Below are 56,247 nucleotides of genomic sequence, written 5' to 3'. Positions count from 1 at the left end.
CACATATTAAATACTCGCTGTTGAACATATCTATATTGTTCTCTTTTAGTGCGAAATTGACAAATATGATCTGTGTTAAAAATAACCTGAGAAATGAGTGCGTATGACTAAGTTTAATTAAAACAACTAGTTAAGGAGATATTGTGGTGTCATTATTATTGACGCTCAGTGATTGATTGCGTATGGCATATGGCTTTGATTTTAAAAATCAAACAGATATTCGTTTAAACGATCCGCTAACCAAGAGACGCCTGGGTGTTCCGCACGCCCTGATGCCGTGAACATGCAGTAGTCCTCTTGAGTCAAACCATAAGTGTGTTTAATTACAGCGAGTTCCTGCTGGCGAAGGTAATGACGAATAAGGGGCTCAGGCAATACTCCCCACGCATCTTCCGCAAGAATGGTATTCAACATGTAATCGAAGCTTGAAAAACCGATGTGTCTCAGGGACATCGGTTGAAGTTCAGGATTGTCTTTTTCGTTCAGATAAACCATCACAGCTTGTAATTGCTTGCGTAAATCTTCATCAGAGACTCGTCTTAACTGAGTAAGCGGGTGCCCTGATTTGCACACCGACATCATTCGGATCTTGCCTAATGGGTGATAGGTGAGTTGAGGGTCGTCAATTCTTTCGTAGTCAACACCAAATGCATAATCGACTTGGTGAGTGGCCACTAGGTTGGCTAAATCACCACTTGATGCCAGAACAATGTTGACGGATGTAGCGGGAAATTGATCGTTAAGGCGGTGCGCTAAATCTAGCCACATACCATCAGGTAATGAGTCATCACGTGCTATCCATAGCTCGGCGTTGAACTCTCCAGAAGCTTGCGCACAAGTTTGTCGAATTCTTGATGAGGTTACCAATAAACTTTCGCAATCTTTGTAAATGGCTTTTCCTGCCTCTGAAAGTACTAGATGGTTCCCAGAGCGAACAAAAAGTTCAATACCTAGCTCTTTTTCCAGTGCTTTAATTGCCATGCTGAGCTTGGTACGGTTACATTCAAGTTGGCGTGCTGCTTCTGACACTGAGCCAGTATCTGCAACGTGACAAAACGCTTCGATTTGAGAAAGGTTCATAGTAACTTCATTAGTTTCACTGCATTAACGAGTGTATCTTATACCAAAACACCAAGAAATGTTGGTATAAGACTATGAAGACACATAGGTTTTGGTTTACTCTTGGTGGGTGCCTGATACAAGAAGTAATAGGGAGATCATAATGGCGACAAACTGGGACGAATACGCTGCGGAATGGGAAGCGAATCAAGCGACGCACACATATGCTGAGAGTGCATTCGATTCGTTAACTAAAGCAGTCAGTATTGAAGGTAAACACGTTCTAGATTTTGGTTGTGGTACGGGTCTAATGAGTCAGAAATTGGCTCCGTTTGCCAAAGATATTGTGGCTCTTGATAGCTCTGAAGCAATGATTGAGAAGTTAGACGACAAGCAGTTAGAAAATGTCGAACCTGTTGTTGATGTGCTTTCTCGTGGGTTAGTTGCATTTCATCCTGCGTTTCGTAAACAATTTGACCTAATTGTTGCTTCGTCCGTTTGTGGTTTTTTACCCAATTACTCTGATGTTATGGATATCGTTTATTCTTTGCTCGATGAAGGCGGCCAGTTTGTTCAGTGGGATTGGTTAGCTGAAAATGACAGCGAAGGACTGACAGCAAATAAGATTGAGCGTGTGCTTTCAAGTGTGGGTTTCAACGAGGTGACTATTTCAACTCCGTTTGAAATTGAAACTCCGGAAGGCAAACTAAAAGTAGTGATGGGTGTTGGTACCAAATAAAGCATCCGCATCATTTGACTTAGATTACAATACAAAGCCCTGAACGTGTTTCAGGGCTTTGTTGCTATATCATTGTTGTCATATAAACAGTTGAGCAATTTCATCCAATATTTCCGGGTTGGCAATCGCGCCTTTGTTCTGTACCTCTTTTCCATGGATCACTTGCTTTACCGCCAGTTCAACCAATTTGCCGGATTTTGTTTTAGGGATATCACTAACGGCGTATATTTCAGCAGGAACATGCCGAGGTGAACAATGCGCTTTAAGTTGTGCTTTTATTTGAGCAGAGAGTTCTGTGGTTAGCTTTTGTTGGTTGTTCAAAGCAACAAACAACACAATACGCTCATCCCCTTGATACGCTTGTCCAACCGCGATTGAATCTCGCACAGCGTCGAATTGATTTACCTGTTGGTAGATTTCTGATGTTCCGATTCGTACACCACCAGGATTCAAAGTGGTATCACTTCGCCCATAGAAAATCATCCCTGAGTTCGGTGAAAGTTCGACATCGTCTCCGTGATGCCATGCATTTTCAAACTTATCCCAATACGCTTGATGATAGCGTTCACCATCATCATGCCAAAACCCGATAGGTTGATTAGGAAAACTATTGGTACAAACGAGCTCTCCTCGTTTTTCTCGAATAGAATGACCACTCTCGTCAAATACTTGCACATCCATACCCAGTCCAAGGCCTTGGCATTCCCCGCGAAATACCGGAGAGATTGGATTACCGAGGACAAAGCAGCCGCAAATGTCTGTACCGCCAGAAATAGAGGCTAAGTGGAGATCCGCTTTGATATTGGCGTACACAAAATCAAATTGTTCTGGATAAAGTACTGAGCCGGTAGAGCATAACGTTTTTAAGTGCGGTAAGGCATAATACTGGCTGGGTGAATAATTGACTTTTTGTAGCGTCTCGAGATATTTCGCTGATGTGCCAAACAAGCTGACATTAGCTTCTTGCGCCAGTTCCCACAATACGCCGGGCATTGGATACATAGGGCTTCCGTCATAAATAATAAGTGTCGCTCCGCTGGCAAGAGCCGAGACATGCCAGTTCCACATCATCCAGCCACATGTTGTGTAATAAAACACGGAGTCTGAGGGTTGAATATCACAATGAAGTTGATGTTCTTTCAAGTGATTAAGGATGATTCCTCCAACAGAATGAACGATGCATTTGGGTTTACCCGTTGTTCCAGAGGAGTAAAGTACAAACAGAGGATCATTAAACCCAACACGTTCGTACCTTAATCCGCGTGGGATATAGCTAGCCAGTATGGCTTCCCAGTCTGAAAATGTTTCATTGTAAAATGCATCTTGTGGTGTGGCCTGTAGGTAGTCGATTTGACAGGTGTTTTGGATACTGGAAAGGGCATCAGCAAGCTGACGATTTTTTTCCACCATATCAAATGACTTCCCATTGAAAGAGTAACCATTACAACAGAAGAGGATTTTTGGCTGAACTTGGCCAAAACGCTCGATGACGCTCTCGACACCAAAATCAGGAGATGTTGATGTCCAAATCGCACCAAGGCTTGTCGTGGCGAGCATCGCGACAACCGTTTCTGGTAAGTAGGGGAGGTAACCCGCGACGACATCACCTTTTTCAACCCCATTTTGCTTTAGCCATTGTTGAAGAATCGAGACCTGATCACACAACTGTTGCCATGTCAGCTTTCGGCTTTGTCCCCGTTCGTTTTTAAACCAGATAGCTGTTCGTTCAGGCTCTTGAAAGGCATATGAAAGTAGGTTTTCCGCGTAGTTGAGCTGGGCTTGTGGAAACCAAATGGTATCGCGGCTTGAATAAAATTGACCCCATTTAGCAATGCCTTCTCCATGGATGCAATCGCCTTTAAAACCAATCACATCGCAATATTGCCAAATTTCTAACCAAAACTCTTTTTTTGAATCTATAGACCATTGGTGCAGTTCGTTAAAGTCAGAAATAGCTTCCCCTTGCATGTTGATATGCTGGATGAACTGATAAAGGTTGGAGGTTTCTATGCGTGAGCGGCTAGGTGTCCACAAAGGTTGTGTGTTAGGCATGACATTCCTCGTCAAAATTCCGCGAAATCCTTCTAAGTTTTGATGCTTTTTTACTCAAAGTCAAACTTGGAGCAAGGAAACATATGGCTGAAAAATATAAAGAAAAACGCCAAATGTAAAATAAATGTTACATTTAATTTGGACTTGATATTACCTTGGCTATTGGCAGGTGAAACACCAGTGGATAGGCTTAATTGTAAACGGGTTGTAAAAGGTTTGCGTGATGACTAAGTATCAATCTAAGCCTATGAATGATAACGGCTTCATTAACTGGAGTGACAGTGAAAATCACATTTGGCACGACTTAATGAAGCGGCAGATTTCATTGATTGGTGACAGAGTATGTAAGCCTTATCTTGATGGGCTTGCGATGTTGGATTTGCCAACGGATAGGGTTCCGCAACTGCGAGATATCAATCAAGTGCTGGTTGAGCAAACAGGATGGCGAGTTGAGCCAGTGCCTGCGCTGATTAACTTTGACCGCTTTTTTGGTTTGCTTGCGGAGAAAAAATTCCCCGTCGCAACGTTTTTAAGAAGCAGGAAAGAGTTTGACTATTTACAAGAGCCTGATTTTTTCCATGAAGTATTTGGCCATTGCGCAATGTTAACGCATCCAGATTTTGCTCAGTTTACCCATACCTATGGAAAAATTGGCAAAGAAGCAACCGCTAAAGAACGTGTTTATTTGGCGAGGCTGTATTGGTTTACGGTTGAGTTTGGTTTAGTGCGTGAAAACGGTGAAACAAAAATTTATGGCGGTGGGATTATCTCGTCACCGGGAGAAACGGTGTATTCACTGGATAGCCAAACAGCACAAAGACAGACTTTCGACATTCAACGCGTATTGAGAACGCCTTATCGAATCGACATCATGCAGCCTGTTTACTATGTGCTGAATGATATTGAAGCGTTGTATGAACTTAGCCAAGTCGACTTGCTGCAACAAGTCCACCAAGCCATGTCTGTCGGTTTACTCCCTCCATTATTTGAAGCTAAGGAAGAAATAAATGTTAAATGAACTGCGTTGTGAGGCATGCAGTATTGATGCGATTGCGTTAACACAGAATGAACGCAACAGCCTTTTGAATGAACTCGATAATTGGTCTGTTATTGAGAGAAATGAGATCCCTCAGTTAGAGAAGGTATATAAGTTCAAAAATTTTAAAAAAGCGTGGGTTTTTGCTGACCAAATCGCTCAGTTAGCTGAAGATGAATTTCATCATCCCGCGATCCTTCTTGAGTGGGGCAAAGTGACAGTCACGTGGTGGAGTCATTCCATTAAAGGCTTGCATAAAAACGACTTTATATGTGCAGCTAAGTGTGATGAGTTGTTTGTTGCTTCCTCAGACTAGTTATTGCGATTCTTTGCTTTCCGCAATGCTTGGTATTCGGTGAGGTAGATCTCTCTTAACCGCTCATATTTTTGCATTAATACCTGCACGTCATTTATGAGTTCTTGATTGTGTAGTACGTATTTTTGAGCGGCAATTGAGTTGAGTTGTTTATCGGCGCTTTGGCAGTGTGTACTCATTGTTTGCCATTGTTTGGCTTGTCGGATGAATGAAGGAAGCTGTTCAGACATTTTCTCGTGTTGATGCAATAAATCGGCGGCCATAACTAATGCTGATTCAGCTTGTTTAAGCAACATTTCTCTTTTGTTTGAATTTTCGACAGAAAGTAATGCGTCAATTTCTTTCGGTGAAAACGTTTTATGGATCAGAATTTGGTTACGTTGTTCATTTAGAGATTGATTGAAACTGATGGCTTGTTGGTTATACAGACGATCGATGTACTGTTGCTCATGTAGCAACTGGTTCCAGTCTCGCTGCGAGCAATGTTTAGCAAAGAGAATGTTAGGTGAATAGAACAATAAAACTGAGCCAACAAGTACTAGTTCTAATCGGTTCATAATAAGTAATCAATAACTAAGATAGTAAGAGTATAAACCGAGTCAAAGATAAAGGGGTGTCAAGAAGGCATGAGAGGGAATAAAAAGCGTAAGCCTGCTTCGCCATCCATTGACTGAAAGCAGGCTTTAGAACTATATCGCATAGACATTATTCTCTGAGTCGTTTTCTGGTCAGTAAATCCCTCTACTGACTTTGGGGAAACTAAGGATATACATTAGGCGTACCTAGACTTAGCTATCTCCACGGACAAAACGACGTTCAGTGATTGTGTTTCCTTCACCATCAGTAATTTCGAATGTAAAGGTGCGACCGTTGTTACGAAGATTGTAAACGTTAACATAGCCGGATTCTGAAGTGGTATAGGTTTGTGTACCTGAGCCAGTCACTTTTACAGGTACTCCTGAAACTGGTTGACCGTCTTTCAATACTGTCGCACGAGCAGAAGAATCAAATGTGTTGATTTTTAACTCTAAATCACTAGCTGATGCAGAAAAAGCAAATGCTGAAGATAGAGCGGCAAGCGTTAGTGTTGAGATTACGTTTTTCATAGTTTATTTCCTTTTGAATAAAGTTATATGTTTTTTATTTCTGCGCTTGGTTAGCGCTTGAGAGGTATATTAGGTGTGATTTAAGTCACGTTCTATCACTAATTTTTATACAAGTTGTTCGAAAATATTGATGAAATTTTTTAATTTTATTCCGGTCTTGGCGTTTTAGCGTTAAACCCGAAATGAAAATGTGCTGGTGGGTAAAGCAAAAGTGATTGCTGCCGTTATAGTTATATAGAGTGATAGGAAGTGGGCTAGGACAGAGTTTAAATGAAAAAAGTAATGATGATTGTATTGTTGCTTGTTGGCATTGCGTGTGCCGGAGGCGGCTACTATGTGTTTTACCTCAAGCCACAGCAAGACCAAGCGCTTGAAACTGTCGAGGAAGAAGAGATCACGCCAATCATCGAAGAAGAAGAGGAACAAGAACCACCAAAGCCTGAGGTTACAGACTATTACGTCAGCCCACCTAAACTGGGTGTGCGTGAGTTCCCCGACCATGAAGCCTTTATTGAGAGTGTGGTGTATCGTGGTGACAAACTGCATATTCTCGAAAAGAAAGACGGTTGGGGCCGAATTTCCCCTTACTATGTGTATGAGGAAGGCGGAGCGGAAGTCGCTGAGTGGGTTCCTATGAAGGCTTTACTTGAAGTCGCCCCTATCATTACAGAAAAAGAGCGTAAAGAAACCGTCACTGCATACATTGAGAAATCCGACGATTTTAAACAGCACTTTGAAATGTTTATCAAGAAAACTGAAGACCTGCTGACTGAAAAAACATGTACTCCCGAAGATTTCGAAGAACTAGGAGGGTGGGTACGTTCAGTTCGTTATAAAGAAAGAGATGTGTACTTTATTTATTGTGGGGGACTGAAACAGGCAAACAAAATTTATTTAGACATTCATAGTGGAGAAATTTTTTACAAATAACTTCGTTCCAATGCGGATGTTGTACACATTCTAAGCGTTTATAACCACTCAAAATTGAAAAGATAAGTTTTAGATTTTTTTTGTTGCTGTCATGAACTTTCCTACTTACTATGGCCGGGTTCTTACCTTATTGATGATGTGAATGGCACGTACATTCGTTAGATTTTTCTGGTTGATTTTGCTTGTGATGGCTTTGCCCGCACAGGCTTTGTCGTACCTTCAGAAAAGCGAAGCGGATGTAAGTTATCGGCTCTCTTATTTAGCGCTGAAAGCTAAAGAGCAGTCCAATGAGTCGCCAACGACAACTGCGTCAACAAAATCCAAACCTCAAACACATTCAGAGCCAAAAGAAAAAGCGGTTGCGATCATTAACAGTAATCGTTGGGGAGAGCCTCCGCGAAGCCTTGATGATCACGATGACTCTTTGAATTCGGATGCTGACAATCCATTCGATTCATTACCACTTTATCGGCAATATTATTACCCAGTTCATGACTTTAAAGCATGGACAGGAGCCTACTTCTATCACAATCATCGTCTGTCCGGTTGGAAAGAGACGAACGCGCTCTATGTTGCGTTAAACAGCCAATACTAATTTTCTTCAATCCGAGCTAACTGAGGTAAACGGAGGTGGTTTGCAAACAGCAAATTACGTCACTTGTGATCAGTAGCTTGTTATCCCGCGATTCTCGTAATCAAACAAATAACTTATTAACTCGGACTTTTCCGAGGGATAACGGTATGAAGAAAAAACAACTAAGACAGGCGAAGAATGTTCGCCTGATGAATCATTATTCTGCATGGAAATACGTTGTGTTAATCGTCACTGTAGTGATGTTAGCACTTAGCGCTATTCCGACATGGTTTGGCGAACAACCTTCAATTCAGGTGACAACGTCACATGCGGCTGGTCCACTTCGTTCGGTAGTTGAACTCGATCGATATTTGGATCAAAGAAACATCAATGTCGATGAAATCACACAGAAAGGTGATGTTACAACGCTTGTGTTCGACAACGAAACTGAGCAGACCCATGCTCGTCAGGCAATTGATAAATTGCTTGGCGAAGGCGACAGCATCACTTTCTCTTATGTGTCAGTCGCACCAAAATGGTTAGGTGAGATGGGATTCAACCCAATCAAACTTGGTCTCGATCTACGTGGTGGTGTTCAATTCTTACTAAATGTTGATGTAGACAAAGCGTTTGAAGAGCAACGTAATACCATGGTGGATGAAATGCGTGACATGCTACGTCAAGAACGCATTCGCGGTGTTAAGTTTGCTGATACTGGTGTTGATGGATTCGAAGTTAAGGTAAAAAGTGACGATGCGTTAAACACCGCTGCAAATTACGTCAAACAAAACTACCCAGGTTGGGATGTAAAACGCCACTCAGATTATGTCAGTGTACAGCCAACACAACAAAACAAAGCGGAGTTTCAGACGGTCACCATCAAGCAAAACTTAAAAATCATGCGTGATCGTATTGAAGAGCTAGGTATTACCGAAGCTCTGGTTCAGAGACAAGGTGAACACAGCATTCGCATCGAGTTACCAGGTGTACAAGATCCATCTCAAGCGAAGAATGTTATCGGCGCTACGGCAACACTTGCCTTTCATGAAGCAAAAGAGGCATCTCGTGGTATTACGGCGTCTGATGTCGTGTTGAAAGATAACGATGGCCGAGATGTAATTCTGGCGAAACGTCCAGTCTTAACAGGTGAGCACATTGTGAATGCACGCGCTGGTGTCGACAAAATGGGCTTCTCTGAAGTTAATATTTCACTTGATCACGCGGGTGGTAAAGTGATGAGTGACTTTTCCGGTAAACACATCGGTAAGCCAATGGCGACGGTATACCGTGAATATACCACGAATGCGCGTGGCGAAACTGAACGTAGTGAACGCGTTATTAGCGTTGCAACCATTCAATCTCAACTTGGTAGCCAGTTCCGCATTACGGGAGCGGGTTCAATGGAAGAGGCGCAAAACTTAGCTCTACTACTTCGTGCAGGTTCATTAACAGCGCCAGTGACCATCGTGGAAGAGCGTACTATTGGGGCGTCATTAGGTGCAGAGAACATTCAAAATGGTTTTGCGGCACTTGCTTTAGGCATGGGATTAACACTGACCTTTATGGCTTTGTGGTATCGCCGATTGGGTTGGGTTGCCAACGTTGCGCTGATCATAAACATGGTTTGTTTGCTTGGTCTGATTGCGCTGCTGCCGGGTGCGGTATTGACCCTTCCGGGAATCGCCGGTTTGGTTCTAACTGTCGGTATGGCCGTTGATACAAACGTGCTTATTTTTGAACGTATAAGAGACAAGATGGCAGAAGGGCGCACATTTGCTCAAGCCATTGATCAAGGATTTGGTAGTGCACTTAGCACCATCCTTGATGCCAACATTACCACGATGATCACCGCGGTAATTCTTTTCTCGATTGGTAATGGCCCTATCCAAGGTTTTGCCTTAACACTAGGCTTGGGCTTGCTAACCAGTATGTTCAGCGGCGTATTTGCTTCACGCGCTATCATCAATTTAATTTGGGGTCGCGATGCTCGTCGTGATGTAAGGGTGTAAGTCATGGTGGAATTTTTAAAACAACATATCCGTCGTATTCGTTACGTTACTGGCTTTATTTCAGTCGCGCTCATGATCGTTTCATTAGTCGCTCTTGGTTTGAGAGGGCTCAATATGGGGCTTGATTTTACAGGGGGCATGGTTACTGAAGTTCAGTTAGATAAAGCCTTAACAAGCGCTGACATGCTAAAAGTGCTTAAGCCTGAGCTGGGTGAATTTACCTCTGTAACGCATTCAAATGAAGAAGGGCGTTGGATTATTCGCTACCCAGTCCCTGAACAAGGACAAGAAGCTCCAGATGTAGGTCAGCTTCTAAGCGGCATTTCGCACAATGTTGATGTGGTAAGTAATAGCATGGTGGGCTCACAGGTAGGGCAAGATTTGGTCGATCAAGGTGGTCTTGCATTACTGATCTCTATGTTGTGTATATTGGGTTACTTGTGCTTCCGTTTTGAATGGCGCTTAGCCAGTGGTTCGTTACTTGCTCTACTTCATGACGTTGTGCTGGTACTTGGGTTCTTTGCCGCAACTCAGATGGAGTTTAACTTGACGGTATTTGCTGCCATTCTCGCAATTCTTGGTTATTCATTGAATGACTCAATCATTATCGCGGACCGTATTCGCGAATTGCTGGTGGCAAAACAAAGTGAGCCTGTGGAAGAAATCAACGATCAGGCTGTGATTGCAACTTTTTCACGCACTATGGTCACATCGGGTACCACGTTGATTACCGTTGCTGCGCTATGGCTATTAGGCGGAAATGCACTTGAAGGCTTCGCTACTGCGATGTTCATCGGTATTTTGTCTGGTACTTGGTCTTCCATTTCGATCGGTACGGTTTTACCTGAATGGTTAAAACTGGAGCCTAAGCATTACCTTCCTGTGGAAGTGGATGCAGCTCCTTAACGTTTAGGTAAGGTGTAAAGTGCAAAAGGGTTAGAAAGTAATTTCTAACCCTTTTTTATTGATAGTATGTGAACAAGTATTGAGTAATACCTATTAGTCAGCTTTGTAACTGCTTGAAAGTTGCATAAGTGGTGCTGCCTTTCGTAGGCAAGAGCTTCATAGTGACTAGAACGGTACGCTAGATAAGCATTATCTGCTTTAACCCCTGTTATAACGGGGATTTACAATGTAAATTTTACTATGCCAGTTTAATGAGGGCATAGAACATATTCGTTTTCAGTTAAAGCGTATCACTTGTTTTAAAGTAACATCCAAATAAAAAAGCCTCACATTGTGAGGCTTTATCCGTTGCGAAATTGATTACATCGCAGATTCAAAAATTGCAGAGATCTCTTCGTGTGTCGCTTGTTTAGGGTTAGTAAAGCCACAAGCATCTTTTAACGCGTTGTCTGCTAGTGTTGGAATATCTTCTAGCTTAGCGCCTAGCTCTTTAATGCCCGCAGGGATACCGACGTCCTTAGCCAACTCAACAATTGCATCAATAGCGGCATTTGCGCCTTGTTCTGCGTTTAGGCCTTCAACGTTAACACCCATGGCTTTGGCGACATCGCGCAGACGCTCTGGGCAAACTTGTGCGTTGTAGCGTTGTACGTGTGGCAATAGAATTGCGTTACAAACACCGTGTGGAAGATCGTAGAAACCGCCAAGCTGGTGTGCCATCGCGTGAACATAGCCAAGAGATGCGTTGTTAAATGCCATGCCTGCCATAAACTGCGCGTAAGCCATTTGCTCGCGAGCTTCAATGTCTTCGCCATTTTTAACCGCAGTACGTAGGTGTGCTTGGATCAGCTCAATCGCTTTTATCGCTACAGCGTCAGTAATTGGTGTTGCGGCAATTGAAACATACGCTTCAATCGCATGAGTTAGCGCGTCCATACCCGTTGCAGCAGTTAATGATGCTGGTTTAGCAAGCATAAGCTCAGGATCGTTAACAGAAACCAGTGGCGTGGTGTGCTTATCAACAATAGCCATCTTAATATGACGCTCTTCATCCGTAATGATGCAGAAGCGAGTCATTTCTGATGCCGTACCGGCAGTCGTGTTGATTGCGATTAGTGGTAGCATAGGTTTTGCAGACTGGTCAACACCCTCATAGTCAGCAATTTTACCGCCGTTTGAAGCGACTAATGCGATACCTTTAGCGCAATCGTGAGGCGAGCCACCACCAAGTGAAATTACGAAATCACAGTCGTTATCAGTAAGAAGTTCTAAGCCAGCATTCACGTTACCGATAGTAGGGTTTGGTTGTGTGCCATCAAATACTACTGTTTCTATATCACGTTCAGTTAGTAAATCCTGAACCTGTTTCACCACACCGATCTGGTTAAGGATCTTGTCCGTAACGATTAAACCTTTCTTAAAACCTTGAGATTGAATGTTGTCCGCAGCGTCTTTAAGGCAGCCTGCACCCATTAGGTTAACGGTAGGGATGAAAAAAGCACTTGTCATAGGATTGCTCCGTATTTTGGTTATAGATTACTGCTAGCCAGAGTGGCATAAAGTGGATATTCAACTTTGATCTGTGACAAGCGATTTTCGGGAAAATGATGTGCGACTAATAAAATGTGAACTTGGTCTTGTTGCATATATTGAAAAGTTAAAATCATTATAAATTAGTAAGTTAACGCAATCGTTTTCCCAACATATATTGATTTTTCTGATTTATTAGAAATAAAAAAGCACCACTGGTGTGGTGCTTTTTTGTCACTTTATTTGGAGTAATGCTAAGCCAATGTGACGAGCTTTTCGATCAATTTTTCAATGCCACTTGCTGCCTGAGCAATGTTACCTGCAAGCATATAAGCAGGTGTCGAAAGTACATTATGTTGTTCGTCGTAAATATACTCATCAACAGGACAATTTACATGTTGTCCCCCCATTTGATTAAACGCAGCTGCCGTGGCTTCGTCATTACCAATAGTGCCTTTCACTCCGTTTGGATAAATCATAGGGATTATCGTAGGTGCAATACAAAGATAGCCCACTGGCTTTTTAGCGTGAGCGAAGGCGCGACAGGCACTAGCAACATGTGTATTAATGCTACATTCTGCACCGCTTACCGCAAAATCAGTCAGGTTTTTCGCAGCACCAAAACCACCGGGTAATACGAGTGCATCAAAATCATCAATGTGTAGCTTAGCGACGTCTTCAATGTTACCTCGTGCAATTCTGGCCGACTCTTCAAGCACATTGCGTGGCCCTGCCATTTCTTCACCAGTAATGTGGTTGATCACATGAAGCTGTTCAATATTGGGGGCAAAGCAATGCCAACTCGCACCTTGCTTTTCGATAGCGTGCAACGTTAAAACGGCTTCGTGAATTTCTGCACCATCAAAAACACCGGAGCCACTTAAAATTACGGCGATTTTCTTCATTCGAGTTTCCTTATCCCGTTAGGTCAACAAGCGTTAGTCTGTAAAAGATAGAACAAACCCCAGAGAGTGGAATTAACTTACTCTGATTTATCGTCTTCTCTATGTTCAGATTTTACCTCGTTTACTTCATCGGTGTCGGCAATTTCTTCATCCGGCTCTGGATAGTATTTAACAACAAAAGGAGTCAGCATAACGCTAGATGGGAGAAAATGTTTCATAACAGCTCCTGTTTAGTACGTAGTACTGGTTATCCTAGCGATATGCCAAATAAACGATGTGCTTCAGGTCATATTGCCTTTCGCTTAGAGTGGTGAGCTTTGGGATTTGGGTGATAGATCACTGAACTCTTTTTTAGGTAGCTATGAGCGGTGAGAAGCGTTTAAACTAATCGCAATAAATAACAGGGATAAAGTAATGAAGTACGATTGGGTTTTATTTGATGCCGACGAGACGCTGTTCCACTTTGATGCCTTTAAAGGCATGCAGCTTATGTTTGAGCGTAAAGGTGTTGAGTTTACTAAAGACGATTTTCAGTTATATCAGACCGTTAATAAGCCATTGTGGGTTGACTATCAAGATGGAACCATCACTGCAGATGAGCTAAAGCACACTCGATTTGAATCGTGGGCAAATAAACTGGAAACCACGACCTCAGAACTCAATAGCGCGTTTTTAGAAGCGATGGCTGACATTTGTACTTTGCTACCTGGTGCAAAAGAGCTGATCACCTCGTTACAAGGAAAAGCGAAGCTCGGTATTATCACAAATGGTTTTACTGAACTGCAAGCGATCAGACTTGAAAGGACGGGGATGTCTGATTATTTTGAGCACGTTATTATTTCCGAAGAAGTCGGGATCGCAAAGCCAGATACAGGTATCTTTACGCATGCATTGAACGCAATGGGGAATCCTTGCAAGAGTCGAGTATTGATGGTCGGTGACAATCAACATTCTGACATTTTAGGTGGCATTAATTTTGGTATTGAAACGTGTTGGCTAAATCATGCAGAACAAGTTTTGGCAGAAGGGATCGTACCGAATTATATTGTGAATTCTTTACACGAATTGAAAGCCATTCTTAATGCTTAATCGTTTTAGTCAATTTGTATCGATGGATGCTTGTGTGATACCAAGCATTCGTTGGTTACTTGGATGACGGTACGCTCCTCAATCTCGAGGAGCGTACATGGCAATATAGTGTTCGAGAGATTTGTGTTTATTGGTTTCAAATAACTCATCGAGAACTATCAGCTTTTCTATTCTGTCTAAGCGGAAATGACGGTAGTCGTTTCGTAGCTCACACCAAGCGACTAGTGTCCAGACCTTACCCCAAAAGATTTGGCCAAGTGGTTGTAACGTACGGTGAGTTTTCTGCCCATCTTCAGCTTGATAATTAATTTCGATTTTTAATTTCGCATCTGTGGCGTGTCTCAACATTTGGCAATGGTGCGCAGAGACCGAATGAGTGTATAGGTCTGGCACAATAAGCGGGAAGTTTTCCACTTGTTGTTTGAGTTTATCTGGAAGTACCGAAAGTACCTTAGCAGAGGCAGTTTCAGAGGCTTTGGCTAGTTCACTATCAGACCAAGCTCTGACCATTCTCATGCCAAGTTCAAGAGCCATCATTTCTTGTTCGTTAAACATAAGTGGAGGGAGGTGAGAGCCAGCCTGAAGCATGTAACCAACACCCGCTTCACCTTGAATGGGTACACCAGAACATATTAAAGATTGAATATCACGGTAAATTGTTCGTTCACTCACTTCCATTTTTTCTGCCAGTTCCGCTGCCGTTACCGCATAACGCTTAGAGCGCAGCAAGGTAAGAAGTTCGAACAGACGTTCTGATTTACTCATGTCTTTTCCCGATAATGAAGTGGCCGTTGGAATGATAAAAGGAGCTCGGTTAAAGAGCTCCTTGGTGCAACATTACGCTGGTGTTGCGTATTTGTCTGCCAATTTACACATCTTAATAACTTGGCGCTGAATATTCACAGTTTCTATGTCTATAAGCGCCATTAAAGGCTGGCATTGCGGACTATCCATAAATTTCTCTCCGGCACTCAGCGCATCGGACATAGAATCCCAGTAGACTACATCATTCCATGTAAGCGTATCATTATTGTAACTTAGTGAGCGATATTGAAACCCCTGCAGTTGTTCCACAAAGATCTGGCTTTCATGTGTTGCCTCTAATAACGCACTTTCAGAAGCTTCACTTAACAATTTGAAGCTAACAATTTCGATGACGTTTTCCATGAGTCTGTTCCTTATATTAATGACATCACTGATGAATTCGAGGTAGAGAATAAATCACGGCTTTGTCAGAACATGTCAGTAGATACTATATGCAAATAAGTGATAAGTGGATGTGCCATTAGTTGCTTTTTAGCATAACGCATTCCACTTTTTAGCCTTGTAAGAAAGTAATCTAAGCAAGGGCTGTGATAGAAAAAACAATCTAATGCTTTAGTGTTAGTCTCCCTATACTCACAGAGGTGGGTGAGGAAAGGATGAATTGTTATGTGGACTAAGCAATGGTTAACAGTGGCTCCGTTGTCGTTATTGATGATCTCTGCTGTGCACGCAGGTAAGCCAACGAACAGTGATGGGATGTATTTAGGGAATGGTTTCCCAAGTGGAGAGCATTTCAATTTACTTTTGCATGGCAAAAAAGACGATCATGTATGTGAAACGTATATTGAAGTGGTGGAGGTTACCGACCTAGATGAGTTTGATTTGATCACGCCATCCTATGCCGTGGGTGATGAATTCTTACCGGGTGCCTGTCCTGAAGAAGTAGGGATTGAATACCGATGTGCTTATGGCAACGTAATTAATATGCCTAGAGGCAGTGATACGAGCCAAATCTTAATGGAATCAGGTGGTAAAGGGCCAGCCAAAAAGTCAGGTAGCGACTCCGATCTCGACGAAACAACGTTGCAGGTCACCGATGCTTGTACGGGTTATACTGGCAATGACCCAGCGGTTGTAAGAATACCGGCGGATAAGGATGGCTATGCTGTTTATGCTCGCGTGTTAGGAAAACCAACGGATGATGGTGGGCCTGATTTTACTGTCGAAGGAAGGTCAATACCGATAATCGGCGATGGCGATAACGGATCTGATGATGTGTGGTTGATTGGTGTGATAGACAATGAAGGAGTTTTGATACCAGGAACCTGTGATGATGGTGGTTGTACTCTAAACCGATGGGAATCAACAACCAAAGGGAAAGGGGCTCAGAAAGCGACAGATTTGACCGGGTTGTTCTCATTTACAGGCGAAGTTTGTTATTGGGCAAACGATGACTCTTGTTTAGATGGTGCAGTAAATGTATGTACAGATACTGATTTCTGCTGTGTTGATGTTACTGATGATGAATATGACTTAGGCGATATTGAATACAATGGAACCATCTATAACTGCAATCTTGCAACAGAAGAAAACACCAATGAATTCGGTATGTGTACCACGGATTTTGCCACTTTAGAAACACTACATTGTCGAGAGTATGTTGAAACTTGGATTTTCAACATCGAAGACTTTGTCAATGTACTTTATGACATCAACAACGACGCTTATAACGTGCAAATTCGTTTTTATCCACTTCCTCTTAAGTAAACCGCAAGCTAAATAAAAGAAAGTCACGTTAAGTGGCTTTCTTTTTATGCCTCAAAATGTCTTAGATCTAACAGAGTAAAATTTATATCCTTATTGCTAATGTATTACTCGAAACCAAAAGCATGAAAATTAAGCAACTAGACAGTAAAGTCGTTTATCAAAACAAATGGATGACCGTTAGAGAGGATAGAATACGGAGACCCAGCGGCGCAGAAGGAATTTATGGTGTTGTTGATAAGTCAGATTGTGCAGCGATTTTAGCCGTCGACAAGGGAAGCGTTCATTTAGTGCAGCAATATCGGTACACCGTAGGCCAGCGTTGTTGGGAGCTACCTCAAGGTGGATGGGAGTCAAACCCTAATGCGGATCACTTAGCATTAGCCAAAGGTGAATTGAGAGAGGAGACTGGGTTAGAAGCACAAGTCATGGAATATGTTGGTCCACAGTTTATTGCTTATGGTTTCCTCAACCAAACATGTCACGTCTATTTTGCAACTCAGCTTCATGGTGTAGGCAACCAACTGGATTCTGAAGAAGAAGACTTAATTACCCAATCATTCACACTCGACGAATTTGAACAAATGATGATCGATGGTGAAATTAAAGATGTTGTTACCGTTGCAGCTTATGGCTTAGCGAAATTAAAAGGTCTCGTATAATAACATGATGTTTTAGAGGCTCTTATGCGCTAGTATCAGGCTGTTTAGTGTGATGGGTTACGGTAAAGGACGATTCGTGCAATACATAAAAATCAAAGAATCAATCGTAGAGCAAATAGAGGCGGGGATGCTAGCGGCAGGGCAAAAATTGCCGTCCGAGCGCAAACTAGCTGAGTCGTTTGACACCACACGAGTGACTTTGAGGGAAGCGCTTTCACTTCTTGAAGCTGAAGGGCGATTGTATAGAGAAGATCGTCGAGGTTGGTTTATCTCACCGCCACCGCTTAAATATAACCCTTTAAATGCGGCTAGTTTTGTCGATATTGCCAAACAACAGGGACGAACGCCTTCTAATCAAATTGTGGTTGCCAAGAGTATCATTGCGGATAAAACGGCGGCCAGATTACTTCAACTACCTCCGTTTTCTGATGTTTATCGTATTGATAGTCTGCATTTGTTAAATGATAGACCGGTTGCCTATGTAACGCGCTATATCCGAAGTGATGGATTGCCAAATTTACTCGATCAAGACTTAACATCTTCGTTCCACACTCTTTATCGGGAACAATTTGGTATTGAGCTAGTAAAAAGCCAATATCGAATTGCAACGAGCTCGTTATTGGGCGATGAGGCTAGTTCACTTAGAGCAACGCTAGGAACGCCTTCTATGGTGATCGAGCGGGTTAACAAAGACAAAAATGGAAATATTATAGACTGTGAAATCATGCAGTGGCGCCATGATGCGATTTGTATCGAAGCTGAAGTGGTTATATCTGAGTAACTTATTGTTTTTGAAAATCTATTTCTCTCATACTCCCTTTGATGCTCTCTAAGGTGAATATTAAGCAAGGCTGGTACTTTCGCATGAATAACTCATGCCAACTTTGCTGTGTGAGACAGTACATGGTGTGCTTGTCTCTTAACATCCTCATTATTTCATTTGTTAATATAAAATATGTTCAATTGTATATAACAAATGACTCTAAAGAATATTTTGAATACAATTTTAATTACATAAATTATTAAAACTAACTTGTTGGTATTCATCATGTTATTTTAAACTGCATAATATAAGCCATGATACACACACTATTGTTATAGTTTTTCATTCTTCTCTTACTTCAAAATAATAGACAGTGTGGTGCAATTATTTTTAATACGAACTGGTCTTTTATTACGTACCATTATTATGTTGAGCTTAGGAAGTTCGACTTTTGGGTAAGCAAGGAGTCAGTTATGATTAAGGCAATAAGTTTGTTCTCTGCATTACTATTTAGCTCCATGACAGTAGCAGGATTAAGTGGACATTATTCTAAAATAGTAAATACAGACAGCGTGAATGGTCAGGTCGTGGCGTCTAAAGATGCTGCATTGGAAGCGGGTCGTGACATGTTGATGGATATTAACAACAAGTCACCTTATGAGCTTAGTAAAGCGGTGAATTACTCAGCAAATGATAAAGTTGATCCAAATTCATTTGAAGTAAGAAATTCTACAGTTTCAGTTAAAGAAATTGTAACTAGTGAAGGTGAAATTGCTTATCAGCCTGTCATCAGTGTTAATTATGAGTACAGAGCAAGAGAAAGAAATTAAATGAGTTTTTGCTAGCAATAAAAAAGCGCCTAAATAGGCGCTTTTGTTATCTATATTACTTAATTAAACGTTGGCTTCTTTTAATTCTGGCTGCTCGTGATGTTTTGCGCTTTCAAGCATTTTACGAATGATGAAGGAGCAAACCAATGCGATGGCGACCATAACAACTGCCAGTACAGTGAGTAATTGGAAATAGTCGCCATAAACTGTTTGAACGACTTCCTGAGTAACTTGTTGGCCTTTTTCTAAAGCGATAGACGTAGAGAATACCGCGCCAACAATGCCGCTCAATGCCATAGCCACAGAGAACAGGCTTACTGAAAAGTTCTCAATGTGCTTTGGTGCAACAGATAAGATAAATGCAACCACCAAACTACCAACAATGACTTCAGCGAAGGCTTGGAAGAAGTGAATCAATAAGAAAACTTCAGGCAAAATGATAGCTTCTTCGCCGACATTGGTTACTGCCATGGTTAGTATGCCGAAAGCGATGGCGGTAAAGATAAATGCGAAGCCGATTTTTGTTGCAGTTGAAAAGTTAATACCGCGCTTTTCTAAAGATGAAAATACAAACGCAATTACAGGACCGGCAACGATGCACCAAAGCGGGTTCATCGCCATCGATGCTTCTGGTGCAATTGGAATGATCCCGAACAGATCACCACGCATTGTGTTGATGGTCACCATGGTCATCGAAGTCATCATCTGGCCGTAATACACAAAGAAACACGTTGTTAGCACTGTCATGATTAAAATCGTACCCATCTTTAGTGCTTGAGCTTTTTCGGACTTAAGCATCAGGGAGATGAAGTAAAGAATAGCGGCTGCACCAATGGCGTAGACGATATTTTTTCCGATATTCATGTTCGAGAACATAAAGAACACCAGACCGATCATTGCGGCGGATAGAACAAGGAATGAAGCCCAATTTTTGGCACCAACAGGCTGCTTATCAATATCAGCACCGATGTTTACTAGTGGTTTGTTAAAGAAGACAAGAGTGAAAAATGCCAGTCCTGCCATGATTGCTGATAAGCCGAAACTACCATTAAATCCGATAGCTAGTACAAACATCGGGAACAAGTATTGGCCTAGCAGCGCACCAATGTTGTTAACCGAATAGTTAACTGGATAGCCATTTTCAAAGTCCTCTTCGGTCTTAAAAGTGCGCTTGTACAAACTTGGGTAGGAAGGGGACATTAATCCGCGGGCGTAGCTCGCTAATGCGATACCAACCAAGCTCATTGGGACGTTTGTTGATGAAGCGCCCAACACTAAGAGTGTATAGCCTGTAGCAAAGGTACCGTAAGCAATAGTCAAAGAGCGATAAGCACCCAAAAATTTATCGGCGATAAAGCCTCCAGCGATTGCGAATAAGGGACCAATCGAAGAGAAAGCTCCGACAACCATCATGGTATCAGCTTCCGTGTAGCCAAGATCTTCCAGAAAAAAGCGAGTTAATATGACCATCACACCGTAGAAGGAAAGTCCAAACATGGCCTGACAGAACATCATAGATTTATTGAGTTTATTCCACATAAATATCTCTCAATTTGTTTTGATTTAGTTATACATACTAAAAATAATATAATTATTGGTATGTAATATTTTGGCGTGATTATCGCAGAATTCGATTTTGATGCACGATTTATTCTAATCTGAAGCTTTATTTTTCTAATGGGATTGATCGAAACCGTTTGCAACGAGTAGAAGAGAATAAAAAAGGAGGCAAACGCCTCCTTAAGTCTGGTGAGTTGATCCTACTCGCAAGGAGGACCCTGGTGGATAACAGCAAGTCCGCCTAATGACGTCTCGCGGTACTTTTTGTTCATGTCTTTCCCTGTTTGGTACATGGTTTCAATCACCTTATCCAACGATATTAGACATTTACTTGTTCGTTTTAATGCCATCCTAGAAGCGTTAATTGCTTTCATTGCTCCCATGGCATTTCGCTCTATACATGGCACTTGAACGAGCCCCCCGATTGGGTCGCATGTCATGCCTAGAGAGTGCTCCATTGCAATTTCTGCTGCGATGCAAACTTGTTCATTGCTCCCTCCTCGAAGCGCAGTAAGGCCAGCGGCAGCCATGGATGACGAGACACCAACTTCACCTTGGCAACCCACTTCAGCACCAGAGATTGATGCATTGGTTTTGTATAAAATGCCAATCGCACCAGCGACAGCAAGGAAATCCTTCAGTTGTTTTGTATCGAGTTCTTTAATAAACCTATGGTAATACATCAATACGGCAGGGATCACGCCAGCTGCGCCGTTGGTCGGCGATGTCACCACCTGTCCACCAGCCGCGTTTTCTTCACTTACGGCAAAGGCAAATAGGTTTATCCAATCCATAATTTCCATCGGATCGTTTTCGATGGCGGCGTTTGCTTCCAGTTTTTTAAGTAAATTAGGGGCACGCCTTGTCACATTAAGTCCACCTTCAAGAATACCTTCGGTCTCAAACCCTCTCTGCATGCACAGAGACATCACTCTCCAAATTTTATCGGCTTTTCTGTCGATTTCATCTTGATGTTGGAATACCGCCTCGTTTTGCAAAATCATGCCACCAAGGCTAAAGCCATGCTCTTCAGCTTGCTGTAACATTTGTTCTGCTGAGCGAAAAGGATAGGGGACGTCGACAGTGGTGCCAGACACATCATTTTCAAGTTCTTTCGCTGTTGCGATAAAGCCACCGCCTACAGAATAGTAGGTTTCAAATGCGAGTTGGCTACCAAGGTGGTCATAGGCAGTGATGGTCATGCCATTTTCATGTAATGGAAGATTATCACTGTGAAATAGCAGATCGCTTTCTTCAACAAAGTCGACGGTGTGCGCGCCAGCGAGAGGCAGTTTTTTGTCCGTAATTACAGAATGTAGTGCTTGTTTGGCGCTTGTCATTTTTATTGAGTCGGGTTTGTTGCCCAATAAGCCAAGAATAACCGCTCTGTCTGTATGGTGCCCTTTACCTGTTAAGGAAAGAGAGCCGTATAAATCGACTTGAATGCGATAGACTTTTGAGAGGGTTTCACTTAATAATTGCGTAAACTGATAGCCAGCAAGCATAGGGCCATTTGTGTGTGAGCTCGAAGGGCCTACACCAATTTTGAAAATGTCGAAAATAGAGAGCATAACTACATCCTTTTATCTGATCATTTGCCCTGATTTAGTTGAGATTTAGCAACTGGCATCATTCTTACAAAATAAAACCACTTCCAATAAAAAGTATAAACCTTAGTGGAATTTCTGTATTTAACAAATAATTAACCTTTTAACCAGCTTTTCTTGTTCAATACGCTAGCAGCTGGTTGATTTAAAGAGTGAAGGTAAGCACTTTTATGGAATTTGATCACGTCGTTTTGGTATTAGGGAAGCGTCTGGTGAATAATAAATTGACTAGGGAAGGAAAAGCTCGTGTGGAGTCCGTTTTTGAACATATACATGGGCACCTAGCAAACCAACCACTGATTATTTTTTGCGGTGGTCAATGGAATGGGCAGGTTGTCAGTGAAGCCCTTGCAATGAAAGACTACTTCGACACGCTATGTAGGTTAAACAAGCTAAGTTTTCCGAGTAATAAGCTCTGGGTTGAAGAGCGATCGACCAATACCATTCAAAACTTTCGCAATGCGGCAAACCTACTCATTACTCAAATAGACGTTTCTCCCTCACGTATGATTGAAGTCAAGTTAGCTTCAAGTGACTATCATGTTGAACGTATCTTAGAGATTCAGTCTCTAATGAAGCAACAAGGTTTGCTTAGTGTGTTTGCTGAGATGTGTAGTAAGAAATCGATAAGTGTGAATGTCTCACCGGATGTAAGAAATCATATCTTGGCGAATTATCCGTATAGTATCGAAGAGAGTGGCCTGTTTCTTCACATAGAAAAGTTGACGACTTACCGAGTCTTTTTAGAAGGGCTTATCCATTCTTCGCATGGCCACAAGGGACCAGATATTGAAAATAACGTGCGACAAGCCGTCGATAGCAGTATTGGTTTATTGAGGGAAAAGAAGTATGAGAGTGAATATGGATCAGAATTCCAAGCTCTGTTAATGGTTTTCGATAACACAGGGTCGAAAACACCTTTAAGCGAAGTCAAAGGTGGATTGAAGCTTTTTCACCACACTTTGACTACGTTAAATCGGAGATTAGATCCTGAAAGCAGAAGGTTGGAATCAGTTAGCACTTCTTGATTGCACGACGGGCTTTCATAGCGCTAAGGGCGATGAGGCAGTAACAAAGCAGTTCGATACCTTCTTCTGAGATATTTTTAACGTCGCGGATGTAATGATCTTGCATTACGCCACTCCAAAAACTTCCCATGCCGTATAACCGTGAAAAGACCAGTAATAAAACAACGCCACCAACAAGCATGTTCATAAATGGAGCTCTAAGAATTGCTGCCATTTCATTGATGGTTCGCTGACCACCGGTGTAGGCATAGTAAATTGCCGCACTGGCTGTAATTAGAGCGGGAACGACCCAAAAGCCATGGTAAACGTGATCTAGCCATTCATCCATTTCTCTGATCATAAGAACAGCAAAAAAACCTGCGATGAGTAAGGCTGCATGTGATACTGCTTTTTGAGTACGGGCTATATTCACAAATGTCACGGCTGTAATACCAAGCATAATCAACTGAATGGTTTCAGTGACGGAAATTTGTCCGTGAGATAACTGAAAGTAAAGATAATCAGCTCGAATGGCTATATTTACCAAGATACTGATCGCAACAATGATGAGTGCGTTCAGGGAGAATTTGTAGAGTGTTTTTTTGCTCGTAGCGGTTACCGACTCGGAGGTGACGGTAAGGTCGTCACATTGCTTGTCACTCAGGGACTGAATGTTAGATTTCATAGCGTTTGACCCAGTGTAGTTGTTTCCAAGTTGGTTAATCCGTTAAGCCAACAAATGAGATCTACGCCACATTATTTACGAGAAATGTAATATTTATGTCAGGTGAGTGTCAGGAGATAAAACAAAAGGGGCGTTGCCCCTTTGTCGTAGCAAAAACCTAATGTGTGATTATTGCTCAGTTTGTTCTTCTTGCTTGTGGTTATTACGATAATATTCCCACTGTTCGATTTTGTCGTCTTCAGAAAATACACAATACGTTGTACGTTCATTGTTTTCTGTTACGGTCTCAAGTTCACCGCCTTGCTGCACACAGTAAACCGCGGCAGGGTTAGCCATCGAGGTGTAATCTTTTACTTCGTACTCATCTGGTTCATTTGCGCAACCTGCCAAAACTGTTACTGCCCCTACTGCTGCAAACAGAAAAGCTTTTTTCATTTTAAATCTCCGACTTAGCTCAATTAGTAGCATAAGAATTATAGAAGAATGGTGAAAAAACATTGTCTTAAGTTTGTTAAAAGATCGATGCTGACTAAAATTAGAACTAAGGGTTAGTGCTATTGATTGAAAGCGCAGAAAAATCTTAAACAAAAAGATGAGATGAGCCATCTGCCATTAGAGTTGAATGGCGAACAGCAAAGGGTGTATAGCATGTCAGAAAAGAAATTTCGTCTGGTTACTCGCAGCGATTTTGACGGTCTCGTTTGCGCAGTATTGTTGAAGCAACTTGATTTGATAGAGGATATCAAGTTTGTACACCCCAAGGATATGCAAGATGGAAAAATAGAAATCACCTCAAATGACATTGTCACCAATCTCCCATACGTTCCTCAGGCCTATATGGTTTTTGATCACCACTTATCAGAATTACTTCGTAATAAAGAGGGCCATAAAAACCATATTATCGATCCTGACGCGCCTTCTGCTGCGCGTGTTGTATGGGAATACTATGGTGGTACTGACACATTCCCTGCCGATTGGCATGAAATGATGGAAGCGGTTGATAAGGGAGATTCCGCACAGTTCAACCGTGATGAAGTGCTCGATTCAACGGGATGGAATTTACTCAATTTCTTAATGGATGCCAGAACAGGCTTAGGACGTTTTCGTGAATTCCGTATTTCTAATTACAGCTTGATGATGGATTTAATTGATTATTGTAAAAACCATACCATTGAGGAAATTCTGCAACTGCCCGATGTCAAAGAGCGGATCGAATTGTATCGCGAGCACGAGAACAAATTTAAAGATCAAATTCTGCGCTGCGGTACAGTTTACGATAACTTGGTGGTACTGGATCTTACCGGGGAAGAGGTTATTTTTGCAGGCAATCGCTTTATTATTTATGCCTTATTTCCTCAGTGTAATATTTCCATTCATAAGATCTGGGGCTTTCAAAAGCAGAATATTGTCTTCGCTACAGGGAAATCAATTTTTGACCGTAGTTCTCGGACCAATGTTGGCGAACTGATGTTGAAATTTGGCGGAGGAGGTCACAAAGCAGCAGGAACCTGCCAAATCGCAACAGATAATGCAGATGAAGTGCTTGCGGCGCTAATTTCACAAATTAATTCTGATGGTTAACAAGATTCCGGAAGAAACTAACCATATATGAAAAAAGAGCCCCTGGTCTCAGGGGCTCTTTTTATAGTGGCATCACACGGTTTCGTCCAAGCTCTTTGGCTTCGTAGAGGAGTTTATCTGCTCTATCCACAAGGTCGTTGGCAGAGTCTCCCGGTTGGAGCTCAGAAACGCCAAAACTGGCCGTGATATTGCCGACCTGTTGTCCGGTTCTACGATCTTTTATCGATAGCTTCTCAATGGTTCGACGAAGAGAGTCTGCAAACTGGCGGGCAATACGCAGGGATTTATTTGGAACTATGATTGCGAACTCTTCACCACCATAACGATAAGCAGTGGCGCCTTCGCGACAGCTAAGTTGTAACCGCTTCGCTATTCCCTTGATCACCGCATCGCCAAATAAGTGACCATAATTATCGTTATATGACTTGAAATGGTCTATATCGAGAAGAATCAGGCTGACCTTTCGTTCTGCTGCGCAGAGGGTGAATAAGTCGTCATCAAAAGCTCTTCGATTATATAAGCTAGACAAGCTGTCGAATAACGCATCTTTTTGGACTTCTGCTAACTGCTCTTTTAGGCGTGATATCTCATCACTTGCCGTCGTCAGTTGATTGTTGAGAAAACGAGTTGAGTGTCGAATATCGCGTGACTCTGAGACAAGCTGGCGAACCACCGCCATGACTTCGTCGATCGACATCCCTTCGTCTTCAACCCGCTCTAAGCTGGTGAAACTCTTATCGATCATTTCAGAAAATTGGCATGTATCCGTGAGGGTATCATTCATAGAGCTTGAAACTTCGCCAAGTAGGATTTCTAAGTTTGCTCTAAGATCGCTGATGTCAGTTTCTGAGCGGCTAGCGATGTGGTTAAGGTAGAGTTGTTTGGAGGTCGCAGGAGGGCAAAGACCGTAATCTTCGATAACGGCGTCCATCTCTTTATTTAGTTTAGGAATGACGTTGTCCACGTAGGTATACCAAAGCGCGTAGTTTGCGGGCGTGGCTGCTACGTGGTTTTTCATCATTAGTGGGACGGCTTTCTTTAGGTTAGCTGTCGATTTTTTAAAGTCGTCGTCTGTCATGAAGTTCGTTTTTAAAGCTCAGTCAACGTTAATTATCTTTAAGATTAGCGGATATTGGCTTTTGTTGCTCCATAAAAAGTCGAATTTCTTAACTAATGTATTAATTTTTTAAACTGAGCGCACATATCTTAGTCACTATTGGCTAATAAATAATCTTTCTATATTTATTAAGGAGTTAGACAATAATGATATTTCAGAAAAATGTGTATTAAGCCGTAGTAGTTTTGCGCATTTTGATGACCGCAATAAGCTGAGGTGTTAAAGACATCAAAATCATGGCCAGCATTAACGCATATTGGTGGCTGCTGTATGACTCGTTTAATAACACCAGACCAAACACAATTCCGGCGATTGGATTAGCAATACCGCCAAATGTAAAATCGACCACAGACATTCGTTGTAATAACCATACGTACAAGCCATAACCTAACGCTGTGTTAAGAAGAATGACCCACCCAAGGCCAAGTGCATTCAATTGGTTAAAACTGTGCCATGTATTGATGTACTGTTCTGGTGAAATAAAGGCTTGCACTGTGCTAACGCAGGCGAGTATTGCTCCACCAAAGATCAATTGCCATGTTAGAACCTTCCACCAATGCAACTTGCTTCCTAAAGATTTAGTGATTGTGCTCCCCACGATAATGCACATGATTGCTGCAAGCATAGCGATCAACCCAAACACACTTAATGTCATGGATGCTGGATTAAATAATGTATAAGCAAGAGCGATAAGGGCTAGGCCGCTCAACCCTTGGATCAGATTTGGTGTCTGCTTGCTGTATAACCAGTGAAATAGCATCGCAAATACGGGGACAGAAACCATACCAACACCCGAGACGGCAGAAGGTAGAGTCATGGCCATAACAAATATCAAACTGAAAAATAGTGCAATGTTTACGGCCCCAAGGACAAACAAGATCTTGAGTTCCGATTTTTTTGGTAACGTCGGCTTTAACATGAGTAATAACAAGCCAGCAGGAAGTGCACGCAACGCGCCAAGTAGTATAGGAGGCCACTCTGGAAGTGTGAACTTCGTAACAGCGTATGTACTACCCCAGAAGAAAGCGGGAATCATGGCTAAAAGTATATTCATATAAAGTATCTTTATATTGAGATAATAGCTGTAATGTAATTGCTATGTTGTTCGGTGTAAAGTATCTTTACGTCAAAATATATTGCTGATTGTATTTAGAGAACGAAATGGATGCGATAGAAAAAGTGACAAATCAGTGGGCATTAGAAAAGCCTGAGTTAGAGACTGAACCCATGGCAATCATGGGTAGGATGATGCGGTTAGCAAAGCATCTTGAAGGAGAGGTTTCAGAGCTTCATCGTCAATATGACCTCAAAATGGGGGAATTTGATGTATTAGCGACATTAAGGAGAAGTGGTGAACCTTATGCGCTGACGCCTTCTGAATTATTGTCTTCTTTAATGCTTACATCAGGAGCGATGACTAATCGACTCGACAAGTTAGAAGCTAAGGGTTTGATCGCAAGACAACATAGCCAAGAAGACCGCAGAAGCGTCACTGTTGCTCTAACTGAAAAGGGCTTTACATTAGTCGATTCTTTAATTTGTGAACATGTGGCAAAGCAACAAGAATTGGTCAGAAGTTTGAATGGAGTTCAGCGAACGGAACTCAACAAGCTGTTAAAATATTGGTTAGCTCAATTTGAAGGATAAGGTACATAAGTATGGATATAGCCCAACTAGAGTCACATCTAAATACCTATACAGCTGCTGAAGGAAGTTATCCATTTGGTCCAGAAGCGCTGGTCTTTAAAGTAAAAGATAAGATGTTTGCCATATTGGCGGAAAGAGAAGGGCGGCAATACGTCACGGTTAAAGGCCAACCAGAAGACAATGAAATCATGGCTTCTCAGTTCGCTGATATCACTCCTGGGTACCATACCAATAAACGACACTGGATCACGATTTATTTTGGTGGTGACGTTGAAGATAGCCTTGTTTATGAATTGTGTGAGCGATCTTATAAGCTAGTAGCCAGTAAACTGAAAAAAGCGGACCGTTGTGAACTTGGCTTGTAGAATTAATAGAGCGCAGAACTAAGGTTTTAAAAAGCCGCCAAATAAAGGCGGCTTGTGTATTCTTAGGAAACAGATCAGCTGACTGTCCAGCTGATAGTTTCACCAGCTCGGATTGGAACAACGATATCTTGACCAAAAGGCATGGTTTCAGGAACTGACCAAGTCTCTTTGGTCAATGTTACAGTGTCTGAGTTTCTTGGTACGCCATAAAAATCAGGTCCATTATGGCTAGCAAACGCTTCTAGGTGCTCAAGTTTACCTTCTTGCTCAAATACTTCTGCATAAAGCTCTAGTGCCGCATGAGCAGTATATGACCCCGCGCACCCACATGCTGCTTCTTTCATTCCTTTTGCGTGTGGTGCTGAATCTGTCCCTAAGAAGAATTTTTTGCTTCCACTTGTCGCGGCTTCAACCAGAGCTTTTTGATGCGTGTTGCGCTTCAAAATTGGTAAGCAGTAAAAATGAGGTTTGATCCCGCCCACGAGCATATGGTTACGGTTGTACATCAGGTGGTGAGCAGTAATGGTTGCTGCTATATTCTCATTTGCATTCTTTACGAATTCTGCAGCGTCGGCTGTGGTGATGTGTTCAAGTACGATTTTAAGATTAGGAAAATCGTTTACGATAGGGGCAAGTACGTTATCTAAGAAAGCTTTCTCACGGTCAAAGATATCAACATCGTGTGTGGTCACTTCACCATGAACCAGCAGAAGCATACCGACTTCCTGCATTGCTTCTAATACGTGATAGATGTTTTTTGCGGAGGTCACACCTGAATCAGAGTTCGTTGTTGCTCCCGCTGGGTAGAGTTTCGCAGCCACTACTCTCCCGGAAGCTTTTGCTTTGCGAATTTCATCTGGAGATGTGTTATCGGTCAGGTAAAGCGCCATTAAAGGTTCAAACTGAGTCGACGGCTTCTCGGCCATAATACGTTCGCGGTAGGCAAGGGCCATTTCTGTGGTGGTAACAGGTGGGACGGTGTTTGGCATGATAAGCGCGCGGCCATTATATCGGCTGATGTCGCGAACAGTGTCTGTCAGTACATCGCCATCGCGTAGGTGAACGTGCCAGTCGTCAGGACGAGTAATCGTAAGTTGTGTCATTAAATGCTCCCACCATGAGTAATTTGCTGATTGGAGCCTAAGCAGAGCGAAAACTGTTAACGCAAACGCTTACGCTTAGGCGACAGGATGATAGAGCAAACGCTTTTATATTTCATCCCTTTTTTCTGATTAATCAATCAGGAGCATTTAAGAATCTACTTGTTAAGCGTTAGCCACAGTGCGTGGATCATACCTGGAACAAAGAAGAACAGTGTTAAAACTAAGTTGATGATGAAGTCTTTACCAAGACCTTTGTCGATGAACACTGCTAAAGGTGGAAGAAGCACACATAGAATGATCATGATTAGTTTATTCATTAGATTTACCTCAATAATCGAGTCAATAGTTTGTTGTCATTATTTTGACGCACAGTATGGGCTTTTCATCACATATATTCAAACTTATAAAGTAAACAAATTGTCAATTCTTAGGATTATGAATGGATTACATTCGTTTATGTAAGGTTGCTTATGTAACAATGATGCCAGTATCATCACGCAACGATAACAATAATTAGGAAGAAAAATGTCGGCACCAGCACTTTCCCAAATCAATGTCTTTCCGGTTAAATCCGTTGGAGGGCTTTCTGTTTCGTCATCATGGGTAGAAAAGCAAGGTTTGGCTTTTGATCGCCGCTTTATGTTAGCGCTTGCGGACGGATCAATGGTGACCGCACGTAAATATCCGCAAATGGTGACGGTAAACTCATGCCTAGTTGCAGACGGGTTGAGGTTTACAGCTCAAAATCATCCCTCCCTTCATGTGCGATACCAAGATTTAAAAATGCAGGAAGCACCAGCGCAGGTGTGGAATGATAACTTCACTGCTTATACCACCACAGATGAAGCGGATGATTGGTTTAGTCGAATCATAGGACAAAGAGTCGAACTGCTGTTTTGCGGAGAACAGTCAAATCGTCATCGAGACAAATTAGGTCACAACGTCACTTTTGCCGATGGTTACCCTGTGTTGGTGATCTCAGAAGCTTCCTTAGAAGAGTTGAATCGACGTAGTACAGAAAAACATACTATGGATCAATTTAGAACCAACCTGGTCGTTAAGGGGACGGGGGCATTTGAAGAAGACAGTTGGAAACGCATACGCATTGGTGAGGTCGAGTTTGAGTCTGTTAAACCGTGTGAACGATGCATTTTAACCACAGTGGATGTTGAAACAGGTAAATTCAGAGAGAGCAAAGAACCATTAAGCACACTTTCTCAGTTCCGTGCGAATGATAGAGGGGGCGTCTTTTTTGGACAAAACCTTGTGGCACTAAATGAAGGCATGATCAAGGCCGGTGACAGCGTAGAAGTGATAGAGTTTAAAGAAAAGGAATATTATCCCGATACTTCGCCTAAGAAGCTCACAATGACTTGTGTTGAACGTGAGGAAATTGCGCGGGATTTCAATACGTTTTGGCTTGAACCTGAACATGATGAAATGCCTCATTATCTTCCGGGACAACATCTACCTATTGAAGTTGTTATTGATGGTCAAACGGTTGCTCGCCGTTATACTTTGTCTTCCAGTCCTTCTCGGCCAGGACGACTTGCTATATCAGTTAAACGAGTTGATGGTGGACGTGTTTCGAATTGGATCAATGATCATTTAGCTGTGGGTGACGTACTGACGACTGAAACACCGGATGGTAGCTTCCATCTCACTGAATCTCATAATCAACCTTTACTATTGTTATCTGCGGGAAGTGGTGTGACACCGATGATGTCGATGCTACGTTACTTAGCTGATCATAACCAAATCGATGATGTTGTCTTCTATCATCAGTGTCGTTCAGTTGAAGATATTCCTTGTCGAAATGAACTAGAATCGCTTCAACAACAGCATCCCGGACTGAAACTTTTTATCTCGTTAACACAGGCTCCAATCGACTGGTTCGGATTAAAGGGCCGTTTGAGCCTATCACACATCAAACAAATTAAAGGGTTAGAGAAGAGACAAGTATTTGTTTGTGGCCCAGATGGTTTTATGCAGAAAGCAAAAAAATTACTGCTTAAAAAAGGTTTGCCAGAAGAGCAATACCATCAAGAAGCGTTCGGAGTGGGGCAAGTAACAGTCCAACCTTTAAAAGAGGTGAGCATTAGTATTAATGGCGCTACATTTATTGGTAATAATCAGACGTCGCTGCTCGAACAGGCAGAGCTGAATGGGGTTGCCATTGCTAACAGTTGCCGCGCAGGCTTATGTGGGGTGTGTAAAGTCGTTGTTGAGTCGGGAAAAGTTCACCAGCCAGATGTTCCTGCATTGCAAGATCACGAGCGTAACAGTGGTGTTGCATTGGCTTGTTGTTGTGTACCTGAAACAGATATTGATGTGACTAGTTGAATAAACGGCAGCGGTTTTTTATAAGGCTCGTCAATGACGGGCCTTTTATTTTTCCAAAAATAAAGCCTTCCGCATTAGCGTGAAGGCTTTACATGTGGCATTTGTATTATTTGCTTTTGAGTGGTTATGCCGGGCCAACTGACGGTTAGTTATACGTCAGGTGTTAATGATAAACCAAACAGTAGTCACATATAACTGTCCGATCGAACAGGTTTTTTATCTCAGGCTTGATACAATAAGTTACTTCTCCTTTTAACCAATAGGAGAAGTCAATATGTCTATTTCTGTACATGCAAATAACTTTATCAATATCTCACAGTCAGATTTTCACGCTTTGTTGTCACTTCGGTACAAAGTCTTTGCCCAACGATTAAATTGGGATGTAGAAACGGAGTCCGAGTTAGAGCGTGATGAATACGATGTCGATAAAGCAAGCTACATCTATATCAAAGGTGATGGGGGACAGGTGATCGGCTGTTGGCGCGTTTTGCCTACAACGACCCGGTACATGCTAAAAAATACGTTTTCTGTATTGCTTGGGGAGCAGCAAGCCCCAAAAGGTAAACGTATATTTGAGTTGAGTCGCTTCGCCGTTGATAAAGATCATTCGAAACAACTTGGAGGCGTTAGTAATGTGACAATGACTATGTTCCAAGCTCTTTATCGTTACGCCAAGCAAAACGATATTGAGTCGTATGTAACAGTGACCTCAGTGGCGATTGAAAAACTGATCACGCGAATGGGGATTCCGAACCAACGTATAGGTGATCAACAAGTCCATGTTCTTGGTGATACACGCTCAGTAGCGCTTCATATCCCAATGAATCGTACATACCGAGACAGTGTTGGTTTACAGAGTTAAAGCTGAGGATCGATGTAACCACCAAGAATCGCTTTTGTGATGGCTTGATAGCGATTGGTAGCGCCTAGTTTTTGGCAGGCATTGCTGATGTGGAATTTAGCTGTACGTTCTGAGCAACCCAAAATTGTTGCGATTTCCCAGGCACTTTTGCCTTCTGCGGCCCATGATAAGCATTGAATCTCACGGTTTGTTAATGCAACGCTGGGCTTGAGATGGTCAATGGTTTGAGTAATACGTTCTATATTTTGGGTGATCAAGGGAACCACAAGTTGGGAGAGCACTAGGTTATCATTATTGGCAGTAAATGACTTAGTGTCTGAGGTGGCAAAACTAAGCATTCCAAATTCACCTTTTAAACCGTGGATTGGAATGCTTATTCCGGCTTTCAAACCGCTAATTCGAGCTTCTTCGAACAACACTTTTCCAGAATTGTCTCTTTCGCGAATGCTATCCCAGAACACAGGAAGGGCATTATTCATGCTGTATTTGACGATAGGGTCAATATACATGAACCCAGCTTCGTCATATTGTTTGCGCCATTCGTTTGGGTAGTTATCTATGATAATCGTCCGGCCTTCTTTGAGCATTGGATCAAGAGATAACCCGAGTAGGAAAAACTCGTTTTCCAGAATATGGTTCAGTTTGCTCAGAACCGTCTCTAGTTCTTCAGCAGTATTGACCACTTTATGCTCTTCAATAAGTCGGAGGATTTCTTTCATTCGTGATAATGGCCGTGTGACATACGGCACTTATATCAGAATACTCAAAGAAATAGCAAATAAAATCATATATTTGGTCAGGTTATGCAATTTCAGGAATAGAGATGCTTTTATTTCGACCTGCACGTTTCGCCTTGTACAATGCACGGTCTGAGCGTCGATAAACGTCAAAAAAGTCAGTATCTGTATCGTAAATCTCAGTAATTCCGCAACTGATGCTAAAACGTGCTTCGTCGGCAAAAAAAGAAATAGAATTAAATGCAATACGTAGACGTTCGGCAACTTTAAAAGCGTGATCTAATGTGGTGTGATGGAGTACGACAAGAAATTCTTCGCCGCCAATCCGCCCACAAGCGTCTCGCTGACGAATATGCTGTTTTGCTAAATCAGCAAGTGCTTTTATCACCCTGTCTCCATTATCGTGACCATAGGTGTCGTTAACCCGCTTAAAATTATCGATATCGATTGAAATACAGCAAAGGGGATATTGGTTGGTTTTGGAAATATCAAATTCGGCAGAAAACGTCCGCCACATTTTCCGTCGATTGTAGAGTTGGGTTAGATCGTCAGTATGAGCAAGCTCATTGAGTTGTTCTCGTAGCATGACCATGTCTGTTATATCGACCGACACACCAATAAGCCCGATAGCTTCTCCGGAGCTACTGCAAATAATTGGACTTTTAATTGCACGATAGACGGTGACTTTACCGTCTGCCTTAGCCTTAGTGTGCTCCTCATTGACAAAGGTCTCTTTTGTTTCATAGACCATACGATCACTGTAGAGAATATCCTCAATTAGCTCAGCTTCGAAAAAATCATGATCGGTTTTGCCAATGAGCTCTTCGAGCGAAGTATCGAAGAGCTTTAGAGTTAATTGATTTGCATACAAATATTCGCCATTCACATTTTTGACAAATACATAGGAGCCTATTTGATTTAGAACGAACTCATGCAACGTGAACTGGTTATTCACGTAGATATCTTCTATGTGCTCTAATGTAAGCATTTGACCTCCTCATAATGGGGTGAGGTCTAGCCAGACGTTGATATTTTTCTATTTATACCAATAGTTATAGCTCACAACGTCTGGAAAGTGGTGCGACAGATTAAACATGATTAATGTTTTTGACGGTAGATGTGACACGGTTGGAGATTTTGATCTGTGACAGTATCACACCTGTGATCACCATCAACCCACCAAATAGATGATAACTATGGACTGTCTCACCTAACAATGTGGCGGCGAGTGTTACCGCAACAACGGGTAATAAATTCATGAACATCGCACTGGAGTCTGCACCAATCACGTCAATTGCTTTAACCCACATCCAAGGGGCAAGTACTGATGCAGCAAGCGATGCATAAGCGATTAATGGTAGAGACGACTTTGTCGGTAACAACTGATCGCTGCTAAGCCAAAGTGGAGTAAGCATCGCTACAGCAAAAAGCCCTTGCATGTAGATCAATGTCCAGTTTGAAAGTGGCATTTTCCAGCGCTTCAATAGAACGCAATACGCCGCGTATACAGAAGCTGCAATCACCATTAAACCGTCACCTTGCGTGATTTCTTGATTGAGGAAAAATGCCGGGTCACCTTTACCCAGCATGTAAGCCAAGCCAGCAAGAGAAAGAATACCGCCGACGACACTCAGTGGAGATATCGGTTTTCCGAGTAATGGTAAGCTTAAAAATACACTCAAAAGAGGGACCAATGAGGTAATCAGCGACATATTGGAAGCGGTAGTTGTTAAGCCAGCGTAATAACCTAGCGACTGGTTTAACACCATCCCCAACATTGCGAGGAAAGCGAGTTTACTAAGGTACGGTTTAATTGTTGGCCAGTTCTTGATCACTTTTGGCAAGCAAAAAGGCGTCAGCACCGCCATAGCTACAGCCCAACGATAGAAGCTCATTGCGCTGGGTTCAATGGCCGATGCGGCAAGTTTGTTCACGATAGAGTTACCACCCCAAATGAAAACGGTGAGTAAAGGAAGAAAATAAATCATGTGAGCCCTATCGCATTATGTGTGCTGGAATATAGTGTCTCAGGTCTGTATTATTGCAGATATCTCCATTAAGACATTGTGCGCGATAGGAAGACAAAGTTTGAGGAAGTTAGCAAAACACGTGCATCCTTCTTTATCAATTGATAAGGCACCATCGGATGTATTTATGAATTTTGAAGCCTTTTTGTCCAATACAGAGACGAGGGTGCATAGCCATCCTTGGGGACAAGTTCAGTTGATTAGCGGTGGGATACTGGAAATGGAAGCAGAAGGAACGCGATTTTTAGCACCGCCTCATTTAGCGATATGGGTACCTGCTGGTGTAATGCACACGAGTTTTAACCGTAAACCGCTCTCTTATTGTTCTTTGAATATCGCGCATCATCTAACAGAGCAGTTTCCTGATCGAACAAGCTTAATTAATGTCACGCCAATTGTTTCAGCGATTATTGATGATTTTCGTCAACGACAAGTCAATGTTGCTGAAACGGAACAAGACAGCCGTTTAATTCAAGTGTTGCTTGATCAAATTGCAACTCGCGACACGCAACATCACTTCTTACCCACCACAGATAATAAATACCTGACTTCAATACTGGCGTCTGTAGAGGAAAACCCGACGGATAATACGAGCTTAGGGGAGTGGGCTGAGCGGGTTCATACTACAGAAAGAACCTTGGCCAGACACTGCCAAAGTGAGCTAGGAATGAGTTTTACAGAGTGGCGGCTTCGCGTACGTTATCTCTATTCAATGGAGCTATTACGTAAAGGGCACTCGGTCAAAGAAGTCGCGTTAACATTGGGTTATAACCAAGCTAGCCCATTTATTGCGATGTTTAAAAAATACTCCGGGCAAACCCCGGAGCAATACAAAAATAAATTACTGTAGTTGGCTTATTACGAAATCTAAGCCACCAATGATCGCAGCAACCTGCGCGTCATTGCATTCTTCGTCAGTGACTTTATCACTGTCTGGATATACTTCAGTTGTGGTACCAAATTGGCAATTTGTTACACCACCACATAGTCCGAGCTTCTTCATCGGGTAATTGATGACGCCCGTTTGCACAACGGTAGACCCGATGATCTCACCATGTTCATCTGCAGGAGCAATGTGAGTGACTTTGCTGACGGACGCAATAACAGCTGCCTGAAACTCTGGCACTGGTTTTTCGCTGTCGCCAACGGTGTAAAACCCATCCGGTATCATTCCCTCGATGTATTTAATGCCATCACGTGCTGCTAGCGCTGGACGAAATTCAGATTCGTCAGTATCGGTTGTTTCGTGTAAATCAAAATGCACCAAGACTTCTAGCTCAAGATTTGCAACTAGTGTCATTAGATTTGCCGATTCTTCCGCTGGAGAGTTCGCGTAGAATGAACGGTTTGGATCAATAGCCAGTGGATTCCAGCGGTTAATCGTTTCATAACCCCAAGGGCTGACGCAGGGGGCAACAACAAAGTTAAAATGTGATGTGTAGTTTTCCATGTGCTGCTGGGCAAATTTTAATGCGCCGTGAACACCACTGGTTTCGTACCCGTGTACACCACCGGTGATCAGTACAGTTGGTTTGTTGTTATCCCATTGACGGCTTTTGATGCAATACAGTGGAAAACGTTGTGGGTTATAACTTAGCGAGCCGTACTGCTCGATATCAAACTTGTCCGATAATGCTTGTATCTTTGAAACAACTTCTTCTTGATACTCACGCTTTACAACAGTCTGGTTACGCCAAGCTGTGCGTTCTTCATCCCCCCATTTTTCGCCTGGGGTACCAATTGGGTATGAATATGAGCTTTGCATTATGTGGCCTTTCGTTGTTGCTTTACTTAGAGTGAGAGCATATACGTAACATTAGGTAAGCGGTAGGTAGGATCTGCTAATGTGAGACTTTTCTGACTGATTTTTTTCCTCATTCTTGAGTATTGAGATGGGTTTAGTGCCATTTCCTTAGAATTCGTTGGTGATTCATAATGCTGGTGTTACATTTGTTTACACTAACGATAACTAGAAGAGAATAATTCATGGCTGGTGCAAGTTTATTAACATTATTGGACGATATCGCAACAGTATTAGACGATGTTGCGTTAATGTCGAAAGTCGCCGCTAAAAAGACAGCAGGCGTGCTAGGGGATGATTTGGCCCTTAATGCTCAACAAGTTTCCGGTGTGGCAGCAGAACGCGAAATTCCAGTTGTTTGGAGCGTTGCTAAAGGCTCTTTTCGAAATAAGTTGATTTTGGTGCCAGCGGCATTGCTGATCAGTTCGATTGCTCCTTGGTTAATCATGCCATTACTACTGTTGGGTGGTTTGTTCCTCTGCTTTGAAGGTGCAGAAAAAATCTTAGAGAAGCTGTTTCATCATGATCACGAAGAGAAAAGTGAATCAGTGCCAACGAACCTCTCGATCGACGAATACGAGAAAAACAAGATATCTGGTGCAATTCGCACGGATTTCATTTTATCTGCAGAAATCATTGTTATAGCGCTTGGTACTGTACAAGGGCAGTCAATGACAACACAGATCATTGTGGTTAGTTTAATCGCTACGTTGATGACTATTGGTGTATATGGTCTTGTCGCAGGGATTGTTAAATTAGATGATTTAGGCTTCTTTCTTGAAAGAAAGGCCAAAGGGCAAGGGGTGAGTGCCGCTATTGGTCGTGGATTGATTTCGTTTGCCCCTAAGTTAATGAAGGGCTTAACCATTGTCGGCACTGCTGCAATGTTTCTTGTTGGTGGCGGGATTGTTGTGCATAGCATCCCCGCAGTCCATCACTTAATCGAGCCAATTATTATGGACTTACCTAACATCTCTTTAGCGACCGCAGTTGTACCTACCTTGTTAAATGGTGTTGTAGGGCTCGTGGCAGGGCTACTTGTCGTTGGTGTTGTTTCCGTGTTTGGTAAATTAAAAGGAGCCTTTTCTTAATCTCCTCTTTCATCGTTTTGTTTGGTTATTTCAGTTAAAGCTTGAACGAGCACATCGGTGTTTTGTGCACCAGAGATTAAGTGTTTCCGATTAATAATAATGGCTGGAACAGCGTTAATACCTGCTTCCAGCCATTGTCTTTCCGTTGAAGCTACCGTATCACTCCAGCCACTATCGTAAAGAACTTTTGACGCTATTTCTCGGTCAAGATCAACAGACTCAACTAAGTTCAGCAGCACTTCATCATTGTTGATATCAAGCCCATCGGTAAAGTAGGCGTGAAACAAGGCCAGCTCCAGTTCAAACTGTTCAGTTTCTCCTTTTGCCCACATTAATAGCTGATGAGCTTTTCGGGTGTTGTAAATCCGCATGTCTTCACTGAAGTTAAATTCGAATCCGAGCTCTTTCCCTAATTGAGTTAACGTTTCACGAGCTGATTGGCTTGCTTCTATCGGTGTACCGTATTTTTCAGCCAAATGTTCTCTGAGGTTTTGTCCTTCGCTCTTCATTGCTGGATTTAACTCAAATGGGTGCCAATGTAACTCAGCTTCGATCGTTTCGGATAACTGCATGAGTGCAAGCTCTAGTCGTTTATAACCAATAATGCACCATGGACACACCACGTCTGAAACAATATCAATTCGTACTTTTGGCATAGTCATATCCTTATCGCGGAAATCGTAACCACTTTGTCACTTCTTTAAGCCATTGGCTAGTTATAAGTATAGCTGGCTCTGTTTTATGCAACAGGATGGGCGACTTATCAACGCGTTAACCTCCCAACCTTAAAAAGTGTCTAAGCATGAATGCTTGGGGCGTATCTCTACGCCTTGCGACTCCTCCGAACCGTATTCGTAGAGGGGGGAAGTCAAAGCCAAATAGCTAATGAATAATAAAGAATCAGTAAGTTATGTTTGTTCATAAGCCGCTTTATAGCGCCTAGAAAACTCACTTCTAAGGAATGAAAAGTGATGAATAATGTTTCCTCCACCGATGTCATATTACATGTTTTTGATTGGCCATATTTAAAAGTGGCAAAAGCAGCGAATCAGATTCAAGCTGCGGGCTATCGCTCTGTACTCGTGTCACCTCCAATGAAATCACTTTATAACGAGCAGGGAACGAAATGGTGGCAGCGTTATCAGCCCCAAGATTATCGACTTATTGACAACCAGCTTGGGAACACACTCGATTTCAAGCAAATGGTTGATGCTCTAAAGAAGTGTGGAATAAGAATTTATATCGACGTGGTGTTTAATCACATGGCGAATGAGTCATTTGAAAGGGCCGATTTATGCTATCCAGCGACTACTGTGTTAGAAGAGTATCGAGCAAATGCCGAGCATTACGACGCATTGCGGTTATATGGAGACTTAACGCAGCCTTTGTTTACCGAGCAGGATTTTGTCGAAGCGTTTGGTATTGAGGATTGGCAAGACCAATGGCAAGTACAAAATGGACGTATTACTGGGAGCCCGCAAGATCCAGGATTACCGACCCTGAAAGACAACCTTCATGTGATTAAACAGCAACAAGAGTACATTCGGGCGATGAAAAAGCTTGGTGTGAGTGGTTTTCGAGTTGATGCTGCAAAACACATGTCGCTGGCGCATTTAGATAAAGTATGGACAGAAGAGTTGTGCGCAGGTGTTCATATCTTTGGTGAAATCATCACAAATGGCGGAGCAACTAAGCCGGAATACGATCTATTTTTAGAACCTTTTTTAGCCAACACACGTTTGGGAGCATATGACTTTCCTCTGTTTCAAACGATGTTTGATGTGTTGATGAAAAAAGGAAGCATGAAAAGCCTGATCAACCCGTACAGCTTTGGAATGGCTTTAGATAACTCACGTGCTATTACCTTCGCTATAACTCATGATATTCCAAACAATGATGTGTTTAAAAACCTTGTGATGAATGAGAACTTAGAATGGCTCGCATACGCCTATGTTCTTGGTCGCGATGGAGGCGTCCCTTTAATCTATACCGATTTAGATACGAGTGGGATTAAGAGAAAAGACCTGAGGCCAAGATGGTTAGATAGTTGGCGCCATCCAAAAATGTTAGGGATGATAAAGTTTCATAACCTAATGCATGGTGAAGCGATGAAAGTGCTCGAAGCCAATGATGACTTGTTGGTGTTCGCACGCGGTGAGCAAGGTGTGGTGATTTTGAATAAGTCACGACGTAAACAAACCATCAATTTATCCATTGAAGGTACGTTTAATGATTTGCTCTCAGAGCAAAGCTTTGATTCCGTTGATGGGAATCTCGAATTTATTGCAGAAAGCCAAAGTTGCATGATGCTGGTACAAACTCATTGAATAAATTGGCGCAACAGAGACACTGCGCCAAGCAATATGACCTAGACAATAAATTTATTTAAAATCGCATCCTGCTCACGAATGTTTTCCGTTTGTGCTTGCATTGCAATATTGGCGTTCTCGGCTGAGTCGGCAACTTGCGTTGATAGATCTTTTATCTTAACGGTGTTGTTGTTAATTTCTTCTGCAACAAGGCTTTGCTCTTCAGCAGCAGACGCAATTTGTGTATTCATATCGCTAATGCGTTGAATTGCATCACGGATTTGATCTAATGCGACGTTGGCTTCTTGAGCTTGGGTCACCGCTTCTGATGCAGTTACCTTACTGGCATTCATTGCGGCAGACACTGAGGTTGCGCCTGCTTGTAACTGCTCAATCATATCGCGTATTTCTGTGGTGGATTCTTGAGTTCGTTGGGCAAGCGTTCTTACTTCATCGGCAACCACTGCAAAGCCTCGACCTGACTCACCAGCGCGAGCCGCTTCGATAGCAGCATTCAATGCAAGTAAGTTAGTTTGGTCGGCAATATCGTTAATCACTTTTAAAATGGTTTCGATATTTGCAGTCGCAGATTCTAATCCTTTTACTTCTTCCACCGCTTCATCAACACGAGTAGACAGATTGTCGATCGCTGCTGTCGTCTCATTTACGACTTGAGAACCGCGTAATGTGGCATCATCAGCATCTTTAGCTGAAGATGCTGCACCTTGAGCATTGTTTGCAACTTCAGTGGCCGTGACAGCCATTTCATTCATGGCGGTTGCCAACTGTTCGAGTTCATGAAGTTGATCTTGCATGGCGGCAGCGGAAGACTGTAATCCACTCGATGTCATTTCTGAGCCACGTAAAATCTCGCTACCAATGGATTTGGATTGAGTGATTTGTTGCTGCAATGCTCCTGTAAACGTATTAAAACCTTCGGCAAGCACCGAAAACTCAGGGTCGGTTTTAGTATCAAGTCGTTGGGTTAAATCCCCTTGACCTGAAGCAACATCTTGAATGGCATTGTTTAACACGTTGAGCGGCTTCATCAGTGCTTTGATTAACATCAGTAGCAAAATAACACTGATAATCACGGCAATTGACGTGTAAATGATGGAACTATTACGCAAATCCGCAAGAGATTGATAAGCGATAGCTTCATCTAAGATCACACCAACGTACCAGTCTTCACCGGGAACATCAGCAAAGTCGAGTGTATATGCTTTATTGTCGATAGTAACTTGTTGGGGATTCGAAAGTATTTGGCTATCGCCCAAAAATTCACTCATCGGTTTGCCATTCAAATCCGCATTAGGGTGGGCGATAGTGATGCCGTCTCCTGAAACGATGAATACGTATCCTGCACTAAATAGCTTAACTTTGTTTACAAGCTCCGCTAGCCTAGCGAGGCTTACATCGTAGAATATCGCACCGATAAAACGCCCTTTGTCATTCACGGGTGCGGCGATGGAAACCAAAATTTCCCCCGTTGCAGAGTCCGCGTAAGGTGCGGTGATGATAAGCTTATTTGCTTGCTTTGCATCAATGTACCATGGGCGAACTCTCGGATCCCATGATGAACCAGGATTCCATGATGGATCATTGTTTACATTTGAGCCATCACTTTCAAAACCCAAACCGGCAAGCAGAAAGGATTCTTTCACAATGGGTTGGCTGATGACCGCCTCAATGGCTCCCTTGTCCAAGTTAAGTTCGATCATACTGGTCGCATAGGCGGCGATTGCTTTACGAGATTCTATTTCAGCCGCAGTTGTATTTCTCACACCATCGACGATCTCGGATACGCTGCTTTCGACTTGTTGCTTGATTTCAGTTTTAACGGTGTAGTACTGCTGAAGAGTGAGCAGGGCGACGGTAAGAAGCAGTAAAATCGCTGACGCCCCGACGATTTTGTGACTAAATTTCATAGTGCCGTCCTTAGAAATTAGAATAGGTATCTATAGATCTATAGATCTATAGTTAGCAGACGGCGACTTTTCCAACTTTCGTTAATGATTAATGGCCAAGTATTGAACTGGATAGCTGGGTGAATATCTCACGTTGCCCATTAAATAACTCTTCTACCACTTTAAGTTCTTTTTGTCCGGAAAGAAGGCGTTTTCGCACTTCACGCATTTTTAGTACCAATTGTAATTCTGGTGTTAAGGATGAGTGGTGTGTGATAGTCCATTGATTAATTTGTTCACTTAACGGTGTTAAAGCAAGCACTGGCTTAATCGAAGCAAGTTCAAGTTTAAGTACATTTAGAAGTTCAGAAGGTGAGCTCTCGGTTGTTTGAGCCAATCGATTGATAATTGCACTGGTTAATTCATTTGGCTCAACAAATCCACCTTGTTTGGGCATGGGTAATGATACTCGCGAAGAAATTTCAACTGATTGCACCAAAGTATTTGGAAAATAACTCATTGCAGTTAAACAATCGAAAGGAACCCAGACGAATTGACCCGGCTCGACGGCATATTCCATTTTTCCCATTCGCAGAAGCACCAGCCCGTTATCAACGCGCAGTAAAATGTTTTTCAACGATTTTTTACGTGATGTTGTGTGCAGATAAGGAAAGGATTGGCTCTGGTGTTGAATTGCGTAATGCATGGAATGGGAATCTCTTCGTAAACAGGGCGCTAAGGGTAGCCTTTATTATATAAAAAACCAACTCGCATACTATACAACGCTTGATACGTTGCGAGGTTTTCGCATCGTTTTGAACACTTTTCAAAGCGTTTGCTATGTCGGCTGCATTGCGATGAGTGCGCCTCGCGTGATCTTTGCACGACATTACATCATATCCGCTAGTAAATGTTCTGGTCTGACCTTACTATATGTTTGCACAGCATAGCTGCGAAGATTGTTAACAATGCGTAGAATAGGCCAGCTTTTTATTTGATGTAGTGAAAAATGACTTCTAAAAACGACCCTTATGTAGAGATTCGTCCTTATAATGACGAAGAGATCCCTGCTGCGATCGAGCGACTGATTAATGATGAAGAATTTATTAGTGCGATCTTGCAACACCGCTTCGAGCATCAACCTTCATGGTTACAAGCTTTGTTATCTCCTTTCGTTAAGATGTATCTCAAATTTAAATGGGCTAAGTTAAATTCCGTCGATGCGATTCAGCGAGAAGTGAAGAAATACTTGGATAAAACTCTTACGACGACAACGAAAGGGGTTACCTATTCTGGTTTAGATAAGTTAGATCAAAACACCGCTTATCTGTTTGTCTCGAATCACCGTGATATTGCAATGGATCCTGCCTTGGTAAACTATGGCTTGTTCAAGCACAACCACAAAACAGTACGTATTGCGATTGGCGATAACTTACTGAAGAAGCCTTGTGCGACTGAGTTGATGAAGCTAAACAAGAGCTTCATTGTTAAGCGCTCTGCAAAAGGTCCTCGTGAAATGATGAAGGCACTGGGTACCTTATCGGGATACATAAAACACTCTCTTGATACTGGAAATTCGATTTGGATTGCACAGAAAGAAGGGCGAGCCAAAGACGGAAATGACTACACAGATCCAGCGATTTTGAAGATGTTCCATGTTGAAGGTCGCAAACAAAAAGTGGATTTTCCTGAGTATGTGAAATCACTAAGAATCGTACCTGTTGCGATTTCTTATGAAAATGATCCTTGTGACACAGCGAAAGCAATTGAGCTTTATGAGAAAGCGACAAACGGTAGCTATGAAAAAGGTGAGTTTGAAGATATCGAAAGTATTATTCAAGGAATAGTGGGTGAGAAAGGACGAGTGCATGTGGCATTCGGTGATGTCATCGATAACGCTTATGAAACGCCAGAAGCGCTTGCAGAAGAGATCGACCGCCAAATTCATTTAAACTATAAGCTTTTCCCAATCAACCACTTAGCCGCAGGTGAAGACGGTGTCGAAGAAGATGTCGTTTCGCAGTTTAATGCCAAACTGGCTGAGCTGCCTCAAGGCGCTCATCAATACTTGATTGATAGTTATGCTAATCCGGTTAAGAACCAAGCTTAAAAAAAGACGCCATTAAGGCGTCTTTTTTTTCTCAAACATTACGAGTCGGAGCTATGGTGCGACTGCACCACCGAGAGTTAAACTGCTTGGCCATTTGGTGATTCGGTTGCCACCAAGAAAGATATGCCCTTTGACCGTTAGGGTGTCTGGAAACTCAGTGATTTTTGAACCGCCAATATAAAGATTCCCTTCAACAGTTAACCCTTCTGGGAGTTTCTCCAAAGGTGTTCGAACGACACTTAAGTCTCCTTTGACTTTAAGGCGAGGGGGCAGGCGAGTTAATGGTGTATCAGTGAGGTTAAGGTAACCACCGACATTAATACCACGTGGCCAGTTAGTAATTTTTGTACCAAGTAAGTTGGCATAACCACGAATAGTTACGCCACCTGCAATACGTTTTAGCTGACTGTTTGTTGCGTCGAAGCTACCTTGAATATCGGTGCCTTCAGGAATACGCGTAATTGCCGTTTTCGCAATATTTAAGTTGCCTTTCACTATCAGTCCATTGGGAAGTTCAGTGTAAGGTTTATTGCGTAGATCTAAATTCCCGTAGTTATCGAGATGATTGAGCATATGGTAGTGCTCTAGCATCGTAGCCTTAATAGGCAAAGCAGTGAGTAGAATTGTAAGCGAGAGAAAAAAGCGAAGCATAGTCAAAGTCGAATAAACGTTTGATGTCAGTATCTGTCACGTACATACTGCCGTCAACGCAACTTATATGGAAAGAGAAAAATTGAAAGGAATTTATGGTGGGAGATCAAAAAAGCGAGCCTAAGCTCGCTTTCTAAAGATTAACGCGCTAGTGAGCGTGTTTTTAATTCAAATATCAACTTCTCGGCGCTGACTTCGAACTTAAAGCGAGCCGTTAGCTCATTTGAACCTTCTACCAACGCTGATGCTTCATGTTCAACGTTTGCACAAACTTCTTTCGCTAGCTCGACATACTTAGCTAGCTCACTTTCAAGTTGCTCTTTATTTTGCGCATAAATTGTTACTTCAGCGACATCATCACCTTCTTTGATGATAAAGCCCATTTCGCCAGCACAACCACAAGCTTCACATACTTGTTTTTCTTCTGTATTGATGCTCATTTCGGATCCTCTTACAAAGTTTGTGGGCATTTTACCGAGGAACTAGGTGTTTATCCAATAAAACAAAATAATGATACTTAACTTTACTAACAGAATGATGTTTTGTATTTTTATTGTGATCCACCAAGTTTTGACGAAATGTTTCGAAATATTTCATCATAAAATGTAATGGAATGTGATGTTGTTCAAATATTGACGAGAACATAGCTTACATTGTAATCAGAATTTTATCCTGCTCGTTGCGAGATAATTCAATTTATAAGATTATCACCGTCTTACTATACATTTTATAAATAAGAATATGCGCTCCCATATTTAGTCCAAATTGGTTAGATGTTGGGAATATGCTTATAAAAGTATCAATAAGGGTTTAAGTAAGGACCCAAGTGTTACATAGTAGCCGAATCGACTTTTTTCAAGGTATTCGGAGAAGGTCATTTAGCAGCTTTTATATGCTGACGCATAACAATATTGTGGCTCATTGTTTGAGTCTTAGATGGATTTACAAAGAGAAGAACACATGCCTAAGCGTAGTAAAGAAGATACTGAAATTACTATTCAGAAAATAATGGATGCGGTCGTCGACCAACTCCTCCGACTTGGCTACGACAAGATGTCTTATACGACGTTGAGTCAACAAACTGGTGTATCAAGAACGGGGATTAGCCACCATTTTCCTAAAAAAACCGATTTTACCGCTGCATTAGACGGCCGTATCTTCAAGATGTTTATCGAGCACCTTGATTTTGATAACGGCTTAGACTCTTTTTCTGCTAGCTGGTTAAAAGCGTTGGACGACAGTGAGTTTTTAGCAATACTTAGATTGCTATTCCATCATATTGTAACGTCTGAACGCGCTCATGAATTCGCAGCAAACGGCATCGACCGTCTGTACAAAACTGTATCTACCCAATTTGGCGAAGGCAGCGAAAAAGAGCTTGAGTGGTTGATTGGTAAGTCACTTATTCGTATGACGAAGTGATTTAGCAAAAAATTCACAAAAGCCTTCCTCCGGAAGGCTTTTTTATTCGTCAGCTACCCACCTTACGCTTATTTATTCTCACTCATTAATAATTATCTTTGGTTTATCGTCACAGCTCCCATAACTATCTGTTACAATTTAACTTATGAGTTAATTGATAGCAGTGAGCCTTTCGTATGTCCTTTCCAGTACTTATCTGTGATGACTCCGCCTTAGCAAGAAAGCAAATGGCACGCTCTCTTCCTGCGTCGCTAAATGCCGATATTACTTTTGCTGTCCACGGATTGGATGCACTCGAACAACTAGAGAATAACAACTTTAAATTGCTTTTCCTCGATTTGACCATGCCTGAACTAGATGGGTTTGGGACATTAGAAGAGATACAGAAACGGAACATTGATATTTCCGTTGTCGTGGTTTCGGGAGACATTCAACCGAAAGCCAAAGAACGTGTCATGGCCCTTGGGGCAAAAGCGTTTATTCAAAAACCAATCAATAAAGATGCGTTAAACGACGTTTTAAAAAATTTGGTTGAGCAGCCAAGCCAACCAAGGATGTATACGCCAACATCAGTTGAACTGCCGATTCTTCGACGTCGAGACATCTATATGGAGGTGGCCAACGTTTCGATTGGTCGTGCGGCAGATGCATTAGCAAGACACTTTGATGTTTTTGTCCACCTTCCTTTGCCTAACGTCAATATTTTCGAAGTCAGTGAATTGCACATGGCACTTCGTGATTTAGCAGAAAATGATCAAGTTTCTGGTGTATGCCAAGGTTTTAGTGGAGAAGGCATCGCTGGTGAGGCGTTAGTATTACTGAGTGACTCTAGCGTTTCAGACTTGAAAAAACTGATGAAGGTACCGGCAGATAGTGAAGAGCTGGAAGAGCTCGAGTTACTAATGGATATCTCCAACATTCTTGTGGGCTCATTCCTTAATGGGTTAGGTGAGCAATCTGAAGTGCGTTTTTTCCAAAGTTCGCCTGTGCTACTTGGACAACACATTTCGATTGATTCAATCATTAATTCGACAACTGGCTCGTTCAGTAAAACGATGACATTTGAGGTCAGTTACAATATTGACGGCACTTCAATTCGGTGCGATCTACTCTTTATGTTTGTCGATGAATCACTGCCGTTATTGGATAATAAACTTTCTTATCTGATGGAGGACTTCTGATGTTGAATCTTCCTGCTGAGTTTGAGCAGTTCCACTGGATGGTGGATATGGTACAAAATGTAGATTTAGGTCTAGTTGTCATCGACCGAGATCATAATGTTCAGGTTTGGAACGGCTTCATGACACACCACAGTGGAGTGCAGTCACATGATGCTATTGGCAAGTCGCTATTCGAACTGTTTCCTGAAATTCCGCCCGATTGGTTCAAGTTAAAAACGAAACCCGTGTATGACTTAGGGTGTCGTAGTTTTATCACATGGCAACAACGCCCTTATTTATTTAAGTGCCGAAATGTGCGACCTGTGACTCAGCAAGCTGAGTTCATGTATCAAAACATTACTCTTAACCCAATGCGAACCCCAACCGGTGAGATTCGTTCACTGTTTCTTTCAATACAAGATGCGACAGCAGAAGCATTGGTGTCATTGAATAACAAATAATGCTAGTAAAGCCGAGGATCTCCTCGGCTTTTTAATTTATGGTGTTAAGTATTTTTCTTACCGAGCATACCTATGTTACCAACTCGCCTATATACAGCCGACCAAGTAAAAACAGGGGAAGTCCTTGCGGCAAAGATCGCAGGAATTGAGATGTATACATTGATGACGCGTGCAGGTCAGGCTGTGTTTGATGTGTTGCGCCTGGAATACCCTGAATGTAAGAAGATCTGTGTGGTATGTGGTGGCGGTAATAATGGTGGTGATGGGTATGTTGTGGCGAGGCTCGCACTTATCGAAGGTTTTAATGTTCGGTTAGTTCAACATGGTAACGCGAATAAGCTTTCTGGGGATGCAGCGACAGCAAGAGATGAATATATAAAGGCTGGTGGTCTTGTATCTGAAAAGATAGGTACGTTCGCTTCACCATCCACCGTTATTATTGATGCACTACTGGGCACTGGGTTAAAGGGTGAAGTAAGGCAGTCCACCGCGACACTAATACACGATGTAAATTCGACCAACTCTCCCGTAATCGCAATTGATATACCTTCAGGATTATGCAGTGATACAGGGACTAACCTTGGTGAAACCATCATTGCAGCCCACACAGTGAGCTTTATTGGCTTAAAGCAAGGGCTAATGACTGGAAGTGCAAGAGATTTTGTGGGTAAGCTCCATTTCGCAGGATTAAATGTTGATAAGCATTTTGATAAAGGCAACGTGTGTTCAGCTGAGATTTTGCAGTCGATCGATTTAGAGTGTGCATTTATGCAACGTACTCAGTCCGCTCATAAGGGATGTCACGGTAAAGCTTTACTCATTGGCGGGAATGAAGGTATGGGAGGTGCGATTCTTATCACTGGTTCAGCTTGTGTTAGGACTGGTTGTGGGTTAACTGCCATGCTGACCCATCGTGCTAATTTGCACGCCGCTTTAGTTTATACCCCGGAAGTCATGTCAGGAGATTGGGGGAACCATGAGTTATTTGAAAAAAGGCTAAATTGGGCGGATGTTTTGGCCTTTGGTCCCGGGTTTGGGTTGGATGAAGAATCTGAACAAAGGTTTCTTACGTTAAGTCAGAGCTCAATATCCAAAGTAGTTGACGCAGATGCGTTAACACTCCTTGCTAACCATACCTTCAAAGATGACAACCGCATTATTACACCGCATCCGGGAGAAGCAGCAAAGTTACTTGATGTTACGGTTAAAGAAATTGAATCTGACCGCTATCAAGCCATTAAAACACTTCAGTGTAAATACGGTGGAATCGTCATTTTAAAAGGGGCGGGCACACTGGTATGTGATGGTGGCCAAGTCTATGTTTGTGCTGCTGGTAATCCGGGAATGGCAAGTGGAGGGATGGGGGACTTATTGACCGGAATATTGGTTAGTTTGTTAGCTCAGCGATATTCGTTAAGCGAATCTGCTAAATTAGGCGTATTACTTCACAGCGTCGCTGCAGATATAGAAGCCAAAAAGAACGGAGAAATTGGGTTGTTAGCGAGTGATTTATTGCCACACATCCGTAGATTGGTGAACAATAGAAACGTGGAATATTGAGTGCATTTTGTAAAAATATGACGGAACTATCGTTTGCTGGAAACGTTTGTTATATGATTTTTTGAGTCTTTTTTTTTAAATAAGTCTTTGTTAGTTAAAGATTAAGTGAAGTGGCGCTGTTGGCGTGGTACCCGCAGATTTGCAGATTTCAAAAGAGTACCACAAAAAAAATGCAAATATCAGACTTGTAGGAAATAAATCACAGCCTATAATGCTGAAAACCGGAGCGTCTGCCAACGCTCCGGTTTTTTTGTGTCCGAAGAACAGTAATGGCGTCTGCCAACGCCTTACTACGCACTCTGCGATGACACATACATGATGAATCAAGGAATTACACAATGCGTATCGAACAAGAACTTAAGTTAGGTTTTAAAGATGTCCTGTTTCGCCCGAAACGTTCTACCCTAAAAAGCCGTTCTCAAGTAAATTTAACCCGCGATTTTACATTCAAGCATAGTGGCCGTCAATGGTCTGGTGTGCCAGTTATTGCAGCTAATATGGACTCTGTCGGTAGTTTTGCTATGGCAAAAGCGTTGTCTGAGCATGGCGTGATGACGGCGGTTCATAAGCATTACACCGTTGATGATTGGGCTGACTTTGTGAAGAGTGCTGATAGTTCAGTTTTGAATAATGTCATGGTATCAACAGGGACTTCGGAAGCTGATTTCCAGAAGACAAAAGACATTATGGCATTAAGCGACGAGCTCATTTTCATTTGCATAGATATTGCAAATGGCTATTCAGAACATCTAGTCGAATATATTGAAAAAGTACGTGCAGCATTCCCAGATAAAGTGATCTCTGCAGGTAACGTGGTTACAGGTGACATGTGTGAAGAGCTTATTTTAGCGGGTGCAGATATCGTTAAAGTTGGTATTGGACCTGGCTCAGTATGCACGACGCGAGTTAAAACTGGTGTCGGTTACCCTCAGCTTTCGGCCATCATTGAATGTGGTGATGCGGCCCATGGCCTTGGTGGCGTGATCATTGGTGATGGCGGCTGTTCATGTGCGGGTGATGTAGCTAAAGCTTTCGGTGGTGGTGCAGATTTTGTCATGCTTGGTGGTATGCTTGCAGGTCATGAAGAGTCTGGTGGTGAAATCATTGAAAAAGACGGCGAATCATTCATGAAGTTCTACGGCATGTCTTCTAAGAGCGCGATGGATAAGCACTCTGGTGGTGTAGCGGGTTATCGAGCTGCTGAAGGAAAAACCGTACTATTACCATTCCGTGGTAGCGTACATAACACCATTCAAGACATTCTTGGTGGCGTACGTTCAACCTGTACATACGTTGGTGCAGCAAAGCTTAAAGAGCTAACCAAGCGTACGACTTTTATCCGTGTACAAGAGCAAGAGAATAACGTGTTCGGCAAAGAATAAGTCTACAATTCTTCGGAAAATACGAACTATTAAGAGCCGTTTTTAGCGGCTCTTTTTTTACCTGAAAATCATAAAGTGGCGACAAGGTGGCGACAGTCAGCGAAAAAAATTTTGTGGCGACAACTACAAGTTAGCGAGTGGGTTGTGAGTGATAGCTTCTGATAGGTGATCTGGGGCGAAGTTAGTATACTTCATCATCATGCGGCTTTGTTTAGTAATTAGGACATGAAACCAAACTGTCTAAAATTGAGTTGTTTTCATACAATATATTGAGTTGAGTTGCAGTCATACGAAGTCCCATCAGCTTATTCAACGCTTTAATAATGGCGTAGGTTTCACCAACTTAAGCGTCGTAGTTTCCATGGCTAAGTTTCCCTCTTCGCGACTGCTTCATTCGATACATGGCGGTTTCAGAGAGTGTGCGCTTGTGGTAACCATACCGTGTTTTCCACTTATTATTGGAGCTGTAGAGCTTCTGGCAACCTACCGCGAGACTGTGAGGATATCCTTGTTCCCCAAAGGCTACTCCTTCCATTGGTAGGATAAGAGGAACGGCTTGCTTTGCTTCCGTTTGCTTATGGCTTCTTCATAAATTCAGAAAGTGAGTGAGTCACGATTGATTAAAGCTTTGTTGGATTGCTTCCAGTTAGTTGTTTTGTCAAGAGGTTTCGACATAAGGCTACGATGATTAACTGATATAGTCGATCAGGTTTTGAATTCCTGATCTAGTTTCATCGAATTACGCAACAAGTTATTCTAATGTCACTCGGTTTGGATATAAAACATGAAATAATGCATATAAAATCCCCCTTGCTAGTAACAAGGGGAATTTTCTTATCTAAATATATAAGTGTCTTGTTGGGAAACTAAGTTATCAAAGCTTGCGGAGTTAAATACTTGTAAGCAACTCATACTCTGAGAGCTAGAGCCTTCCTTCATATGACTTATTGATTTTTTTGCTTCGTTCTTCATGTAATCGCTTACCGTTTGATACGGGTCGTGTTTAACCTCAAATGTCTCTTCATCTTGAATAACTGAGTACCGACCACCTCCCATGAATGAAAAAGCCCTTTGAGCATAACTCAAGTCTTTACCTAAGGTGCTATCTGGATCTATTTCACGTAAGCACTTTACTAATGCGTAGTTTTTAAGGTCTTTACGAGCTTCAATTATGTAATCATCAACTGACGTATTGCTCGCTTTACAACCAAACGTTAGAAGAATAGAAACAGCGAATATAGGTGTTAGTCTTTTAATTCCCACAGCATTACCTTTTTTGCTTTGACAGTGCCATCGGGGTAGCGACTTGGAAAGTAACTAGGGTCTTGGTAAGAACTACCATCGCCAGTTTTAGAACCGTCCCATAACGTTACGTGTCCGGAAGCATCATTCCAGCCACTAACAGATATTATAATGACACCTTTTTTACCGGATATTTCAGAAATATCAGTAGGATCCATCTCATATTCAGGGTTGCCCCAATTAAATTCAATGTATTTTATTAGATCCTTTACTCGTAATATATAGGCCTTTTGATCTGCACCTCTAACACGGTAAATAGGGTAAGTTTCAATAATTGTTCCACTTGGTACTAGAAAGCCACCGTAATTAAACCCTCGGCTCATTCGTAATGCACAAGCATTAGCATAGCTAATTGGATCTGACTCGTAGAGCTTCGCGACGTGTCCGCCCACAAGCGGATAGACTTCACTCGCTTTTTTTGCTCCTACTTCTGAGTATGCATTCCATAGGTCGGAGAAACGAGGACGCTTCAATTCGACAGAAGCTGTTATATCTCCAGAAGTCGCTTCTAAGTTACTCATTGTATTTTCCCTTCAATTTCTAAATGGTCTTGTTGAAGAATATTGGCTACAAAAACTTCTCCGTTGTCGTCAACGTGCCCAACTATCGTTTTATCGATGACACCATTTAATTTGACTGATACGGACTCTCCAGGACTATATCCGGCTGTTTTTGCATGAAGATTGATATCAGTGTAATGCCGAGATGTAGACGTTAGTGTTTCTCTATTTGCTCCGTAAGAAAACGATAACGAAGTTATTTTTTTAGAAGTTCCAATGCTTACAGGAACAAATGAATTGCTTGTAGAGGAGGGGGGAACATCTCCTATATTAACAGATGCGCTCCCTATAGTGACTCCACCACATGAAATACTGCCGCCAGTTATGGCTGCGGGTTTACCATTGATTTTTACAGTTGAGGAGCCGGAAGCAATGGAACGCCCATGAGGAGGGTGCTTAGGTTTATCATGAGGAGCTAAAGGATCACCGACTCTAGCCGCAGGAACGCCATCAAAATTAACGTCCGGTGAACCAGCGGTTACTGGTGTCGGTGGAAAACCATCGTGATCAGTACCTGTATCACCCACTTTGACTGCTTTAGTCATACCAAGTCTCCTCAAGTATTTTGTATGTTGTTTACGCAACTTGTAAGTTGATATCAATACAATTAAAAGGGAAACGGGATACAGGTCTCTAGCGGGCAACTTGTTGCTCGAATAATTAATTTATGAGCAAGTTTTTGTAAATGGGTGTCATCTCTATTGCTGCGCTAGATCTTGTTTTTCGTATCTGTTTATTTTGAACACTTCGTAACCTAAAAAGTCATTTAATTCTTGCATCATGTCAATCAGCAGCAGTAACCCATTCTTGTGAAACAACCAATCAAGTTTGTTTAGATCTAATGATGTAATGCTTTCTCTACAAACGCTCATTAACTCGATTGGTACTCGGTGTCGTGCTAATACATCGTTCATTGTTTGGTTTTTTACCTCTTTGAATGAATCTTTAGCTTCTAATTGACCAATAGGCTTGAGTTCTGGCGCTTTGGTATCTTTACCTCGGGCATTTACAAACATATTTTTAAATGCCATACCTTCTTTGGCTTGCAGTTTCGCTTTGACTTCTACTTCTTGTTCTTTGGCCATGCAAGGCTTATTTACATGAAGTAAGTAACCCACGAGTTGGCTTTTGCGATAATATTGACGGCGAAATAAGGTAGCGTCGTCATTCAACCAGATAGAAATGTTCAACTTGTACATATGTAGGCGCAGCAAAGCTTAAAGAGCTAACTAAGCGTACGACTTTCATCCGCGTACAAGAGCAAGAGAATAACGTATTCGGCAAAGAATAAGTCTACAATTCTTTGGAAAAGAATAAATTTTAAGAGTCGCATATAGCGGCTCTTTTTTATTCTTCAATAGGCCTGTTTCGTACATTTCATGATTTACTACTCATTAATGTAAGCCCACGGACTCAGTGGTTAACTTTCTTCAAATTAAATATCCTTATATTTCACAATGATATTCATGTCCATTTAAATGAACTGACTTAACGCACATAACTCTCATGCTTTAGTACTAATATTCTCAGTAGTGTTCGGTTTTTTATTGAGCTGTTTAGTATGACTTCATACAAGGAGGGAGTATGAAAATGTGGGTTATTAAGATGGCTGCGACATTCGCACTTTGTTGGATAATGAGTGGGTGTGGGGACAGCTCAAGTGCTTCTGCTGTCTCAACCTCGTCACTAGAGCTACCCGAACAGTTGGAGGTAGTGACAAATGAAAGTGAATAACATGATCTTGGTGCTGAGCGTTTTAAGTGTAAGCAGTAGTCTTGCAGCATTTAATAATGCGAATACAGACTACTCAAACGTTGAACAAAAAAGCTATGTTTGGAATGAAGCGTTAGAACCAATAGAACTTGCGAACAGTATCCTTTGTTTTACGTCTCAATTTAATAGCTTGGAGTTTGTCAATACTGGCGCTTACCTTATTTTGGCTGACGAGGCAGCGTGTTTTGATGAAGAAGGAGGAACTGATGGGCAGTCTTCAGGGGCAAATGCCACGACTTATATGAAGGTTATATCTTCAGTGACGCGAAGTAATGATTTCTCGCCACTTATCGTCAATGCATGGATGCCGGAAATGGGCGATGGCAATGAAACCCAAGCGATAAAATTTAAGGCAGAAGTCTCCCAAGGTGCAACCGACGCTAACCCATTTGGTAGCTTTACTTTTAATTTCGATTTGTTTCAGTCATTCGACACGAATAATCAACGTGGAACGGGTGAGGTTGTGACGGTTGATGATGTACCCGGGTCAATAGGCTTTACCATTTACGAACAATACAACGCCGACGGACAAACAAATGTTCAAAGAGCAAGTGTCGTTATGAGTAGTGATAGAGCTTCTGGGACGGCATTAACAGGATTTGACCGTGGTGCTTATGGCGAAGAGTCTTACGCACTTACCTTCAATAGCACCCATGTTCTGATGCAAAGTGTTAATGGGGATTTTTCAGATCTACCTTATAAATCAGGAAACAATACTGGCACTTGCTATAGTCGTACTGAGTTTAATGACGTGGTTCATCGTTATGACTTATTTAGTGCTTCAACGGGAAGCCGTGTCAGCGTCAATAGTGGTTTTTCAATTAAGTATGATGGTGATAATAACGGTAGTTTTGAAAGCTACGGTTTTATCGGGTATTGGGGGCTTTGGACTGAGCAAAATGGCGGTATCGTAACGGGAGATACCGTTGTGAGAGAAACTGCTGGCGGCTCTAGCAATTATACGGCAGTTGTCGCCCCTGGCAGATTGATTAAAAACAGCGTGAAAACGTTAGCACTTAGCCAAGCACGAAGCATTCTATTCTCATATTGGGATAGTGCAATTTTTAGCGACCCAAACTATG

58 protein-coding genes and 3 pseudogenes (2 of these 61 only partly in view) are annotated in these 56,247 nt (G+C 42.2%); 29 read left to right on the top strand and 32 right to left on the bottom strand.

Features of this window, described 5'->3' with window-relative positions:
* Positions 1-5 carry the start of a cation diffusion facilitator family transporter gene (locus tag ACQEXU_RS03475; protein ID WP_427009697.1) on the bottom strand. Its footprint begins 889 nt before the window's first position, so only the first 5 of its 894 coding nucleotides appear in the window; it begins with the start codon at positions 3-5; its stop codon lies beyond the left edge, outside the window.
* Positions 6-201: 196 nt separating this feature from the next.
* On the bottom strand, positions 202-1,080 hold the full coding sequence (locus ACQEXU_RS03470; RefSeq protein ID WP_427009696.1) for a LysR family transcriptional regulator: 879 nt from the start codon (positions 1,078-1,080) through the stop codon (positions 202-204).
* A gap of 142 nt (positions 1,081-1,222) precedes the next feature.
* Here ACQEXU_RS03470 and ACQEXU_RS03465 point away from each other — a divergent pair, with 142 nt between their 5' ends.
* The gene (locus ACQEXU_RS03465) at positions 1,223-1,798 is read left to right on the top strand and encodes a class I SAM-dependent DNA methyltransferase (protein ID WP_427009695.1); all 576 of its coding nucleotides are present in this window, start codon (positions 1,223-1,225) and stop codon (positions 1,796-1,798) included.
* 78 nt (positions 1,799-1,876) lie between these two features.
* On the opposite strand, the gene ACQEXU_RS03460 is transcribed toward ACQEXU_RS03465, so the two are convergent.
* Entirely contained in the window at positions 1,877-3,850 is a 1,974-nt protein-coding gene (locus ACQEXU_RS03460) for an acetoacetate--CoA ligase (protein WP_427009694.1), read from the bottom strand.
* A 223-nt stretch (positions 3,851-4,073) separates the two neighbouring features.
* On the opposite strand from ACQEXU_RS03460, the gene phhA reads away from it, so the two are divergent.
* Positions 4,074-4,868 carry a phenylalanine 4-monooxygenase gene (gene phhA / locus ACQEXU_RS03455; protein WP_427009693.1) on the top strand — a complete coding sequence of 265 codons (795 nt, stop codon included), beginning with the start codon at positions 4,074-4,076 and terminating at the stop codon, positions 4,866-4,868.
* Positions 4,858-5,202, top strand: a complete 345-nt coding sequence (locus ACQEXU_RS03450) for a 4a-hydroxytetrahydrobiopterin dehydratase (RefSeq protein WP_427009692.1) — start codon at positions 4,858-4,860, stop codon at positions 5,200-5,202. Before phhA ends, ACQEXU_RS03450 begins: the two co-directional genes overlap by 11 nt.
* On the opposite strand, the gene ACQEXU_RS03445 is transcribed toward ACQEXU_RS03450, so the two are convergent.
* Together ACQEXU_RS03445 and ACQEXU_RS03440 are read right to left on the bottom strand one after the other, a co-directional pair.
* Positions 5,199-5,759: a hypothetical protein gene (locus ACQEXU_RS03445; RefSeq protein WP_427009691.1), complete on the bottom strand. Its 561-nt coding sequence runs from the start codon at positions 5,757-5,759 to the stop codon at positions 5,199-5,201. The genes ACQEXU_RS03450 and ACQEXU_RS03445 overlap by 4 nt on opposite strands.
* Before the next feature lie 231 nt (positions 5,760-5,990).
* On the bottom strand, positions 5,991-6,308 hold the full coding sequence (locus ACQEXU_RS03440) for a hypothetical protein (RefSeq protein WP_427009690.1): 318 nt from the start codon (positions 6,306-6,308) through the stop codon (positions 5,991-5,993).
* Positions 6,309-6,578: 270 nt separating this feature from the next.
* Here ACQEXU_RS03440 and ACQEXU_RS03435 point away from each other — a divergent pair, with 270 nt between their 5' ends.
* From ACQEXU_RS03435 to secF, 4 genes are all read left to right on the top strand, one after another.
* The gene (locus ACQEXU_RS03435; protein WP_427009689.1) at positions 6,579-7,238 is read left to right on the top strand and encodes a hypothetical protein; all 660 of its coding nucleotides are present in this window, start codon (positions 6,579-6,581) and stop codon (positions 7,236-7,238) included.
* Between the two features lie 142 nt (positions 7,239-7,380).
* Positions 7,381-7,833 (top strand): hypothetical protein, encoded by a 453-nt coding sequence (locus tag ACQEXU_RS03430; protein WP_427009688.1) that lies wholly within the window; start codon positions 7,381-7,383, stop codon positions 7,831-7,833.
* 146 nt (positions 7,834-7,979) lie between these two features.
* Positions 7,980-9,821 carry a protein translocase subunit SecD gene (gene secD / locus ACQEXU_RS03425; protein WP_427009687.1) on the top strand — a complete coding sequence of 614 codons (1,842 nt, stop codon included), beginning with the start codon at positions 7,980-7,982 and terminating at the stop codon, positions 9,819-9,821.
* Between the two features lie 3 nt (positions 9,822-9,824).
* A complete protein-coding gene (gene secF / locus ACQEXU_RS03420; protein WP_427009686.1) occupies positions 9,825-10,727 on the top strand; it encodes a protein translocase subunit SecF in 903 nt (300 codons plus the stop codon).
* A gap of 360 nt (positions 10,728-11,087) precedes the next feature.
* Here secF and yiaY read toward each other — a convergent pair whose 3' ends face one another.
* The 3 genes from yiaY to ACQEXU_RS03405 all read right to left on the bottom strand — a co-directional run bounded on the left by yiaY (position 11,088) and on the right by ACQEXU_RS03405 (position 13,380).
* On the bottom strand, positions 11,088-12,236 hold the full coding sequence (yiaY, locus tag ACQEXU_RS03415) for an L-threonine dehydrogenase (protein WP_427009685.1): 1,149 nt from the start codon (positions 12,234-12,236) through the stop codon (positions 11,088-11,090).
* A gap of 275 nt (positions 12,237-12,511) precedes the next feature.
* Positions 12,512-13,162 (bottom strand): isoprenoid biosynthesis glyoxalase ElbB, encoded by a 651-nt coding sequence (gene elbB, locus ACQEXU_RS03410; RefSeq protein ID WP_427009684.1) that lies wholly within the window; start codon positions 13,160-13,162, stop codon positions 12,512-12,514.
* Between the two features lie 77 nt (positions 13,163-13,239).
* Complete coding sequence (locus ACQEXU_RS03405) at positions 13,240-13,380, bottom strand: hypothetical protein (protein ID WP_367989680.1); 141 nt, start codon at positions 13,378-13,380, stop codon at positions 13,240-13,242.
* Between the two features lie 196 nt (positions 13,381-13,576).
* On the opposite strand from ACQEXU_RS03405, the gene yjjG reads away from it, so the two are divergent.
* Positions 13,577-14,251 (top strand): pyrimidine 5'-nucleotidase, encoded by a 675-nt coding sequence (gene yjjG / locus ACQEXU_RS03400; RefSeq protein ID WP_427009683.1) that lies wholly within the window; start codon positions 13,577-13,579, stop codon positions 14,249-14,251.
* Positions 14,252-14,329: 78 nt separating this feature from the next.
* Here yjjG and ACQEXU_RS03395 read toward each other — a convergent pair whose 3' ends face one another.
* Both ACQEXU_RS03395 and ACQEXU_RS03390 read right to left on the bottom strand, forming a co-directional pair.
* Positions 14,330-15,016 carry a helix-turn-helix transcriptional regulator gene (locus ACQEXU_RS03395; protein WP_427009682.1) on the bottom strand — a complete coding sequence of 229 codons (687 nt, stop codon included), beginning with the start codon at positions 15,014-15,016 and terminating at the stop codon, positions 14,330-14,332.
* A 72-nt stretch (positions 15,017-15,088) separates the two neighbouring features.
* Positions 15,089-15,418, bottom strand: coding sequence for a hypothetical protein (locus ACQEXU_RS03390; RefSeq protein ID WP_427009681.1), 330 nt, complete (start codon positions 15,416-15,418; stop codon positions 15,089-15,091).
* A gap of 264 nt (positions 15,419-15,682) precedes the next feature.
* Between ACQEXU_RS03390 and ACQEXU_RS03385 the strand changes: the two genes are divergently transcribed.
* From ACQEXU_RS03385 to ACQEXU_RS03370, 4 genes are all read left to right on the top strand, one after another.
* Positions 15,683-16,783 (top strand): hypothetical protein, encoded by a 1,101-nt coding sequence (locus ACQEXU_RS03385; RefSeq protein ID WP_427009680.1) that lies wholly within the window; start codon positions 15,683-15,685, stop codon positions 16,781-16,783.
* A 122-nt stretch (positions 16,784-16,905) separates the two neighbouring features.
* Positions 16,906-17,442, top strand: a complete 537-nt coding sequence (locus ACQEXU_RS03380) for an NUDIX domain-containing protein (RefSeq protein WP_427009679.1) — start codon at positions 16,906-16,908, stop codon at positions 17,440-17,442.
* Between the two features lie 76 nt (positions 17,443-17,518).
* Positions 17,519-18,223 carry a UTRA domain-containing protein gene (locus tag ACQEXU_RS03375; protein WP_427009678.1) on the top strand — a complete coding sequence of 235 codons (705 nt, stop codon included), beginning with the start codon at positions 17,519-17,521 and terminating at the stop codon, positions 18,221-18,223.
* Between the two features lie 455 nt (positions 18,224-18,678).
* Positions 18,679-19,035: a DUF3316 domain-containing protein gene (locus tag ACQEXU_RS03370; RefSeq protein WP_367989693.1), complete on the top strand. Its 357-nt coding sequence runs from the start codon at positions 18,679-18,681 to the stop codon at positions 19,033-19,035.
* 63 nt (positions 19,036-19,098) lie between these two features.
* Here ACQEXU_RS03370 and ACQEXU_RS03365 read toward each other — a convergent pair whose 3' ends face one another.
* Together ACQEXU_RS03365 and ACQEXU_RS03360 are read right to left on the bottom strand one after the other, a co-directional pair.
* On the bottom strand, positions 19,099-20,574 hold the full coding sequence (locus ACQEXU_RS03365) for a peptide MFS transporter (RefSeq protein WP_427009677.1): 1,476 nt from the start codon (positions 20,572-20,574) through the stop codon (positions 19,099-19,101).
* A gap of 221 nt (positions 20,575-20,795) precedes the next feature.
* On the bottom strand, positions 20,796-22,166 hold the full coding sequence (locus ACQEXU_RS03360) for an L-serine ammonia-lyase (RefSeq protein WP_427009676.1): 1,371 nt from the start codon (positions 22,164-22,166) through the stop codon (positions 20,796-20,798).
* Positions 22,167-22,372: 206 nt separating this feature from the next.
* Here ACQEXU_RS03360 and ACQEXU_RS03355 point away from each other — a divergent pair, with 206 nt between their 5' ends.
* Positions 22,373-23,230: a YdcF family protein gene (locus ACQEXU_RS03355; RefSeq protein WP_427009675.1), complete on the top strand. Its 858-nt coding sequence runs from the start codon at positions 22,373-22,375 to the stop codon at positions 23,228-23,230.
* On the opposite strand, the gene ACQEXU_RS03350 is transcribed toward ACQEXU_RS03355, so the two are convergent.
* Together ACQEXU_RS03350 and ACQEXU_RS03345 are read right to left on the bottom strand one after the other, a co-directional pair.
* A complete protein-coding gene (locus tag ACQEXU_RS03350; RefSeq protein WP_427009674.1) occupies positions 23,217-23,894 on the bottom strand; it encodes a hypothetical protein in 678 nt (225 codons plus the stop codon). The two genes, ACQEXU_RS03355 and ACQEXU_RS03350, sit on opposite strands and share 14 nt — an antisense overlap.
* Before the next feature lie 168 nt (positions 23,895-24,062).
* Complete coding sequence (locus ACQEXU_RS03345; protein WP_427009673.1) at positions 24,063-24,329, bottom strand: putative hemolysin; 267 nt, start codon at positions 24,327-24,329, stop codon at positions 24,063-24,065.
* Between the two features lie 213 nt (positions 24,330-24,542).
* Here ACQEXU_RS03345 and ACQEXU_RS03340 point away from each other — a divergent pair, with 213 nt between their 5' ends.
* Entirely contained in the window at positions 24,543-25,475 is a 933-nt protein-coding gene (locus ACQEXU_RS03340; RefSeq protein ID WP_427009805.1) for an exopolyphosphatase, read from the top strand.
* A 61-nt stretch (positions 25,476-25,536) separates the two neighbouring features.
* On the opposite strand, the gene ACQEXU_RS03335 is transcribed toward ACQEXU_RS03340, so the two are convergent.
* Positions 25,537-26,553 carry a GGDEF domain-containing protein gene (locus ACQEXU_RS03335; protein ID WP_367989700.1) on the bottom strand — a complete coding sequence of 339 codons (1,017 nt, stop codon included), beginning with the start codon at positions 26,551-26,553 and terminating at the stop codon, positions 25,537-25,539.
* 208 nt (positions 26,554-26,761) lie between these two features.
* On the bottom strand, positions 26,762-27,646 hold the full coding sequence (locus ACQEXU_RS03330; RefSeq protein ID WP_427009672.1) for a DMT family transporter: 885 nt from the start codon (positions 27,644-27,646) through the stop codon (positions 26,762-26,764).
* A gap of 107 nt (positions 27,647-27,753) precedes the next feature.
* On the opposite strand from ACQEXU_RS03330, the gene ACQEXU_RS03325 reads away from it, so the two are divergent.
* Together ACQEXU_RS03325 and ACQEXU_RS03320 are read left to right on the top strand one after the other, a co-directional pair.
* Positions 27,754-28,239 (top strand): MarR family winged helix-turn-helix transcriptional regulator, encoded by a 486-nt coding sequence (locus ACQEXU_RS03325; protein ID WP_427009671.1) that lies wholly within the window; start codon positions 27,754-27,756, stop codon positions 28,237-28,239.
* A gap of 11 nt (positions 28,240-28,250) precedes the next feature.
* The gene (locus ACQEXU_RS03320) at positions 28,251-28,604 is read left to right on the top strand and encodes an MmcQ/YjbR family DNA-binding protein (protein ID WP_427009670.1); all 354 of its coding nucleotides are present in this window, start codon (positions 28,251-28,253) and stop codon (positions 28,602-28,604) included.
* A 74-nt stretch (positions 28,605-28,678) separates the two neighbouring features.
* On the opposite strand, the gene pyrC is transcribed toward ACQEXU_RS03320, so the two are convergent.
* Positions 28,679-29,707 carry a dihydroorotase gene (gene pyrC / locus ACQEXU_RS03315; protein ID WP_427009669.1) on the bottom strand — a complete coding sequence of 343 codons (1,029 nt, stop codon included), beginning with the start codon at positions 29,705-29,707 and terminating at the stop codon, positions 28,679-28,681.
* 155 nt (positions 29,708-29,862) lie between these two features.
* Positions 29,863-30,024 (bottom strand): YqaE/Pmp3 family membrane protein, encoded by a 162-nt coding sequence (locus ACQEXU_RS03310; protein WP_367989705.1) that lies wholly within the window; start codon positions 30,022-30,024, stop codon positions 29,863-29,865.
* A 208-nt stretch (positions 30,025-30,232) separates the two neighbouring features.
* Between ACQEXU_RS03310 and ACQEXU_RS03305 the strand changes: the two genes are divergently transcribed.
* Positions 30,233-32,050 (top strand): MOSC N-terminal beta barrel domain-containing protein, encoded by a 1,818-nt coding sequence (locus ACQEXU_RS03305; protein ID WP_427009668.1) that lies wholly within the window; start codon positions 30,233-30,235, stop codon positions 32,048-32,050.
* 274 nt (positions 32,051-32,324) lie between these two features.
* Positions 32,325-32,912 carry an acyl-homoserine-lactone synthase gene (locus ACQEXU_RS03300; protein ID WP_427009667.1) on the top strand — a complete coding sequence of 196 codons (588 nt, stop codon included), beginning with the start codon at positions 32,325-32,327 and terminating at the stop codon, positions 32,910-32,912.
* Here the strand turns inward: ACQEXU_RS03300 and ACQEXU_RS03295 are convergent.
* The 3 genes from ACQEXU_RS03295 to ACQEXU_RS03285 all read right to left on the bottom strand — a co-directional run bounded on the left by ACQEXU_RS03295 (position 32,909) and on the right by ACQEXU_RS03285 (position 35,637).
* Positions 32,909-33,631, bottom strand: coding sequence for a helix-turn-helix transcriptional regulator (locus tag ACQEXU_RS03295; protein ID WP_367989708.1), 723 nt, complete (start codon positions 33,629-33,631; stop codon positions 32,909-32,911). The genes ACQEXU_RS03300 and ACQEXU_RS03295 overlap by 4 nt on opposite strands.
* A gap of 82 nt (positions 33,632-33,713) precedes the next feature.
* Positions 33,714-34,637, bottom strand: coding sequence for a sensor domain-containing diguanylate cyclase (locus ACQEXU_RS03290; protein WP_427009666.1), 924 nt, complete (start codon positions 34,635-34,637; stop codon positions 33,714-33,716).
* Positions 34,638-34,737: 100 nt separating this feature from the next.
* Complete coding sequence (locus ACQEXU_RS03285) at positions 34,738-35,637, bottom strand: DMT family transporter (RefSeq protein WP_367989710.1); 900 nt, start codon at positions 35,635-35,637, stop codon at positions 34,738-34,740.
* Positions 35,638-35,737: 100 nt separating this feature from the next.
* Between ACQEXU_RS03285 and ACQEXU_RS03280 the strand changes: the two genes are divergently transcribed.
* The gene (locus tag ACQEXU_RS03280; RefSeq protein ID WP_367989711.1) at positions 35,738-36,526 is read left to right on the top strand and encodes an AraC family transcriptional regulator; all 789 of its coding nucleotides are present in this window, start codon (positions 35,738-35,740) and stop codon (positions 36,524-36,526) included.
* Here the strand turns inward: ACQEXU_RS03280 and ACQEXU_RS03275 are convergent.
* On the bottom strand, positions 36,518-37,441 hold the full coding sequence (locus ACQEXU_RS03275) for a M14 family metallopeptidase (RefSeq protein ID WP_427009665.1): 924 nt from the start codon (positions 37,439-37,441) through the stop codon (positions 36,518-36,520). The genes ACQEXU_RS03280 and ACQEXU_RS03275 overlap by 9 nt on opposite strands.
* 221 nt (positions 37,442-37,662) lie before the next feature.
* On the opposite strand from ACQEXU_RS03275, the gene ACQEXU_RS03270 reads away from it, so the two are divergent.
* Complete coding sequence (locus tag ACQEXU_RS03270) at positions 37,663-38,568, top strand: DUF808 domain-containing protein (RefSeq protein WP_427009664.1); 906 nt, start codon at positions 37,663-37,665, stop codon at positions 38,566-38,568.
* Here the strand turns inward: ACQEXU_RS03270 and ACQEXU_RS03265 are convergent.
* The gene (locus ACQEXU_RS03265) at positions 38,565-39,224 is read right to left on the bottom strand and encodes a DsbA family oxidoreductase (RefSeq protein WP_427009663.1); all 660 of its coding nucleotides are present in this window, start codon (positions 39,222-39,224) and stop codon (positions 38,565-38,567) included. The two genes, ACQEXU_RS03270 and ACQEXU_RS03265, sit on opposite strands and share 4 nt — an antisense overlap.
* Before the next feature lie 315 nt (positions 39,225-39,539).
* On the opposite strand from ACQEXU_RS03265, the gene ACQEXU_RS03260 reads away from it, so the two are divergent.
* Complete coding sequence (locus tag ACQEXU_RS03260) at positions 39,540-40,895, top strand: alpha-amylase family protein (RefSeq protein ID WP_427009804.1); 1,356 nt, start codon at positions 39,540-39,542, stop codon at positions 40,893-40,895.
* A 41-nt stretch (positions 40,896-40,936) separates the two neighbouring features.
* Here ACQEXU_RS03260 and ACQEXU_RS03255 read toward each other — a convergent pair whose 3' ends face one another.
* Both ACQEXU_RS03255 and ACQEXU_RS03250 read right to left on the bottom strand, forming a co-directional pair.
* Entirely contained in the window at positions 40,937-42,805 is a 1,869-nt protein-coding gene (locus ACQEXU_RS03255; RefSeq protein ID WP_427009662.1) for a methyl-accepting chemotaxis protein, read from the bottom strand.
* Between the two features lie 88 nt (positions 42,806-42,893).
* Entirely contained in the window at positions 42,894-43,490 is a 597-nt protein-coding gene (locus ACQEXU_RS03250; protein WP_427009661.1) for an AraC family transcriptional regulator, read from the bottom strand.
* Positions 43,491-43,793: 303 nt separating this feature from the next.
* On the opposite strand from ACQEXU_RS03250, the gene ACQEXU_RS03245 reads away from it, so the two are divergent.
* Positions 43,794-44,894, top strand: coding sequence for a 1-acyl-sn-glycerol-3-phosphate acyltransferase (locus ACQEXU_RS03245; RefSeq protein WP_427009660.1), 1,101 nt, complete (start codon positions 43,794-43,796; stop codon positions 44,892-44,894).
* A 51-nt stretch (positions 44,895-44,945) separates the two neighbouring features.
* Here ACQEXU_RS03245 and ACQEXU_RS03240 read toward each other — a convergent pair whose 3' ends face one another.
* Together ACQEXU_RS03240 and ACQEXU_RS03235 are read right to left on the bottom strand one after the other, a co-directional pair.
* Positions 44,946-45,545: a hypothetical protein gene (locus tag ACQEXU_RS03240; protein ID WP_427009659.1), complete on the bottom strand. Its 600-nt coding sequence runs from the start codon at positions 45,543-45,545 to the stop codon at positions 44,946-44,948.
* Positions 45,546-45,685: 140 nt separating this feature from the next.
* Positions 45,686-45,985 (bottom strand): YfcZ/YiiS family protein, encoded by a 300-nt coding sequence (locus ACQEXU_RS03235; RefSeq protein WP_367989719.1) that lies wholly within the window; start codon positions 45,983-45,985, stop codon positions 45,686-45,688.
* Between the two features lie 520 nt (positions 45,986-46,505).
* Here ACQEXU_RS03235 and ACQEXU_RS03230 point away from each other — a divergent pair.
* The 5 genes from ACQEXU_RS03230 to ACQEXU_RS03210 all read left to right on the top strand — a co-directional run bounded on the left by ACQEXU_RS03230 (position 46,506) and on the right by ACQEXU_RS03210 (position 51,530).
* Entirely contained in the window at positions 46,506-46,967 is a 462-nt protein-coding gene (locus ACQEXU_RS03230) for a TetR/AcrR family transcriptional regulator (RefSeq protein ID WP_367990721.1), read from the top strand.
* A 176-nt stretch (positions 46,968-47,143) separates the two neighbouring features.
* Positions 47,144-48,148, top strand: coding sequence for a response regulator (locus ACQEXU_RS03225; RefSeq protein WP_427009658.1), 1,005 nt, complete (start codon positions 47,144-47,146; stop codon positions 48,146-48,148).
* A complete protein-coding gene (locus ACQEXU_RS03220; protein WP_427009657.1) occupies positions 48,148-48,588 on the top strand; it encodes a PAS domain-containing protein in 441 nt (146 codons plus the stop codon). The genes ACQEXU_RS03225 and ACQEXU_RS03220 overlap by 1 nt, the downstream gene beginning before the upstream one ends.
* A gap of 72 nt (positions 48,589-48,660) precedes the next feature.
* The gene (locus tag ACQEXU_RS03215; protein ID WP_427009656.1) at positions 48,661-50,148 is read left to right on the top strand and encodes an NAD(P)H-hydrate dehydratase; all 1,488 of its coding nucleotides are present in this window, start codon (positions 48,661-48,663) and stop codon (positions 50,146-50,148) included.
* 338 nt (positions 50,149-50,486) lie between these two features.
* Complete coding sequence (locus ACQEXU_RS03210) at positions 50,487-51,530, top strand: GMP reductase (protein ID WP_427009655.1); 1,044 nt, start codon at positions 50,487-50,489, stop codon at positions 51,528-51,530.
* A gap of 211 nt (positions 51,531-51,741) precedes the next feature.
* Here the strand turns inward: ACQEXU_RS03210 and ACQEXU_RS03205 are convergent.
* The 5 genes and pseudogenes from ACQEXU_RS03205 to ACQEXU_RS03185 all read right to left on the bottom strand — a co-directional run.
* A pseudogene (locus ACQEXU_RS03205) lies at positions 51,742-52,092 on the bottom strand (hypothetical protein); the annotation flags it as partial.
* Between the two features lie 272 nt (positions 52,093-52,364).
* Positions 52,365-52,793 carry a hypothetical protein gene (locus tag ACQEXU_RS03200; protein ID WP_427009654.1) on the bottom strand — a complete coding sequence of 143 codons (429 nt, stop codon included), beginning with the start codon at positions 52,791-52,793 and terminating at the stop codon, positions 52,365-52,367.
* Entirely contained in the window at positions 52,775-53,353 is a 579-nt protein-coding gene (locus ACQEXU_RS03195; RefSeq protein ID WP_427009653.1) for a type VI secretion system amidase effector protein Tae4, read from the bottom strand. Before ACQEXU_RS03195 ends, ACQEXU_RS03200 begins: the two co-directional genes overlap by 19 nt.
* 302 nt (positions 53,354-53,655) lie before the next feature.
* Positions 53,656-53,937, bottom strand: a pseudogene (locus tag ACQEXU_RS03190) (type VI secretion system PAAR protein); the annotation flags it as partial.
* Between the two features lie 153 nt (positions 53,938-54,090).
* Positions 54,091-54,573: pseudogene (locus ACQEXU_RS03185) on the bottom strand (phage portal protein); the annotation flags it as partial.
* A 403-nt stretch (positions 54,574-54,976) separates the two neighbouring features.
* Between ACQEXU_RS03185 and ACQEXU_RS03180 the strand changes: the two are divergent.
* Positions 54,977-55,126: a hypothetical protein gene (locus tag ACQEXU_RS03180; RefSeq protein WP_427009652.1), complete on the top strand. Its 150-nt coding sequence runs from the start codon at positions 54,977-54,979 to the stop codon at positions 55,124-55,126.
* Positions 55,113-56,247: the 5' portion of a hypothetical protein gene (locus ACQEXU_RS03175; RefSeq protein WP_427009651.1), read on the top strand. It continues 1,055 nt past the right edge of the window; the window shows 1,135 of its 2,190 coding nt (coding positions 1-1,135); the start codon lies at positions 55,113-55,115; its stop codon lies beyond the right edge, outside the window. The genes ACQEXU_RS03180 and ACQEXU_RS03175 overlap by 14 nt, the downstream gene beginning before the upstream one ends.

Origin of the sequence: Vibrio sp. TRT 21S02, from assembly GCF_050113675.1 — a bacterium.
GTDB lineage: Bacteria > Pseudomonadota > Gammaproteobacteria > Enterobacterales > Vibrionaceae > Vibrio.
The sequence above is the reverse complement of the archived record's forward strand: the minus strand, read 5'-3'. Positions and strand labels throughout refer to the sequence as shown.

Bases quoted from the DNA above. Each gene is read 5' to 3' on its own strand.
- ACQEXU_RS03470 (WP_427009696.1), bottom strand. From the start codon at position 1,080: ATGAACCTTTCTCAAATCGAAGCGTTTTGTCACGTTGCAGATACTGGC.
- ACQEXU_RS03465 (WP_427009695.1), top strand. From the start codon at position 1,223: ATGGCGACAAACTGGGACGAATACGCTGCGGAATGGGAAGCGAATCAA.
- ACQEXU_RS03460 (WP_427009694.1), bottom strand. From the start codon at position 3,850: ATGCCTAACACACAACCTTTGTGGACACCTAGCCGCTCACGCATAGAA.
- phhA (WP_427009693.1), top strand. From the start codon at position 4,074: ATGACTAAGTATCAATCTAAGCCTATGAATGATAACGGCTTCATTAAC.
- ACQEXU_RS03450 (WP_427009692.1), top strand. From the start codon at position 4,858: ATGTTAAATGAACTGCGTTGTGAGGCATGCAGTATTGATGCGATTGCG.
- ACQEXU_RS03445 (WP_427009691.1), bottom strand. From the start codon at position 5,759: ATGAACCGATTAGAACTAGTACTTGTTGGCTCAGTTTTATTGTTCTAT.
- ACQEXU_RS03440 (WP_427009690.1), bottom strand. From the start codon at position 6,308: ATGAAAAACGTAATCTCAACACTAACGCTTGCCGCTCTATCTTCAGCA.
- ACQEXU_RS03435 (WP_427009689.1), top strand. From the start codon at position 6,579: ATGAAAAAAGTAATGATGATTGTATTGTTGCTTGTTGGCATTGCGTGT.
- ACQEXU_RS03430 (WP_427009688.1), top strand. From the start codon at position 7,381: ATGGCACGTACATTCGTTAGATTTTTCTGGTTGATTTTGCTTGTGATG.
- secD (WP_427009687.1), top strand. From the start codon at position 7,980: ATGAAGAAAAAACAACTAAGACAGGCGAAGAATGTTCGCCTGATGAAT.
- secF (WP_427009686.1), top strand. From the start codon at position 9,825: ATGGTGGAATTTTTAAAACAACATATCCGTCGTATTCGTTACGTTACT.
- yiaY (WP_427009685.1), bottom strand. From the start codon at position 12,236: ATGACAAGTGCTTTTTTCATCCCTACCGTTAACCTAATGGGTGCAGGC.
- elbB (WP_427009684.1), bottom strand. From the start codon at position 13,162: ATGAAGAAAATCGCCGTAATTTTAAGTGGCTCCGGTGTTTTTGATGGT.
- ACQEXU_RS03405 (WP_367989680.1), bottom strand. From the start codon at position 13,380: ATGAAACATTTTCTCCCATCTAGCGTTATGCTGACTCCTTTTGTTGTT.
- yjjG (WP_427009683.1), top strand. From the start codon at position 13,577: ATGAAGTACGATTGGGTTTTATTTGATGCCGACGAGACGCTGTTCCAC.
- ACQEXU_RS03395 (WP_427009682.1), bottom strand. From the start codon at position 15,016: ATGAGTAAATCAGAACGTCTGTTCGAACTTCTTACCTTGCTGCGCTCT.
- ACQEXU_RS03390 (WP_427009681.1), bottom strand. From the start codon at position 15,418: ATGGAAAACGTCATCGAAATTGTTAGCTTCAAATTGTTAAGTGAAGCT.
- ACQEXU_RS03385 (WP_427009680.1), top strand. From the start codon at position 15,683: ATGTGGACTAAGCAATGGTTAACAGTGGCTCCGTTGTCGTTATTGATG.
- ACQEXU_RS03380 (WP_427009679.1), top strand. From the start codon at position 16,906: ATGAAAATTAAGCAACTAGACAGTAAAGTCGTTTATCAAAACAAATGG.
- ACQEXU_RS03370 (WP_367989693.1), top strand. From the start codon at position 18,679: ATGATTAAGGCAATAAGTTTGTTCTCTGCATTACTATTTAGCTCCATG.
- ACQEXU_RS03365 (WP_427009677.1), bottom strand. From the start codon at position 20,574: ATGTGGAATAAACTCAATAAATCTATGATGTTCTGTCAGGCCATGTTT.
- ACQEXU_RS03360 (WP_427009676.1), bottom strand. From the start codon at position 22,166: ATGCTCTCTATTTTCGACATTTTCAAAATTGGTGTAGGCCCTTCGAGC.
- ACQEXU_RS03355 (WP_427009675.1), top strand. From the start codon at position 22,373: ATGGAATTTGATCACGTCGTTTTGGTATTAGGGAAGCGTCTGGTGAAT.
- ACQEXU_RS03350 (WP_427009674.1), bottom strand. From the start codon at position 23,894: ATGAAATCTAACATTCAGTCCCTGAGTGACAAGCAATGTGACGACCTT.
- ACQEXU_RS03345 (WP_427009673.1), bottom strand. From the start codon at position 24,329: ATGAAAAAAGCTTTTCTGTTTGCAGCAGTAGGGGCAGTAACAGTTTTG.
- ACQEXU_RS03340 (WP_427009805.1), top strand. From the start codon at position 24,543: ATGTCAGAAAAGAAATTTCGTCTGGTTACTCGCAGCGATTTTGACGGT.
- ACQEXU_RS03335 (WP_367989700.1), bottom strand. From the start codon at position 26,553: ATGACAGACGACGACTTTAAAAAATCGACAGCTAACCTAAAGAAAGCC.
- ACQEXU_RS03330 (WP_427009672.1), bottom strand. From the start codon at position 27,646: ATGAATATACTTTTAGCCATGATTCCCGCTTTCTTCTGGGGTAGTACA.
- ACQEXU_RS03325 (WP_427009671.1), top strand. From the start codon at position 27,754: ATGGATGCGATAGAAAAAGTGACAAATCAGTGGGCATTAGAAAAGCCT.
- ACQEXU_RS03320 (WP_427009670.1), top strand. From the start codon at position 28,251: ATGGATATAGCCCAACTAGAGTCACATCTAAATACCTATACAGCTGCT.
- pyrC (WP_427009669.1), bottom strand. From the start codon at position 29,707: ATGACACAACTTACGATTACTCGTCCTGACGACTGGCACGTTCACCTA.
- ACQEXU_RS03310 (WP_367989705.1), bottom strand. From the start codon at position 30,024: ATGAATAAACTAATCATGATCATTCTATGTGTGCTTCTTCCACCTTTA.
- ACQEXU_RS03305 (WP_427009668.1), top strand. From the start codon at position 30,233: ATGTCGGCACCAGCACTTTCCCAAATCAATGTCTTTCCGGTTAAATCC.
- ACQEXU_RS03300 (WP_427009667.1), top strand. From the start codon at position 32,325: ATGTCTATTTCTGTACATGCAAATAACTTTATCAATATCTCACAGTCA.
- ACQEXU_RS03295 (WP_367989708.1), bottom strand. From the start codon at position 33,631: ATGAAAGAAATCCTCCGACTTATTGAAGAGCATAAAGTGGTCAATACT.
- ACQEXU_RS03290 (WP_427009666.1), bottom strand. From the start codon at position 34,637: ATGCTTACATTAGAGCACATAGAAGATATCTACGTGAATAACCAGTTC.
- ACQEXU_RS03285 (WP_367989710.1), bottom strand. From the start codon at position 35,637: ATGATTTATTTTCTTCCTTTACTCACCGTTTTCATTTGGGGTGGTAAC.
- ACQEXU_RS03275 (WP_427009665.1), bottom strand. From the start codon at position 37,441: ATGCAAAGCTCATATTCATACCCAATTGGTACCCCAGGCGAAAAATGG.
- ACQEXU_RS03270 (WP_427009664.1), top strand. From the start codon at position 37,663: ATGGCTGGTGCAAGTTTATTAACATTATTGGACGATATCGCAACAGTA.
- ACQEXU_RS03265 (WP_427009663.1), bottom strand. From the start codon at position 39,224: ATGCCAAAAGTACGAATTGATATTGTTTCAGACGTGGTGTGTCCATGG.
- ACQEXU_RS03260 (WP_427009804.1), top strand. From the start codon at position 39,540: ATGAATAATGTTTCCTCCACCGATGTCATATTACATGTTTTTGATTGG.
- ACQEXU_RS03255 (WP_427009662.1), bottom strand. From the start codon at position 42,805: ATGAAATTTAGTCACAAAATCGTCGGGGCGTCAGCGATTTTACTGCTT.
- ACQEXU_RS03250 (WP_427009661.1), bottom strand. From the start codon at position 43,490: ATGCATTACGCAATTCAACACCAGAGCCAATCCTTTCCTTATCTGCAC.
- ACQEXU_RS03245 (WP_427009660.1), top strand. From the start codon at position 43,794: ATGACTTCTAAAAACGACCCTTATGTAGAGATTCGTCCTTATAATGAC.
- ACQEXU_RS03240 (WP_427009659.1), bottom strand. From the start codon at position 45,545: ATGCTTCGCTTTTTTCTCTCGCTTACAATTCTACTCACTGCTTTGCCT.
- ACQEXU_RS03235 (WP_367989719.1), bottom strand. From the start codon at position 45,985: ATGAGCATCAATACAGAAGAAAAACAAGTATGTGAAGCTTGTGGTTGT.
- ACQEXU_RS03230 (WP_367990721.1), top strand. From the start codon at position 46,506: ATGCCTAAGCGTAGTAAAGAAGATACTGAAATTACTATTCAGAAAATA.
- ACQEXU_RS03225 (WP_427009658.1), top strand. From the start codon at position 47,144: ATGTCCTTTCCAGTACTTATCTGTGATGACTCCGCCTTAGCAAGAAAG.
- ACQEXU_RS03220 (WP_427009657.1), top strand. From the start codon at position 48,148: ATGTTGAATCTTCCTGCTGAGTTTGAGCAGTTCCACTGGATGGTGGAT.
- ACQEXU_RS03215 (WP_427009656.1), top strand. From the start codon at position 48,661: ATGTTACCAACTCGCCTATATACAGCCGACCAAGTAAAAACAGGGGAA.
- ACQEXU_RS03210 (WP_427009655.1), top strand. From the start codon at position 50,487: ATGCGTATCGAACAAGAACTTAAGTTAGGTTTTAAAGATGTCCTGTTT.
- ACQEXU_RS03195 (WP_427009653.1), bottom strand. From the start codon at position 53,353: ATGAGTAACTTAGAAGCGACTTCTGGAGATATAACAGCTTCTGTCGAA.
- ACQEXU_RS03180 (WP_427009652.1), top strand. From the start codon at position 54,977: ATGAAAATGTGGGTTATTAAGATGGCTGCGACATTCGCACTTTGTTGG.